Source organism: Rhodovulum steppense, assembly GCF_004339675.1.
In the GTDB taxonomy this organism is placed as follows: Bacteria; Pseudomonadota; Alphaproteobacteria; order Rhodobacterales; family Rhodobacteraceae; genus Rhodovulum; species Rhodovulum steppense.
The window spans coordinates 1-55315 of record NZ_SLVM01000019.1; the positions used below are offsets into that span (position 1 = coordinate 1).

Sequence of the window (55315 nt, forward strand, 5' to 3'; positions counted from 1 at the left end):
CAACAAGCTCGACGAACTGATGCCTTGGAACTGGGCGCCGATGGCTGCCCCGCAGGCAGAGGCCGCCTAAACCGCGGTATCAACCGGGCGGTTACCAAACATGTATTCAACAACGGTTCTCTTCGTCCCGTCCGTCTTCTCGTAGCGGGCCTGTTTGATCCCGAGGGACGCGCCCGTCTTGCCAAGCAACGGCTTCGTAAACTCCTTGAGGTCTGCTGCATCCTCTTTGCTCGGAGGTTCTATCTTGGTCTCGCTTCTCCCTCGCGCGAAGTATGTGATGCCTCGCCAGACTTTGTTAGCAAAGTCCGTGACGATGACGCCACTGTCCATGATCGCCAGGCCACCCATGATGACGCCATACGGGACGATCTCCGCGATTACGGAGCCGGTCTCCATCCGAGTCACGAACAGGCGCGGTGCGTCGTCGGACTTTGACCGATAGTGGCGCTCATACATCCGCGCCAGTGCCGCGAAACTCCCGGCGAGGTCCTCCAGTTCAATGGGTTGCCCAGGGTCAAGCGTGATGATCAGGCGGTCGCCGTCTCTCTCGACTTCAAGGTCCACCATCTCATAGCCTCAGATCTGAACAACCTATTGACTCCAAACATAGAATCAGAAAAGCAGCGGAAAATCCACCCCTACTGATCTTGTTGTTCAGATTTCTCTCGTTTTCCTGCACCCCGCGCCCGGAAAGCAACTCCGCAAGCTGCGCGTAGGTCACGCCCTTTCGCTTCAACTCAGCCTTCAGAAGGTTCTTCGCCTTGGCCTCGTATTCAACATTCACGGGATCAGTCTTGCGTGGTGCCATCTTGCCAACTCCAAACATCATCACTTTTGATGATATATACCCTTGCATAGGGCGACACAAGTCTCTACATACGATGTATAACATCATCGGATATAGTGACAATGGCCCAACACTTCCTTCTCTCCGCAGCATCTCGCACCCTCAGCCTTCGCAAGATTTACAAGGCCGGGGAAGATGCGGCTTACGAGACGTTCTGCCAGATGCGTTGGCCCGAGACGGACGGCGAAGCGGTTTGCCCGCGCTGCGGCTGCTGCGAGGCCTACAGCATCACCACCCGCCGCAAGTTCAAGTGCAAGGGTTGCCACCACCAGTTCTCAGTCACGTCCGGCACGATCTTCGCCTCGCGCAAGATGGCCTTCGTGGACCTGCTGGCCGCGATCTGCATCATCGTGAACGCCTCCAAGGGCGTTTCCATGATCCAACTGTCCCGCGACCTGGACTGCCAGTACAAGACCGCCTTCGTGCTGGCCCACAAACTGCGCGAGGCGATGGCGCAGGAAGTCCACACCGGAGAAGTTCTGGGCGGGCATGTCGAAATCGACGGCGCCTATTTCGGCGGTCACATTCGCCCCGAGAACCGCAAGGAGGACAGGAAGGACCGTCGCCTCAAGGAGAACCAGTCGCCGAACCGCCGGGTCGTCGTGGCCTTCCGCCAGCGCGGCGGGCGCACGTTGCCCTTCGTGACCAAGACCGAGGCCGAGGGCGCGGCGCTCGCCAAGGAGAACGTCTGCCGCATGGCAACCATATCTGCCGACGAGGCTTCGCACTGGGATGTTCTCCAAGCGGGTTGGACGACCGAACGCGTCAACCACTCGCTCGCCTACAGCGATGACGGCAAGCATACCAACTGGGTTGAGTCCTACTTCTCGCGCCTTCGTCGGATGGTCGCGGGGCAGCACCATCACGTTTCGCACCGCTACCTTTACCAGTACGCGAACCACGCCGCGTGGCTGGAAGACAATCGCCGCACGCCGAACGGCGGACTGGCCAAGGCGCTGGCGGCGAACGCGATGGGCGCGCCGGTCAGCCGCACATGGAAGGGCTACTGGCAGCGATCCGCTTGACTAATCGAAGCTAATGCCTATATCCACACTGCTGAGTCCACCTTGCCTCTTGACAAGTCAAAAGTCTAGAGGGGCTGGACAAAATGTTGCATCCGAATCGGCTTGTTATGATACTGTCAACGTGTGACAAGCGAACATCGGGAGACCAAAGGAAGCGATTCCTATGGAACAAAAACGCAACCAGTGAACGTCGATTGAGTGCCCCGCACGCCTACCCCCTTGTTGCCCAGGACTTGGCGACGGCCAGGAAAAGGAGCTATAATTATGAACGCGAAGACCGTGAATGTACTATACAAATACGCCGATGGAGCCCACTTTTTCGTCTCTGATGACGAGGAAACTTTGGGCCTGTGTGTTGCACACAAGCAGCCAGCGAAAGCCTTCGCTGCGGTAAGCATAACGCTCACCAAGCTCTTCAAAGAGAACTATGGGCAGGAAGTCACTTTCACGCCCTCGCTTTCCCTTCCGGCTTTTATGGAGTGGTTCATGGCTCAAACCGAAGCGGCGACATCAAAGCCGTCGCCGGGGGCCGCCGGTATACTGAAATGGAACCCCAGCCAAAACGGGATTGCCGCATAGCTATGGCCGTGTGTGCGTCTCTGGATTCAGTGGTTGCAAAGGTCGTTTCTCAAAGTTGCAGGCGCAGGGGGGACTTGGACGACGAGTCCTCCCTCTTCTTTGCGATTCAGCATCGCGGCCAAGAATGGACATTCTCTATTCCGCAACCTTTGGAGGATGGCGGATATACGCAGGCTCAGCTAGAGATTGTCGAGGTTCAACTGTCTCGGCTCGGACTCGACTTACTTCCATTGGATCAATATCTTAACTAGATAACGCTCTCAACCGCGCCAGCCGCCTCTCAAGCCTAGACCCTACTGGCCCTGACTTCCGCTTGAAGGAAGGCTTAACCCCGCGTGCCCGCATAAGGGCCAGGGCGTGCGCCTTCCCTTCATGGCGTCCGTTTATGCACTCCCGCTCGCGACCTATCGAATCGCACCGCGCTTATCTGATGATGATCGACTGCGCGCCAGAAGCGGTGCGCGAGCTGCTTGACAAAGTCAAGCGCCGCGTTGCCGAAGCGACAGCAGCATGACACTTTGGCTGGTCCTGCGGGGCCAGCCTCCAAGCGCACCCGTCTAGTACCACCAGCCCAGACGCCTTCACCTTCTGCAATGCTTGCGTAGTCCTGACGTAAGCCTGCCGCTCGGTCAGTTCAGGCCGCGCATTGGCAACCTCAGCCACGATGGCCCGCAACGGCTTTGGTCCGCCTTTTAGCGCGTCGATCACAAGCAGCCGCATAGCGCCTCGGTGAGCTGCGTCTGGCCTCTTTGCTGGCCCCACGCAGGGCATCGCAACCCCGCGCATTTGTAGCAGTGCCTCGACGTGATCCAGGCCGCCCAGGCCGCCACGCATGATCCGTTTTCGCAGCTCCAAGAGCGCGTTATTTATGGTCTTGTCCTGCATGGCGGAATTGTAGCCGATCTGGGCCGTGAGGGATTCCCTTATCTTGGTGCGCTTGATACATAAGGCCGGGTATTTCGGCCAAGAAGAAACACGGGGCGGGGGCCTAGGGGGCGGGGAAGCGGGCGCGGCAGTCTTCGAGCGCGCGGGCGGCGCTGCGGGCGGTGTCGGTCCGTTTCGCGCGCAGCTCGGCCAGTTTCGCGCGTTCGGCGCGCAGGTCGACCGCGACGGGGCGGTCGCGGAAGGCGATTTCGGGGCGGCTGCACCAGGCCATGCCGATCCGGTCGCGATCGCCGAAGCGGCTGCCATAGCAGAGCTGGAGGCTGGAGCTGCGATAGGGTTCGCGTTCCAGGGCATAGCCGCGCGCGATGGTCTGTTCGGTCTCGCGGATCAGCAGGTCGAGCATCCCGAGATCGTAGAGCGCGTTGCGCTCGCAGGCCTGGCGCGGGCTGGTGCAGGCGGTCAGTGCAACGAGGCAGATCAGGGCGAGCGCGCGCATCGGGCGATTCCTTTCGGCTGCGGCCATGATACGCCGTCCCCGGCGCGGCCCCAAGTCCGCCCGTCACGCGCCGTGGCATGGTGGCGCGGCGGGTGCAAAACTGCTAGGCAGGGCCGAACAGGGAGACGGGACGATGAGCGAACAATTCGACGAACACAAGATGCGGGCCGCGGCCTGGTTCCGGGCGCTGCGCGACGAGATCGTGGCCGCGTTCGAGGCGCTGGAAGACGCCCAGGCGACGGGGCCGTTGCGCGATGCGCCCGCGGGCCGGTTCGAGGTGAGCGAGACGCGGCGGCAATCCGAGGACGGATCGGATGCGGGCGGCGGGCTGATGAGCGTGATGCGCGGCGGGCGGGTGTTCGAGAAGGTGGGCGTTGCCGTCTCGACCGTGCATGGCCGGCTGAACAGGCGGGCGCAGGCGGCGATGATGGCGCGCAAGGACCTGCCGGGGATGGCGGAGGATCCGCGCTTCTGGGCCAGCGGCATCAGCCTTGTGGCGCATATGCAGAACCCGCATACGCCGGCGGTGCATCTGAACACCCGGATGTTCTGGACGCCGCATGGCTGGTGGTTCGGCGGCGGCACCGACCTGAACCCCTGCCTGCCCCGGGACGAGGACACGGCGGATTTCCATGCCGTGCTGCGGGCGGCCTGCGGGCGCCACGATCCGGCCTATTACCCGCGCTTCAAGGCCTGGGCGGACGAGTATTTCTTTGTCCCGCATCGGGGCCGGGCGCGCGGGGTGGGCGGTATCTTCTACGACGACCTGAACTCGGGCGACTGGGAGGCGGATTTCGCCTTTACCCGGGAGGTGGGCCGCGCCTTCCTGCCGGCCTTCCTGCCGCTGGTGGAACGGCGCCGCGACATGCCGTGGTCAGAGGCCGACCGGGCGGCGCAACTGGCCCATCGCGGGCTTTATGCCGAATACAACCTGCTTTACGACCGCGGCACGAAATTCGGGCTGGAGACCGGGCACGATCCCGAGGCCGTTCTGATGACCATGCCGCCGCTGGCGACCTGGCCCTGAGCTACGGGGCCCTGAGCTACGGGGCCCTGAGCGGCGCGGGCGCGGGCGGGATCAGCCGCGGAAGAGTCCCCCCGCGAACACGGCCTTCCAGCGATGGGGGGCGCTGGAATCCTGCATCCTGAGAAAGGTGTAGGGGGTCTGCGACCAGGGCAGCATCCGGTTGGTCAGGTTGTCGAGCACATAATCGCCGTCATCCTTGCGCAGGATCAGGACGGCATGGTTGTTGCGCTGGCGGTCCAGCACCTCGGCCAGCAGGAGCCGGTCGGGGGCGATGCCCATGCGGATCAGCTCGGCCTTTTTCAGCAGCGCGATATCCTCGCAATCGCCGCCGCGCGCGGTGGGCAGGGCCCAGTGTTCCTCGCGTCCGTATTGCGCCAGGTCCGTGACGGGCCGGACGGAGGCGTTGATCCGGCGGTTGAGCTTGTCCGCCATCCGGATCTGCTCGGCCGTGAGGCGGGCCGAACTGCCCCGGGCGCAGGCCCAGTCATAGCGTCGGCACAGCCCCTCGGCCCCCTTGGGCGGGTCGGCCTGGGCCTTGCTGCTGAGATGGGCGACCAGCCGCCCCTCTGCGGCGGCGGCGCCGGGCATCAGCAGCGCCATTGCAACCGCCATCGCCGCGCCGAGCGCCGCGAGCCATGCGGCCGGTCCGGCCGCCGGATGGTCCTGCTGCCCCACGGAAATCCCCTGGATCATGCGCCTGTCCCTTTTTCCCGTTCGTCACGGCGCGGGGCCGCGGATCCTGTCCGAAGATCGGCCGACCGCATCGGGCGGACGGAGGGCAGCGCGGGGCGTCTGCGGCACAGACCTGCCCCGCATCCGCATCATCGGGGCGGATGCCTGCTCACGGCGCTGACTGGGACGCCCACGGATTGACCGGCGACCGATCCTTTCAGAACCACCTACCGTTCAACCGTAAAACCAGGGTTTCTTTCGGGAGGAATCGTGACGAAATCCAGTCCGGATCGCGCGGGACGATCGGACGGGCAGGTTCCCGCCGATCCCGCGGGGGCGGTCGGCGGGAAAGGGAAAGGGCCGCCGAAGCGGCCCTTTCGGGGTCTTTCCGTCCTGGGACCGGGTTTGCGCCGGTGTCCCGGGATGCGTTGCGCGCTAGTTCGGGATGGGCCCGCCATAGCCCGGCCCGCCATAGCCCGGCCCGCCATAGCCCGGCCGGCCGCCACCCGGCCGACCGTCGCCGCGGCCCGGCCTGCCATAACCGCCCGGCTTGCCGTAATCGCCGCCCGGCTTGCCGTAACCACCCGGCTTGCCGTAACCGCCGCCCGGCTTGCCATGGCCGGGCTTGCCGCCGGGCCTGCCGTTGCAGCACCCGTTCTCGCCCTCGTCATCGTCGCCATTGTCGACTTCCTGCCGGGCGGGTCTGGGCCGGTCGCCGTCGCTGCCCATCCGCTGGGGCTCGACCGGCGCTGCGATGGTCGCCGTGGCGCCTTCGGTCAGCATCAGGGCGACCTGCGGGCAGGCCGCGCTGAGCGTGACCAGCATCTGGTCGAAATAGGTCGCGCCGCCCATCCGCTGGATCGCCGCCTGCGCGCCCGGACCGGACCAGTCGCTGTTGCACAGAACTTCGGGGCATTGGGCGGTTACATGGCGCATGTTGCGATTGAAATCGTTGCGCGCCGCCAGCGTGCCCAGCAACCCGTCCGTCGCCGGGCTTGCCCAGTTCCAGCCGCACAGCCCCGACGGCACCGTGACGCCCTGCTGCGCCCTGGCCGGAGCCGACGCCGCAATTGCGCCTGCCACAAGAACGACGGCCGCCGATGCCGTCACCGTGGTCGCCCGAAGAATCGCCTTGAGTTTCATGACCTTCCCTCCACCGTTCTCGAAATCGAAAACAGGCAGGATCATGGCAGAATTTGGGCAGGACGCATTGACCGGCGTCATAATTTTATTTCAACAATGCGGCTTTTTCCGGAAACAATTGTGTCGAAAGCTTGAAAGCAATGAAAGATCATTCCCCGGGTTGTGGAATGGGGGCCGAAAACACCGGGGATTGCGCCGCATGGCGGACATGAAAACGCCCCGGGCCGGAACCCGGGGCGCCTGGCTTCGCGGGGGGCGTGGCCTAGCCGCGCAGCGCCTCCAGCATGACATGCACGTTTTCGGGATCGGCCTCGGGCGTGATACCATGGCCGAGGTTGAAGATATGCGGCCCCTTCGCGAAGGCGGCCTTGATCCGCTTGGTCTCGTCGATCAGGGCCTGGCCGCCGGTCACCATCAGGTTGGGGGCCATGTTGCCCTGCACGCAGCCATCGACCTGCACATGCGCCGCGGCCCAGTCGGCATCCACCGAATTGTCCAGCGCCACGCAATCCGCGCCGGTCGCCCGGGCAAAGCCGATATAGTTCTCGCCCGCCTCGCGCGGGAAGGCGATGCAGGGCAGGCCGGGATGGCGCGACTTCAACTCGGCGATGATCCGCCTGGCGGGCTCCAGCGCGTAGCGGGTGAAATCCTCGCCCTTCAGCGAACCGGCCCAGCTGTCGAAGATCTTGACCACTTCGGCACCGGCCTCGACCTGCTGCGACAGGTATTCGATGGTCGACTCGGTCAGCAACTCGATCAGCGCCTCGAAGCTGGCGCGGTCCTCGGCCTTCAGCGCATGGGCCGGGGCCTGGTCGGGCGTGCCGCGGCCCGCGATCATGTAGGTCGCCACGGTCCAGGGCGCGCCCGCGAATCCGATCAGCGTGGTTTCGCCGGGCAGTTCGCGGGCCAGGATTCGCACCGTTTCATAGACCGGGGCCATGTGGTCGTGGATGTCGTCCTTGCCCTTGAGCGCGTTCAGCCCCTCGGCCCCGGTGATCGTGGACAGCCGCGGGCCCTCGCCGGTCTCGAACCACAGATCCGCCCCCAGCGCCTGGGGCAGCAGCAGGATGTCGGCGAACAGGATCGCGGCATCGAAGCCATAGCGGCGGATCGGTTGCAGCGTCACCTCGGCGGCGAGGTCGGAATTGTAGCACAGCGACAGGAAGTCGCCCGCCTCGGCCCGGGTGGCCCGGTATTCGGGCAGGTAGCGGCCCGCCTGGCGCATCAGCCAGACCGGCGGCACGTCCTGCGTTTCACCCGCAAGCGACCGAAGTAGTTTTTTGGTTTCCGCCATCGTCTTCCCCGTTTATTGGTGCGGCCTGTCGTCCCCTGCTTGCGTCAGCATGTCAAGTCGGGCCGAGTTGTCAGGACGACGTGACGCGAATAGAGGTTTGGCGCATGGCTATCACACTTCCCTCCCCCGCTTCACCCCTCAAGATCGGCACCCGCGGCTCTCCGCTGGCGCTGGCTCAGGCCCATGAAACCCGCGCCCTGCTGATGGCCGCCTTCGATCTGCCCGAGGAGGCGTTCGAGATCGTGGTGATCCAGACCATCGCCGACCGGGTGCTGGACCGCGCCCTCAAGGAGATCGGGGGCAAGGGGCTCTTCACCAAGGAGATCGAGGAGGCCATGATCGAGGGCCGCATCGACATCGCGGTGCATTCGACCAAGGACATGGCCGTGGAACAGCCCGAGGGGCTGGTGCTGGACTGCTTCCTGCCGCGCGAGGATTTCCGCGACGCCTTCATCTCGCATGCGGTCAAGGGGATCGCCGATCTGGACCAGGGCGCGGTGGTCGGCACCTCGTCGCTGAGGCGCAAGGCACAACTGCTGAACCGGCGGCCCGATCTTGAGGTGGTCGAGTTCCGCGGCAACGTCCAGACCCGGCTGAAGAAGCTGGAGGATGGCGTGGCGGTGGCGAGCTTTCTGGCCATGGCCGGTCTGAACCGGCTGGGCATGAGCCATGTGGCGCAATCGGCCATCGCGCCCGAGGACATGCTGCCCGCCGTCGCCCAGGGCGCCATCGGGATCGAGCGGCGCAAGGACGACGCGCTGGCCGCCCATCTGCTGGAGGCGCTGCATCACGGGCCGACGGGCGAGCAGATGGCGGCCGAACGCTTCTTCCTGGCTGCGCTGGACGGCTCCTGCGAGACGCCGATTGCCGGGCTGGCCCAGCATGAGGGCGGCACGATCTGGCTGCGCGGCGAGATCCTGCGCCCCGATGGCAGCGAAAGCATCAAGGGCGAGGCCCGCGCGCCGATCGAGGATGCGTCCGAAATGGGCTGGAAGCTGGGCAAGGACCTGCTGTCCCAGGCGGGCGAGGGCTTCTTCGACTGGAAGTGACCCGGCCCGCCCGGCCCGAAGCGTCGGCGTGATCCGGTTGCGCGCCTTCGGCGCAAGCCTTTCATCTCGGGACCGGCCTTGCGGCCGGTCCCTCGGGCTGTCCCCCGTCCTCTTCCGGCCCGAAATATCCCGGGGGGCCGCCCGGAACGGGCGGCGGGGGCAGCGCCCCCCCTACTCGCCCTGTGCCTGCGCCCGCGCGACCAGCTCCAGCACTGCGGGCCCCATCGCCTCGACAATGCGCGTCACGCCCGCGGCGGAGGGGTGGATGCCGTCGGGCTGCATGTAGTCGCGCATCGCGCCTTCGCGGTCGGGCAGGTCGGTCAGGCCCTTGAGGAAGCTTTCGACATGCAGCGCGCCGAATTCGGCGGCCAGTTCGGGATACATCGCGTCGAACGCCGCCTTGTAGTCGGGGCCGTAATTGCCCGGTGCGTTGAGACCGACCAGCAGAACCTCGACCCCTGCCGCCTGCGCGGCCTGAAGGATGGCGCGCAGATTCGCGCGGGACGCCGCCGGGTCGATGCCGCGCAGCAGATCGTTGCCGCCCAGCGCCACGATCATCGCATCGACCTCGGGCGTCAGCGTCCAGCCCACCCGCGACAGCCCGCCCGCCGTGGTATCGCCCGACACGCCCGCGTTCAGCACCCGCACCTCTTCGCCCTGCGCGCGCAGCCAGCCCTCCAGTTGCGGCACGAATCCCTCGCCCTGCGCCAGCCCGTAGCCCTGGGTCAGGCTGTCGCCCAGCGCGGCGATGGTCACCTCGGCCGCGGCCGCCGTTCCCAGCCCCAGCGCCAGCACCGCCGCCAGCGCCTGCTTGAGCGCAAGCGCCCGCGCCCCATATCCAAGGGCAACCAGTTTCATCCGAAGGCCCCCCATGACCGATTCGATCCTTTCGCTTGCCGATGTCACGCTGACCCTTGCCGGAAATGCCGGGCCGGTCGAGATCCTGCATGGCATCTCGCTCGATGTCGCGCGGGGCGAGACGCTGGGGCTGGTGGGGCCGTCGGGGTCGGGCAAGTCGTCGCTCCTCATGCTGATGGGCGGGCTGGAACGCGCCAGTTCGGGCCGGGTGATGGCGCTGGGCCATGACCTGACCGCGATGAACGAGGACGCGCTGGCCCGGTTCCGCCGTGAGCATATGGGCGTCGTGTTCCAGTCTTTCCACCTGATCCCGACCATGACGGCGCTTGAAAATGTCGCGACCCCGCTGGAACTTGCCGGGCATCGCGACGCCTTTGACCGGGCCGCCGAGGAATTGCGCAGTGTCGGGCTCGGCGCGCGGATCGACCATTATCCCAGCCAGATGTCGGGCGGCGAACAGCAGCGCGTGGCGCTGGCCCGCGCCGCCGCGCCGCGCCCGCATGTGCTGCTGGCCGACGAGCCCACGGGCAATCTGGACGGGGCGAATGGCGAGGCGATCATGGAGCTTCTGTTCGGCCTGCGCGACCGGCATGGCGCGACGCTGGTGCTGGTGACCCATGCGCCCGACCTGGCCGCGCGCTGCGACCGGGTGGTGCGGCTGGCCGATGGCCGGATCGCCGGGCAGGATGTGCGGAGGGCGGCGGAATGAGCCTTGTGGTCGCGGCCCGCATCGCCCGGCGCGAGCTGCGCGGCGGGCTGAGGGGATTCTATGTCCTGATCGCCTGTCTGGCGCTGGGGGTGGCGGCCATCGCCACGGTCGGCTCGATCCGCGAAAGCATCACCGCCGGGCTGAAGCGCGAGGGCGCGCTGCTGCTGGGCGGCGATGCCGAGATGTCGCTGACCTATCGCCATGCCGAACCGGCCGAACGCGCCTGGATGGAACTGATCGCTGCGCAGGTTTCCGTTGTGGTCGATTTCCGCTCGATGGTGGTGGTCGAGCGGAACGGCGAGACCGAGCGCGGCCTGACCCAGGTCAAGGGCGTCGATGCCGCCTATCCGCTTTACGGAGAGGTCGAGCTTGACCCGCCGATGCCGCTGGATCAGGCGCTGGCGGGCGATGGCGCGGTGATGGAACGGGTGCTGGCCGACCGGATGGGGCTTGTCCCCGGCGACCGGTTCCGGCTGGGCAGCGCGGACTACACCCTGCGCGCGATCCTGCTGCGCGAACCCGACGGGGCGGGGGACGGTTTCGGCCTTGGCCCGCGGCTGATCCTGCGCGAGGCGGCGCTGGAGGGCTCGGGCCTGCTCGCGCCCGGCACGCTTTACGAGACGAAATACCGCCTCGCCCTGCCGCCCGGGGCCGACATGGCCGCGCTGGAGGCGCGCGCGGTCGAACGTTTCGCGGGCAAGGGGATGCGCTGGCGCGACGCGCGCAACGGCGCGCCGGGGATGACCCGCTTCGTCGACCGGATGGCGTCCTTCCTGGTGCTGGTGGGGCTGGCGGGGCTGGCGGTGGGCGGGGTCGGCGTCTCGGCGGCGGTGCGGGCCTATCTCGACGGCAAGACCGAGGTGATCGCCACGCTCAAGACGCTGGGCGCCGAGGGGCGGACGATCCTGCTGGCCTATCTGATCCAGATCGGCGCGCTGGCGGGGCTGGGCATCGCCATCGGGCTGGCGCTGGGCGCCTTGCTGCCGCTGGCCGCGGCCCCGCTGATGCAGGCGCAACTGCCGGTGCCGGTGGCGGTCAATGTCCATCCCGCGCCGCTGGCCGAGGCCGCGCTTTACGGCGTGCTGACCGCGCTGCTGTTCACGCTCTGGCCGCTGGCCCGCACCGAGGAGGTGCGCGCCGCGGCGCTGTTCCGCGATGCCTCGGGCCGGGTCCGGGCCTGGCCGCGGCCGGTCTACATTGCCGCGACCGGCGCGCTGGCCGCCGCGCTGATCGGGGCGGCGGCGGCGTTCTCGGGCGTGCCGAAACTGGCGCTCTGGGCGGCCTTCGGCATCGTCGCGGCGCTGGGCCTGCTGGTGCTGGCAGCCTGGGGGCTGAGGCGGCTGGCGCGCAGGCTGGCGCGGGCGCGCCTTGTGCGCGGGCGCACCGCGCTGCGGCTGGCGCTGGGCGCGGTGGGCGGGCCGGGCAGCGAGACGGTGTCGGTCGTCCTCTCGCTGGGGCTGGGGCTGTCGATCCTGGCCGCCATCGGGCAGATCGACGCCAATCTGCGCGGCGCGATCCAGCAGGAACTGCCCGAACGCGCACCGGCCTATTTCGTGGTCGACATCCAGCCCGACCAGTTGTCGGGCTTTCTCGACCGGCTGAACCGCGATCCGGGCGTCAGCAAGGTCGAAACCGCGCCGATGCTGCGCGGGGTCATCACCGGGATCAATGGCCGCCCCGCGACCGAGGTGGCGGGCGATCACTGGGTGATCCGGGGCGATCGCGGCGTGACCTATGCCGACCGCCCGCCCGAGGGCACCGTGGTCACCGCCGGGGAATGGTGGCCCGAAGCCTATGACGGCCCCCCGGTGATGAGCTTCGCCCAGGAGGAGGCGGCCGAGATCGGCCTGAAACTCGGCGACTCGGTGACGGTGAATATCCTCGGGCGCGACATCACGGCGACGATCACCAGCTTTCGCGATGTCGATTTCTCGACCGCCGGGATCGGCTTCGTGGTCACGCTGAACGATGGCGCGCTCAGCGGCGCACCGCATACCCATATCGCCACGATCCATGCCGAGCCAGAGGCCGAGGCCGCGATCCTGCGCGACCTGGCCTCGGCCTATCCCAACATCACCGCGATCCGGGTGCGCGACGCGCTGGACCGGGTGGCCGAGGTGCTGTCCGCACTGGCCGCCGCGGTCGCCTATGGGGCGTCGGCGACGCTGGTGACGGGGGTGATCGTGCTGATCGGCGCGGCGGCGGCGGGCGAACGGGCGCGGATCTTCGAATCGGCCGTGCTCAAGACCGTGGGCGCGGTGCGCGGCCAGGTGCTGGCCTATTTCGCGCTGCGCTCGGCCATGCTGGGGGCGGCGGCGGGGGCGGTCGCGATCCTTGCCGGCGGGCTGGCGGGCTGGGCGGTGATGCGGTTCGTGATGGAGGGCAGCTATGCGTTCGAGCCGGTCTCGGCGCTGGCCATCGTCACGGGCGGGGCCATGGCGACGCTTCTGGCCGGGCTTGCCTTCGCCTGGCGCCCGCTGGCCGCCCGCCCCGCGCGCGTGCTGCGCGGGCGGGAATAGCCGCGGCAAGGGGGCACTCCCGCCCCCGGCCCGCGCAGGGCGCGCATGCGCCCTGCTTGTCCGGCGTTGGGCGTGGCCCGCGCCCGTTCCGGGCGCGGGCGGCACCGTTTCCGCGGGGCGCCAACCGCCCGCCCCACCGGGGGCGGGCTCAGGAGGGGTGCGCCGCAAGGCGCTCCTCCGGATCGGCGTCGGTCGGTGCGTCACGCCGCGCACGGGGCTGGATTCCGCGCCGCGGCATCGTATAAGAAGCGCCACCCGCGACGTCCCGAGGGAGGAGAGCATGAGCGCCAGCGCCCCGCAGCGCCGCATCACGCCCGGCGATATCCGCGCCCGCAAGGGCGGCACGCCGCTGGTCTGCCTGACCGCCTATACCACGCCCATCGCCCGGCTGGTCGATGCCGAATGCGATGTCGTGCTGGTGGGCGACAGCGTCGGCATGGTACTGCACGGGCTGCCCTCGACGCTGGGCGTGACGATGGAGATGATGATCCTGCACGGCCAGGCGGTGGCGCGCGGGCTGGAACGCGCGCTGATGGTGATCGACATGCCCTTCGGCAGCTACGAGGAAGGCCCCGACCAGGCCTTTCGCAACGCCGCCCGCCTGATGGCCGGGACCGGCGCGGGGGCGGTCAAGCTGGAGGGCGGCGAGAGCATGGCCGAAACCATCCGCTTCCTGACCGCGCGCTCGATCCCCGTGATGGCCCATGTCGGGCTGACGCCGCAGGCGATCAACGTCCTGGGCGGCTACAAGGTGCAGGGCCGCGGCGCCGATGCCGACCGGGTTCTGGCCGATGCCCGCGCCGTGGCCGCGGCGGGCGCGTTCTCGGTGGTGCTGGAAAAGGTGCCCGCGACGCTGGCCGACCGGATCACGGCCGATCTGGCGATCCCCACCATCGGGATCGGCGCGTCTTCGGGCTGCGACGGGCAGGTGCTGGTGGTGGACGACATGCTGGGGCTGTTCTCGGAGTTCCGCCCGAAATTCGTCCGCCGCTACGCCGCGCTTGGCGACGGCGCGGCCGCCGCGATTGCCGCCTATGCCGAAGACGTGCGCGCCCGCCGCTTTCCCGCCCCCGAACATGTCTTCGGAGACGGCGAATGACCGCCCCGATCCTGCGCCGCCTGTCCGAGTTGCACGCCCTGACCGGCCGCTGGCAGGCAGAGGGCGCGCGCATCGCCGTCGTGCCCACGATGGGGGCGCTGCATGCGGGCCATCTTGCCCTTGTTTCGGCGGCGAAGGCGGGGGCGGATCGGGTGATCGTGACGATCTTCGTCAACCCCCGGCAGTTCGACAACCCGGACGACCTGGCGAAATACCCCCGCACCGAGGGCAGCGATGCCGAAAAGCTGGCCCCGCTTGGCGTTGACGCGGTCTATGTCCCCGACCCCGACCAGATCTATCCCGAGGGTTTCGCCACCACCGTCTCGGTCGCGGGCGTCAGCGAGGGGCTGTGCGGCGCGCACCGGCCGGGCCATTTCGACGGGGTGGCCACCGTGGTCAGCAAGCTGCTGCTGCAAACCCGGGCCGGGTGCGCCTTTTTCGGCGAGAAGGATTACCAGCAACTGATGGTCGTCCGCCGCCTCGTGCGCGACCTCGACCTGCCGGTCGAGATCGTCGGCTGTCCCACGGTGCGCGAAGCCGACGGGCTGGCGCTGTCCTCGCGCAACCAGCGCCTGTCGCCCGCCGCGCGCGCCCGGGCGCCCGCGCTGTTCGCCGCGCTCGACGCGGCGGCAGGGGCGATCGGCGGGGGGGCGGCGGTCGCGGCGGCGCTGGAGGAGGCGCGCGGCGCGATCCTGGCGGGCGGCTTTGCCGCGGTCGAGTATCTGGAGCTGCGCTCGGCCGCCACGCTGGCGCCGCTGGCCGCGGCGGACGCGCCCGCACGCCTGCTGGCCGCGGCATATCTGGATGGCGTGCGGCTGATCGACAACGTGCCCGTCCCCCCGGCGGGCGGCTGAGGGCGGCGGCGCCCGGACGCGCCCGTCGATCGAGGGTCAGGAGGCGCGGCGGTGCGGCGCGTGATGGGTGGCGACGCCCGGACCATGGCCGAAATGCGCGCCGCTGTCGGACGGCGTGCGGAACAGGGCGACCTGCCGGGCGAGTTCGCCGGCGTCATTGGCAAGCACCTGGCTGGCCGCGGTCGACTGCTCCACCATCGCGGCGTTCTGCTGGGTCATCGAATCGAGATGGCTGACGCCGCTGTTGATCTCGTTCAGCGTGATGGCCTGTTCGGCGGCGCCGCGCGAGATCTCGGAAATATTGGCGTGGATGCCCGCCACCCCCTGGATGATCTTCTGCAACTCGTCCCCCGCAAGCCCGACCAGCCCGACGCCGGTCTTCACATGTTTCGAGCTTTCCTCGATCAGCGTGTTGATCTCGCGCGCGGCTTCCGCGGCCCGGCCGGCCAGCGCGCGCACCTCGGAGGCGACGACGGCGAAGCCGCGCCCGGCATCGCCCGCCCGCGCCGCCTCGACGCCCGCGTTCAGCGCCAGCAGGTTGGTCTGGAAGGCGATGTCGTCGATCACCGAAATGATCTGGGCGATCTGGCTTGAGGATTTCTCGATCCGCGACATGGCGTCGATGGCGTCGCCGACGACCTTGCCGCCGTTTTCCGCGGTGCTCTTGGCGTCATTGGCGGACACCTCGACCTCGCGCGCGCCATCGGCCGCGGCCCGGACGGTCGAGGTGAGTTCCTCGATCGCGGCGGCGGTCTGTTCGAGCGTGGCGGCCTGCGACTCGGTCCGGTGCGAGAGGTCCGCCGAGGATTGACCGACCTCGGTCGCCGTGCGTTCGACCGCGGAGGAGACCTCCTTGACCGCCGAGATCGACACGGAAAGCTGTTCGACGGCACCGTTGAACGCGTTGCCCAGGGCGTCGATATCGGGGGCGTTGCAGGACGGGACGCGGTGCATCAGGTTGCCGCTGCTGAGTTCGCGCAGCCCCTCGGCGATGCCCTCGATCCCTCTTTGGCGGTCGGTGATGTCCGAGGCGATCTTGATGACCTTGCGCACCTTGCCCTCGGCGTCGAGATAGGGCGCATAGGTGGCCTGGATCCAGATCACGCTGCCATCCTTGCGGACCCGCGGGAACTGGTCGGTGAACGATTTGCCGTTGGCCAGGTCCTGCCAGAAGCGACGATACTCGTCGCTCTGCACGAAGCCCCTGTCGACGAACATCGAATGATTTCTGCCCGCGATCTCGGACAGGGAATAGCCCACCGCCTTGAGGAAATTCTCGTTCGCGGTGAGGATCGTGCCGTCCGGTTCGAACTGGATCGTCGCCTGGGTCCGGTCGATGACCGACATGAAGGAGGCCGCGACATCCGCCTCATCCGTAACGGCGGTCGTCTTTTTCGACTTGAAGAACATTCCCGAAATCCCTGACCCTTGCGCGATTGCATTGAGGTGTCGTGGAATAATTCTAAGAAACGGTTAAACCGTGGAGGAATCGGGGCTCTTTCTGGCCGGTGTCGCGACCGGATTGCGGTGTGCGCCCCTTTCCGCGGCCGATGCCGCCGCGCGCGGGTTCAGGCGTTGAACAGGAAATGCAGCACGTCGCCGTCCTGCACGACATAGGCCTTGCCCTCGGCGCGCATCTTCCCGGCATCCTTGGCCGCCTGTTCGCCGCCCAGCGTGACGTAATCCGCATAGGCGATGGTCTCGGCCCGGATGAATCCGAGCTCGAAATCGCCATGGATCACCCCGGCGGCCCTGGGGGCGGATGTGCCCTGCGCGATGGTCCAGGCGCGGGCCTCCTTGGGGCCGACGGTGAAATAGGTCTGCAATCCCAGAAGCTTGTAGCCCGCCTTGATGAGCCGGTCGAGGCCGGCCTCGTCCAGCCCCAGCTCGGCCAGGAATTCGCGCGCCTCCTCGGCGTCGAGCTGGCTGATCTCTTCCTCGATGCGCGCCGAGATGACCACGGAGGCCGCGCCCTGCGCCTCGGCCATGCGGGCGACGGCGGCGGAATGGGCGTTGCCCTCCGCGGCCTCGGCCTCGGAGACGTTGCAGACATAAAGGACGGGTTTCGCGGTCAGAAGCTGGAGCATGTCCCAGAGGCGGGCATCCTCGTCGGCGACCTGGACGGTGCGGGCGGGCTGGCCCTGTTCCAGCGCGGCCAGCGCGGTTTTCAGCAGGCGTTCCTGCGCGATGGCCTCCTTGTCGCCGCCCTTGACCTTGCGCACGAGGTTCTGAAGCCGCCGCTCGATCGATTCCATGTCGGCGATCATCAGCTCGGTCTCGATCACCTCGGCGTCCGCCACCGGGTCCACCCGGCCCTCGACATGGGTGACGTCGTCATCCTCGAAGCAGCGCAGGACATGGGCGATGGCGTCGCATTCGCGGATATTGGCCAGGAACTGGTTGCCCAGGCCCTCGCCCCGGGACGCGCCCTTCACCAGCCCCGCGATATCGACGAAGGTCATGCGCGCGGGGATGATCTGTTTCGATCCGGCGATGGCGGCCAGCCTGTCGAGGCGGGCATCGGGCACCGCCACCTCGCCCACATTGGGCTCGATCGTGCAGAAGGGGAAATTCGCCGCCTGCGCCGCCGCGGTGCGGGTCAGCGCGTTGAACAGCGTCGACTTGCCCACATTGGGCAGCCCCACGATCCCGGTCTTGAAGCCCATCTGCCGTCTCTCCCGCCTGAGGTCCGCGCGCATGTAGGGGGCGGCGGCGGGTGGCGTCAAGCGACGCGGCGGCCAAAGCGCCCATTGATTTTCCCCGCCCGCTGCCGCAAACCGCATCCGACAGGACCGGGGGAGGACCGACATGACCCGCATCGACGCCAAGTTCGCCGCGCTGAAGGCCGAGAACCGCAAGGCCTTTGTCGCCTATGTGATGGCGGGCGATCCGGATTACGCGACCTCGCTGGAACTGGTGCAGGGGCTGCCGGGCGCGGGGGTGGACATCATCGAGCTGGGCATGCCCTTTACCGATCCGATGGCGGACGGGCCGACGATCCAGCTTGCCGGTCAGCGGGCGCTGGAGGGCGGGCAGACCCTGCAGAAGACGCTGGACATGGCGCGGGCGTTCCGCGCGGGCGACGACACCACGCCGATCGTGATGATGGGCTATTACAACCCGATCTATAACCGGGGCGTGGAGCGGTTCCTGGCCGATGCGCGCGAGGCCGGGATCGACGGGCTGATCGTGGTGGACCTGCCGCCCGAGGAGGATGAGGAACTGTGCATCCCCGCGCAGGCGGCGGGGCTGAACTTCATCCGGCTGGCCACGCCGACGACCGACGACAAGCGCCTGCCCAAGGTGCTGCAGAACACCAGCGGGTTCGTCTATTACGTCTCGATCACGGGGATCACCGGGGCGGCGGCGGCCGAGGCGGCGGATGTCGCCCCCGAGGTGGCCCGGATCAAGGCGCGGACCGATCTGCCGGTGATCGTGGGCTTCGGCATCCGCACGCCCGAGACGGCCGAGGCCATCGCCGCCGTGGCCGATGGGGCGGTGGTCGGCTCGGCCATCGTCAAGCTGGTCGAGGAGGGCCGCCCGGTGCCCGAGATCCTGTCCTATGTCGCGGGGCTGGCCGAAGGCGCGCACCGGGCCTGAGGGATTACGCCTTCATCCGGTAGCCGGTGCGGAACCAGTACCAGCACAGCGCCATCACCGCGGCGGTGACGGCGGAACAGACCGCCAGCCCCAGCCAGGGCGAGCTGTCGGATTGCCCGATGATGCCGTAGCGCACGCCGTCGATCAGGTAGAAGACCGGGTTGAAATGGGTCACGGTCTGCATCGTCTGCGGCAGCCGCTCGATGGAATAGAAGGTGCCCGACAGGAAACTGAGCGGCGTCACGATGAAATTGGTGATCGCCGCCATCTGGTCGAACTTGTTGGCGAAGATCGCCGCCACGATGCCGAGGCCCGACAGCAGCGCCGAGCCCAGCAGCACGAAGACCAGCGCCCAGAGCGGATGCGCCAGCCCGATACCCAGCACCAGCAGCATCGGCACCGCCACCAGCAGCGCCACCAGCAGGCCGCGCACCACGCCGCCCGCGGTATAGCCCAGCAGGAGTTCCAGCGGCGACAAGGGCGGCATCAGCGTGTCGACGATATTGCCCTGCACCTTGGAGATCAGGATCGAGGAGGAGGTGTTGGCAAAGGCGTTCTGGATCACCGTCATCATCAGGATGCCGGGGGCAAGGAAATGGATGAAGGGCACGCCCATCACCGTTTCGCGGTCGGGTCCGATGGCCAGCGCGAAGACGCCCAGAAACAGCGCCGCGGTGGCCAGCGGCGCGGCCAGTGTCTGGCTCCAGACCAGGACAAAGCGCATGATCTCGCGCTCGCTCAGGGTCCAGAGGCCCAGCCAGTTGACCCGGCCGAAGCGCCTGGTGCCCATCCCTGCCGCCGCGTTTGCCTTGTCCATGCCGGTCGCGTCCATTTCGTCCGTCTCCTGTCCCAGGCTTGCGCTTGTATCCCCGAAGCGCCCCGGATTAGAATAGGGCCTTGATCGAATTCTCCCATCCGGCGGGCAGCCGGGGCGCCTGCCGCCCCCCGTCCGGCACCGGAACTGCCCAAGGAAGTGCCATGTCCTGGACCGAAGACCGCGTCGAGACGCTGAAACGCATGTGGGGCGAGGGTCAGTCCGCCAGCCAGATCGCCAAGGAACTGGGCGGCGTGACCCGCAACGCGGTGATCGGCAAGGTGCACCGGCTGGGCCTGTCGAACCGGGCGGGCGGCAGCGCGCCCGCGGCGCCCGTGAAACCCGCCCCGGCCAAGGAGAAACCGGCCCGCGCCGAGGCACCCGAGGCCCGGGCCGACACGCCCGCGCCCGAACGCAAGCCCGCCGAGCCGCGCCCCGCGGCCGCCGCGCCGCAGCCGGTGGCGCCTGCCCCCGTGCCCGTCCCGCGCAAGCCCGTCCTGGTCACGGCCGGCCAGCCGCTGCCGCCGCAGCCCTCGGCCAACGAGATCAGCCCCGAGGCGCTGGCCTCGGTGCGCGAGGTCGAGAAGACGGCCATGAAGCTGACGCTGATGGAACTGACCGAGCGCACCTGCAAATGGCCGATCGGCGATCCGGCGACGCAGGATTTCTGGTTCTGCGGATTGCCGGTGCAGCAGGGCAAGCCCTATTGCGAGGCCCATGTCTCGGTCGCCTTTCAGCCGATGAGCACGCGGCGCGACCGCAAGCGGTGATCCTGTCGGCGTGGCGCCCTGACCGCGTGCGGTCGGGGCGCGGCTTCGGCCGCTAATCGCCGCCCAGAAGCTTTCTCAGCCCCTTCTTCGCCTCGTCCTCGAGCTTGCGCCTTGCGGCGTCTTCCAGACGCTCGCCCTCGTCGGTGCGCAGGCCCAGTTCCCGTGCGGCCCTTTCCTTGGCGTCGGCTTCGGCCTTTTTCGCCGCCGCGCGGGCCTTTTCCTCGGCGGCCTTCTTCTGCTCGTCAAGCTCCAGCCGCTCGCGCGCGATGGAGTCCAGGTCGAGTCGGTAGCGCGGATTGGCCCAGGTGCCGGTGATCAGCAGCGGCACGCGCAGGCCCTTGTCGCCCTCGCTGCCCGCGAGCGCCCGGGACAGCAGCCGATAATCGAGCGTGCGCGCCCCGATGCCGACCTTGCCCGCGCCGGTCGCGGTCACAAGCGGCGCGGCCAGCGCCAGATCGTCATTGCGCAACACGCCCTTGTCGATGGTGAAACTGGCGGTGATGCCGTCGAAGATGGTCCGGGCGCCCTCGCCGACATAGCCCAGGTCAAGCGTGCGGATCATCCCCGCGATATCGAGGCCGCGCAGCTCGCCCTTGCCCAGCCGCAGCGCGCCAGAGCCCGACAGGCCCTGCATGATCGCCGCCATCGACCCGCCGGAGCCGAGGAATTGCAGCCGCAGATCGCCCTGCCCGATCAGCCGGTCGTAATCGACCAGATCGCGCAGCAGGGGCTGCATCGCGATGCCCGCAACCGTCAGATCGCCGCCGACCGAATTGCCGCCGCGCCCGTTCAGCACGAGATTGCCGGTGATCCGCCCGCCATGGGCCTGCACCTCGCGCAGGTCGAGCACGAGGCGGCGGTCGGTCAGCGTGGCGGCGATGCGGGTGGGACCCAACCGGGTCGCGCCCAGGTTGACGGATTGCGCGGCCAGCGTCACCTCGGCATCGAGCGCGCCAAGGGCGGAGAGGTCGATCGGCGCGGTGGACCAGCCGTCGTCCCTGGCCTTGCCGCCCGTGCCCGACCCCGATCCGCCGCCCGATCCGCCGGTCAGCGCCGAGAGGTCCAGCGCCCCGGCGGTGAATTGCCCCGTCAGCCGCGGCTTGCCCGACAGCGCCAGATCGGCCGCGCCCGAGATCACGTTGCCATCCTGGCGCAGCACGCCCTCGCGCAGACGGATCGTGCCGTCGGGGGAGTAGGCAATCTGGCCCTTGAGGCCCAGTTGCCGCCCGATCCCGGCGGGTGCGGGCTGGCCCAGCGCGGCGAAGATCGCCCGCAGATCCGCCAGATCGGCATCGAGTGCGCCCTCGGCCGAGAGCGGCGCGAGCCCTGCCCGCCCGTCGAAACCGGCCCGGGCATTGCCCAGCGTCGCGTCGAGCACGAGGCCGGAGACCGCGCCACCGATGAAATCGTCGACGCGCGCGATCCGGGCGGTCGCGGCCAGTTTCTGGCCGTTCAGGACCGCCGCGAGGTCGATCCGGGCGGGGCCGTCCTGCTGCGGCAGGGCCAGCGTGGCATCGACCCCGGCCAGTTCCGTGCGGGTGCCCGCGGCGCGGTCGTGATAGATGAAACTGCCATCGGTGATCCGCCCGGCATCCAGCGTGAAGCCGCGGCCGGCCTTGCCCGCGCCGCCCGGCCCGGCGGTGGCAGGCGCCGCGGCGCGCGGCGGGAAGTCCCAGTTCGCGCGCCCGTCCGCGGCGCGTTCCAGCACGATCCTGGGCGATTGCGCCACGATCTCGCGGATCACGATCTCGCCCCCGATCAGTGCCTTGAGGTCCAGCCCGACCGACAGCCCCTCGGCCGCCAGCATCGGGCCTGCATCGGACCATTCGGCATTGGACAGCGTGACCGGCCCCGTCGCCACCCCGATCTCGGGCCAGAGCGACGGGGTCAGCCGCCCCGACATGGTCAGCTCGCGCCCGGTCGCGCCGCGGACCTGGTCCTGCACCAGCGCGGCGACCTTGTCGGCGGGCAGCAGGAACAGCCCGCCCACCATCAGCCCGGCCAGAACGACTAGGGCAAGAACCAGACGGATGATCCAGCGCATGGCGCACCTCCGGGTTGTGCTGCCCAAGACTAGGCGCAGGGCAGGCGCATCGGCAAGCGCGGGTTCTCCACTTTCCCGCGACCGCGCGCATCGCTATATGCGCCCCATGGTAACGAACCCGCCCGATCTGCGTCCCGACCGCGCGCCCCGCGCCCGGATCGAGGATGCCCCCCGCCCCGGCCAGCCGACCATCGGCATGGTCTCTCTCGGCTGTCCCAAGGCGCTGGTGGACAGTGAACGCATTCTCACGCGGCTGAGGGCCGAGGGCTATGCGATCAGCCCCGATTACGCGGGCGCCGATGCCGTGATCGTGAATACCTGCGGGTTCCTCGATTCCGCCAAGGCCGAAAGCCTGGAGGCGATCGGCGAGGCGCTGAAGGAAAACGGGCGGGTGATCGTCACGGGCTGCCTGGGCGCGGAGCCGGGCTACATCACCGGCGCGCATCCGACGGTTCTGGCGGTCACGGGGCCGCATCAATACGAACAGGTGCTGGATGCGGTGCATGCCGCGGTGCCGCCCGATCCCGATCCGTTCGTGGACCTGCTGCCCGCGTCGGGGGTCACGCTGACGCCGCGCCATTACAGCTATCTCAAGATTTCCGAGGGCTGCAATCACGCCTGCCGCTTCTGCATCATCCCCGACATGCGCGGGCGGCTGGTCTCGCGTCCCGCCCATGCCATCCTTCGCGAGGCGGAACGGCTGGTCGAGGCGGGCGTGCGGGAATTGCTGGTCATCAGCCAGGATACATCCGCCTATGGGCTGGACCTGAAACATGCCACCGAGAACGGCCACCGCGCGCATATCACCGATCTGGCGCGCGACCTGGGGGGTCTGGGGGCCTGGGTGCGGCTGCATTACGTCTATCCCTACCCGCATGTGCGCGAGCTGATCCCGCTGATGGCCGCCCATTCAGATTCCGGCGGGCTGGTGCTGCCCTATCTGGACATCCCGTTCCAGCATGCCCATCCCGACACGCTGAAACGCATGGCCCGCCCGGCGGCGGCGGCCAGGACGCTGGACGAGATCGCGGCCTGGCGGCGCGACTGTCCCGATCTGGCGCTGCGCTCCACCTTCATCGTGGGCTTTCCGGGCGAGACCGAGGCCGAGTTCCAGACGCTGCTGGACTGGCTGGACGAGGCGCAACTGGATCGCGTGGGCTGCTTTCGCTACGAGAATGTCGCGGGCGCCCGGTCGAACGCCCTGCCCGATCACGTCCCCGACGAGGTCAAGGACGACCGCTGGCACCGCTTCATGGAAAAGGCGCAGGCGATTTCCGAGGCAAAGCTGGCGGCGAAGGTCGGCCAGCGGCTGGAGGTGATCGTGGACGAGGTGGACGAGGACGGGGTTGCCACCTGCCGCACCATGGCCGACGCGCCCGAGATCGACGGCTGCCTGTTCATCGACGAGGACACCGGGGGGCTGGCGCCGGGGGATTTCGTCACCGTCGAGGTGGACGAGGCGGGGGAGTATGATCTGTGGGGCCGCCGTCTGCGCTGAACCGGCGAATTTCGAACCTTGCCCTTAACAGCGCCGCCCGAGGCTTTAGGATGACGCCTGCCTGTCTTTGCAGAGGTCCCCATGATCCACGTCACCACCACCTGCCCCGATCTCGACACCGCGCGGGCCATCGCGCGGGCGGCGCTGGCCGAGCGGCTGGCGGCCTGTGCGAATATCACGCCGGGGATCCTGAGCCTGTTTCACTGGCAGGACGCGATTTCCGAGGAGGAGGAGGTGCAGGTCACCTTCAAGACGACCGAGGCGGCGCGGGCCGATCTGGTGACGCTGATCGAGATCGAGCATCCCTATGAGCTGCCGGTCATCACCTGGGAGACGGTCGCGGGCACGCGGGAGGCCGAGGATTGGCTGGCCTGGGAGACGCGGCGGGGCTGACAGCTTGTCGCAGGCCGACGGAACCGGGCGTCGGGCGCGTATGACGCCTCGATGATAGCCACACGGATCGAGGTTTCCGCAATGTCCGCCCAGTCCACCCTTCGCAAATTCGCCACGCCGCTGACCATCGGGGCTTCGCTGCTCCTGGGGGTGACGGGCATCCTGTTGTTCTTTCACGCCAATACCGGGCTGAACAAGCTGGCCCATGAATGGGTGGGGCTGGCCTTCGTGGCCATTGTCGCGCTGCATGTGGCGGTGAACTGGCGCCCCTTCGTCGCGCATCTGAAGCGCCCGACGGGGCGGGCCGCGACGGCGCTGTTCGCCGTCCTTCTGGCCCTGACCTTCCTGCCGCTGGGCGGCGGTCAGGGCCAGGGCGGGCGGCCGGATTTCGCGCTGCTGGCCCGGGTCACGGCCGCGCCGCTCGACACGCTGGCGGTGGTGCTGGACGAAAGCCCCGAGGCGCTGGCCGAACGGCTGCGCGATGCGGGCCATGCGGGCGCCGATTACGACAGCACGATCGCGGCGCTGGCGGGCGATGACCGGCACGCGCAGATGGAGCTGATCCGGGTGATCCTGGGCACGCCGCGAGGCTGACGGCCGCCTGGGCAGAACGAGGCCCCCGCCCCTGGCGGGGCCTTTCGCGGTTGCCGGATCAGGCCGCCGGGAATTTCAGCGCCTCGAGCCGCGCCTTGAGCGGGCACCAGTCGGGCAAGGCCTGGGCGCCTGCGCCCTGGCGGGCGAGCCAGGGCATGCAGCGGTCGGTCCGGTCGCAATGGCAGCAGGTCGCGACCAGTTCGGCGAATTCGCCCCGGGCCAGCCGACCGGCCTGAAGCGCGCCGTTGACATTGACGCCGATGGTGCGCGCCATGCCCTGCGTCAGCCAGAAATGTTTTGACAGCCTGCCCCGGTCTTCCATCGCGCCTCACGCGGTCACAAGTCGTGCCCGCATCGCCTCCAGCAGATCCTTGTTGCGGCAATAGCCGGGCGTTTCCTCGGCGCCCACCTCGTGATCGTCCAGCCAGCCCTTGCAATGGGCCGGATCGGTGCAGCCGAGGCAGCGCGAGACGGTGGCGCGCATGTCCTCGGGTGTCCAGTTGCCGGCCATCATCTCCTCGGTGAGGTCGAGACCCAGCGTCTCGGCCATTTTCTCCACCAGTTCCGTATGTTCGTCATACTTTGCCTGGCCGGACATGGCAGTCTCCCGTTGGCTGTTTCGGGGGGCAGTAGACCGGAGAGTTGGGCCTGCTGCCTTGATGCGTGTCAAATTGGCGCGAACCTCTTGCAGAGCCGCGCCGCGCGCCTAGCTGGCCCGCGATGGACCAGACGGAAGTGATCTATAACGGTGCCTGTCCGATCTGCGCGCGCGAGATCGCGGGCTACCGGCGGTTGAGCGAGGCCGGTGGCCTGCCGATCCGGTATACCGACCTGAACGCGGCCGATCTTGCGCGGCTGAGCCTGAGCGCCGAAGACGCGGCGCGGCGGCTGCATGTGGTGCAGGAGGGCCGCCTGATTGCCGGGTTCCCGGCCTTCCTGGCGCTGTGGTCGAGCATGCCGCGGATGCGCTGGCTGGCGCGCCTCCTGGGCCTGCCCGGGCTGCGAACCGTCATCGGCGCCGCCTATGAGCGTATTGCCGCGCCGCTGCTGTATGCCCTGCATCGGCGCCGCCGGAACCGGGCGCTTCACAAGGCGCGTCCGGGCGGCTAGCCTGAGCGCATGTTCAGCATCGAGCACGATTTCGACGCCACGGTGATTACCCTTGTCGACGAGGGCCGCGCGCCCTTGCAGGAGGATGTGACGATCACCGCCTTCGAGGATTGCGTGACCATCGAGCAGCTGGATGCGCGCACGGGCGAGGTGCAGAAGATCACGCTGTCGCTGGGCCAGGTGCATGAGTTGGGGGCGGCGCTGGACCTGCCCGAAGGGATCTACCGGATCGGACCCGAGCGGGACTGACGCGGCCTGCCTCAGTCCAGCACCCGGATCAGCTTGTCCCGGGCGGTCTGGCCGCGGATGATGGCGAGGCGGGATTTCGGCACGCCCAGCGCCCTGGCCAGCAATTTCAGGACCGCCGCATTGGCCTTGCCGTCCTCGGGCACGCAGGTGACGTAGATGCGCAGGAGCCCGTCCTCGGGAACGATCCGGTCGCGCGAGGACTTTGGCGTCACGCGCAGGGCGATCTCGGTGCCGGGGGCGGAGAGGTGGGAGAGATCCATGCCGCTTGCTGGCCAATGCGCGGGCCTGCGTCAAGCCGGGCTTGCGCGCTGCGCGGGGATGGCCGACATCAAGGGCAACAAGATGGAGATGCCGATGCCCGCCCCCCGCCCCGAGGTGATGGAGTTCCTGCTGACCCGCCGGTCGCGCCCCGCCAAGACCCTGCGCGCGCCCGCGCCGGACCGGGCGGCGCTGCGGCCGATCCTGACCGCGGCGCTGCGCAGTCCCGATCACGGCAAGCTGGAGCCCTGGCGGCTGATCGTGCTGGAGGAACCCGCGCTGCGGCGGCTGGCCGGGCTGGTGCGGGCGCGGGGCGCGGTGCTGGGCCATGGCAGCGAGGCGATCGACAAGGCGGCATCGGCCTATGAGACCAGCCCGCTGGCGGTCGTGGTGGTGGCCGCGCCGAAAGCCTCGGACAGGATCCCCGAGATCGAACAGGTCTATTCGGCGGGCGCGGTCTGCCTTGCGCTGCTGAATGCCGCGCTGGCCTCGGGCTGGGGGGCGAACTGGCTGTCGGGCTGGCCCGCCCATGACCGGGGATTCGTCGAGACGGGGCTGGGGCTGAGCGCGCAGGAACGGGTGGTGGGCGTGGTCCATATCGGCACCGAGACCGCCGCGCCGCCCGAGCGTCCGCGCCCGGATGTGGACGCGCTGACCGAATGGATGGCGCAATGATCTTTGCCGCCTTTCTCAAGGCGCTGGGCCAGCTTGGCGATCGTGCCTTTCGCAAGGTGCTGCTGCTGGGGATCGGGTTGTCGGTGGGGTTGCTGGCGGCGCTGTATGGCGCGATCTTCCTGCTGATCGGCTGGCTGGTGCCGGACAGCGTCACCCTGCCCTGGATCGGCGAATTGCGCTGGGTGGACGAGTTCCTGTCGGGCGCCTCGCTGGTGCTGATGCTGGTGCTGTCGGTGTTTCTGATGGTCCCCGTGGCCTCGGCCTTTACCGGGCTGTTCCTGGACGATGTGGCCGAGGCGGTCGAGGCGCGGCATTATCCCCATCTGCCGAAGGTGCCGCCGGTGCCGGTGCTGGACCAGATCCGGGACGGGCTGGGCTTCTTCGCGGTGGTGGTCGGGGTGAACCTCGTCGCGCTGGTGCTGTATTTCATGGTGGGGCCCTTCGCGCCGCTGCTGTTCTGGGCGGTGAACGGCTTCCTGCTGGGGCGGGAATATTTCCAGATGGCGGCGATGCGGCGGCTGGGGCGCAAGGGCGCCGTGGCGCTGCGCAAGCGTCACGGCCTGACGGTCTTTGCCGCGGGCCTGCTGATGGCGGTGCCGCTGTCGCTGCCGCTGGTGAACCTGGTGATCCCGATCCTGGGCGCGGCGGTGTTCACGCATCTGGTGCAGCGGCTGGCCCCGCAAGGGGCCGCCTGAGCGCGCGGGTCAGACCTGTTCCAGCTCGACCAGACAGCCGTTGAAATCCTTGGGATGCAGGAACAGCACCGGCTTGCCATGGGCGCCGATCTTGGGCTCGCCGGTGCCCAGCACCCGCGCGCCCTGCGCCTTGAGTCGGTCGCGGGCGGCCAGGATATCCTCGACCTCGTAGCAGAGGTGATGGATGCCGCCCGAGGGGTTCTTTTCGAGAAAGCCCCTGATCGGGCTGTCCTCGCCCAGCGGATGGAGCAGTTCGATCTTGGTGTTCGGCAATTCGATGAAGATCACCGTGACGCCGTGATCGGGTTCGTCCTGGGGGGCGCCGACGCGGGCGCCCAGCGTGTCGGCATATTGGGCGGCGGCGGCGTCCAGATCCGGGACGGCGATGGCGACATGGTTCAGACGGCCGATCATGGGCGGGTTCCTCGCTGCGAAGTCCTGCGCCGGTTTATCGGGCTTCGGCGGGGCGGCGCAACCCCCGGCCTGTGATCGCCTTGGCGATCGCATCCGAAGGGCGCGCGCGGCGGCCCCGCCTGGGCGGGGCGCTGCCGGGCAGCGTCTGGCCGGTCCGACATCCCCTGCGCGCGCAGGGGCCTTGCCCTTCGGTCCTTGCCCCGTGCTTGGCCCCGTGCTTGCGCCCGACCTGCCGAAGCCGAACCGCGCCGGGAAAATCCGGGCAGGGTCCCGTGCCCGTGCCCGGGCAAGGCAACCGGGCGGCCGGGGCAGGACCGGGATGCAGGCCGCGGCGGGCGGGAGGATCAGAACCTGTAGCCCATGCGGAAGCCGCCCCAGTGGCGTCCGCCCACATGGATCGGGGCCGAGAGATCCTTCATCAGCACGAACTGGCCGCCGCCCATGTCACGGCGATAGACCTGGATCAGGAAGGGCGCGGTGGACCGCCCCGCTGTCAGGCCCACGCGGTCGTCGAAGACCCGCCGGTTCCGGCAATTGGCCGCGTTCCAGACCGGATCCTTGCCCTGCGGCTGGGAGTATTTCCGGTTATGGGTCGGAAGGTATCCGTTGCGGTCGACCGCGGCGCAGAAGACGATGCGGGGATCGAGATCGAGCGCGGGCTCCTGCACGGGGGGCAGGATGGCATCGGTCAGCCGGGTGAAGGGGGCCATCGCCTGAACCGGATCGGTGCCGGGGATCGGGGCATAGCGCTGGTCGAACAGATCGCCCTGCGAGATCCGCCCGGTGGCGACGGCCTGTTCGAACATCCCGCCGATCCGCGACGCGGTCTCGCGCACGAAGTCGATCAGGGGGCCGTCGGCATGGGCACCGCCTGCAAGCACCGAGTTCTGCACCACCGATTCGCCAAGCGAGACCAGCCGGTCCACCCGTTCGCGTGCCTCGTGGACGCCGGCGGCGGTCTGGCCGGTGGACTCGACAAGCGCGGCGAAGGCGGGGGTGAAGCGGGCATTCGCGGCGCCGACCTCTGCGGCGCGGTCGGTGATCTCGGCCGCGGCGCTTCGCGTGGCCTCGACCGAGGTGGTCATCCGGGTAAGGACCAGGTCGGTTTCCTGCGCCGCCTTCAGCACCTCTGCGGCATCGCCCGAGGCCGTGCCCGCCTCGGCGCGCAATTCGTCGATGCGCTTGCGCAGCCCGGTGATGGCCTGGGTGATCGTCGCCGTGGCACCTGCGGTCTGGCGCGACAGGTCGTTGATCGCCTCGGCGACGACGGCAAAGCCGCGCCCCGCCGTGCCCGCGCGCACCGCCTCGATCTTGGCATTGATGGCAAGGATGTTGACCTGTGCGGCGATGCTGGCGATCTCGGCCGTCGAGCCATCGACCATCTTGAGCGTGCCCGAGACATCGGCCATGCGGGCATCGACCGATTGCACCCAGGCGGCGACGTTCCGGCTGTGATGACCGCTGTCGCGCAGGAGCCGGGCAGAGCCCGTCACCGCCGCCATCGTGTCCTCGGCCGTCTGCGCCACCTGATCGGCGGCCCCCTGCACCGCCTCGTTCGCCGCGGAGACAGAGATCGCGGCATCGCGCGCGACGCTGATCTGCGCCATCTGGGCATGGGCGGCCGCGTCGAGGGCATCGAGGAAGGCGGCGACCTCGACGATGTCGCGGCCAAGCGTCTCGCCGCCGCGAACGATCGCGTCGAGATGGCTTTCTGACGATGCGTAGGCCGGTCCGGGATCGAGGGGCATGGGACGGTCCGTGTTGTGAGCGTGCCCCACCATCGCGGCCGCGCCTTTCGTCGAGGTTAACGACAGCGCTGTGTGCGTCGGAAAAACGACCGGGCGGGCGGGGAACGACGCGCCTTCGGTCGGCGGCCCGGCAAGCCGCACCCGGTCGCCGACCGCGTTTCGCCCATGTCCCGTGCGTTTTCCCGTCGCATGCCTGCCAAACGAGCGATCTTCCCTTCCACCCGCGGGCATGCCACTCTCGCCGCGTTCCAAATGACCGCCGAATGGCCCTCTATCGGGGGCGAATGACCACGGAAAGACAGGGGGAATCCGACATGGCTGCCAGCAAGACCCACGGAATCGACATCGCGCGGCGCAGGTTGCTGCTGGGCGCGGGGGGGGCTGCCGCCGCCGCGGGGCTGGGGCTGGCGCCGGGGCGGCTGTTCGCGCAGGAGCCGATCAGCGTCGCGGGCATCTACACGGTGCCGGTGGAGCAGCAATGGGTCAGCCGCATCCATGTCGCGGCCGAGGCGGCGAAGGCGGCGGGCCAGGTCAGCTATGTCTTCAGCGAGAACACCTCGAACACCGATTACCCGCGCGTGATGCGCGAATATGCCGAGCGCGGCGTCAAGCTCATCATCGGCGAGATCTTCGGCGTCGAACAGGAAGCGCGCGAGGTGGTGCTGGACTATCCCGAGACCGCGTTCCTGCTGGGCTCGTCCTTCCTGGACGATCCGGCCTATCCGAATCTCGCGGTTTTCGACAACTACATCCAGGATGCGTCCTACCTGTCGGGCATCATCGCGGGGGCGATGACGCAGACCGGCAATATCGGCATGGTCGGCGGCTTTCCGATCCCCGAGGTCAACCGGCTGATGCATGCCTTCATGGCGGGCGTGCGCGAGACGCGGGCGGATGCGCGGTTCCAGGTCAGCTTCATCGGGTCGTGGTTCGATCCGCCCAAGGCCAAGGAGACGGCCTTTGCGATGATCGAGGCGGGGGCGGATCTTCTGTATGCCGAACGCTTCGGCGTGTCGGATGCCGCGAAGGAACGCGGCGTGCTGGCCATCGGCAACGTGATCGACACGCAGGCCGATTATCCCGAGACGGTCGTCGCCTCGGCGCTGTGGCATTTCGAGCCGACCTTGCAGGCCGCACTCGCCCGGGTGGCCGAAGGGACATTCGAGGCGGCGAATTACGGGCTCTATTCCTTCATGAAGGAAGGCGGCTGTTCGCTGGCGCCGCTTGGCAGCTTCGAGGGCAAGGTGCCGCAAGCCGCACTCGATCTGGTGGCCGAGCGCGAGGCCGCGATCCGGGCGGGCAGCTTCGAGGTCGCGATCGACGACAGCGAGCCCAGATCCGCCTGATGGGGGCGCGCGAGGTCGTCCTGCGCCTTGAGGGGATCACCAAGAGGTTCGGGAAGCTTGCCGCGAACGACGATGTCGGCTTCGCCCTGCATCGGGGCGAAGTCCTTGCGTTGCTAGGGGAAAACGGCGCGGGCAAGACCACGCTGATGAACATCCTGTTCGGCCATTACACGGCCGATGCGGGCACGGTCGAGGTGTTCGGCAAGGCGCTGCCCCCCGGTGCGCCCGGCGCGGCGCTGGCGGCGGGCGTGGGCATGGTGCATCAGCATTTCACGCTGGCGGGCAACCTGACGGTGCTGGAGAATATCCTGCTGGGCACGCGGCCGCTGTTCGGGCTGGGCCTCGGGCGGGCGGCGGCGCGGGCGCGGGTCGAGCGATTGTCCCGCGATTTCGGGCTGGCGGTGCACCCGGATGCCAAGGTGCGCAGCCTGTCGGTGGGCGAACGCCAGCGGGTCGAGATCCTGAAGGCGCTGTATCGCGAGGCGCGCATCCTGATCCTGGACGAACCCACCGCCGTCCTGACGCCGCAGGAAAGCGACGCGCTGTTCGCGACGCTGAAAAAGGCGGTGGCGCTGGGGCTGTCGATCATCTTCATCTCGCACAAGCTGCATGAGGTGATGGCGGTGTCGGACCGGGTGGTGGTGCTGCGCCATGGCAAGGTGGCGGGCGAGGTGGCGACGGCGGAGACCGACCGCCACCGGCTGGCCGAGCTGATGGTGGGCGCCGAGGTCGCCCTGCCCCACCCCGCGCCGGGCCGGGCGGGCGAAATGCTGATGGAACTGCGCGATGTCTCGACCCCGTCCGAGGGCAACCGCACGGGGCTGAGGCGGGTTTCGCTTGCGCTGCGGGCCGGGCAGATCACCGGGCTGGCGGGGGTGGCGGGCAATGGGCAGGGGGCGCTGGCCGATCTGGTCTCGGGGCTGATCGCGCCGGCAAGCGGGGCGCTGCGGGTCGGCGGGACGGAGGTCAGCGGCTGGAGCCCGCGCGCGGCGCTGGATGCTGGCGTGGGCCGCATCCCCGAGGATCGCCATGCCACCGGGTCCATCGCCGATTTCACGCTGACCGAGAACGCGGTGCTGGAGGGCTATGCGCGGCAACCCTTCGCCCGGGCAGGCTGGATGGACTGGGGCCGCGCGCGCGCCCATGCCGAGGCGATCATCGCGAAATACGATATCCGCTGCCCCGGCCCCGAGGCGCGCATCCGGCTGCTGTCGGGGGGGAACATGCAGAAGCTGATCCTGGGCCGCGCGCTGGAGGCCGGGCCGAAGATCATCCTGGCGAACCAGCCGGTGCGGGGCCTCGATATCGGGGCGCTGACCTATGTGCAGGAATGCCTGATCGCGGCGCGGGATGCGGGCGCGGCCGTGCTGCTGATTTCCGAGGATCTGGACGAGATCCGGGTCCTGTCGGACGTGATCCATGTGATTTCTGCGGGCCGTCTGTCGCCGCCCTTTGCACGGGGGTCGAAGACGGTTGCGGAACTGGGCGTCTGGATGGCCGGACAGGGGTTTGCCGATGCGGCTTGAACCTGTGGCCGATCCGGGCCTTGTGCGGCTGATCGGCCTGCCTGCGCTGGCGCTGGCGGGCATGGTCGGTGTCGCCTCGGTGCTGGCGATGCTGGCCGGCGCGAACCCCTTTGCGGTGCTGGGGCTGATCGTGCAGGGCGCGGCGGGGTCGAAATTCGCAGCCCTCGAAACGCTGAACCGGGCGACGCCGCTGATCTTTACCGGGCTGGCCGTGGCCGTCGCGTTCCGGGCGAAGCTGTGGAATATCGGCGCCGAGGCGCAGCTATATGCGGGCGCGCTGATGACGGTGCTGATCGGCACGCAGCTGGGCCTGCCGGGCACGCTGGCCCTGCCGCTGATGGCGGGGGCGGCGATCCTGACCGGCGGGCTGGTGCTGCTGGGGCCGGTGCTGCTGAAGGTGCGGCTGGGGGTGGACGAGGTGGTGACCACGCTTCTGTTCAACTTCATCATGCTTCTGTTCGTCTCGATGCTGCTGGAAGGGCCGTTGAAGGACCCGATGGGGATGGGCTGGCCGAAATCCGAGGCCCTGCCCCGCGATGCCCGCCTGCCCCGGATCGTGGACGGGCTGCGGCTGCATTGGGGGTTCGGGCTGGCGCTGATCTCGGCGGTGCTGGTCTGGGTGATCCAGGTCAGGACGACGCTGGGCTATGAAATCCGCGCGGTCGGCCAGAACCCGCAGGCGGCGCGCTTCGCAGGGATCCCGGTGGGCCGGGTGATGGTCAAGACGGCGCTGTTGTCGGGCGGGCTGGCGGCGATGGCCGGGTTTTCCGAGGTGGCGGGGCTGAAGGGCAGCCTGACGCTCGATCTGTCGCCGGGCTTTGGCTATACGGGCATCGTGGTGGCCATGCTGGCGCTGCTGCACCCGCTGGGGGTCGTGGTCTCGGCGATCTTCGTGGCGGGGGTTTTCGTCGGGGCGAACTCGATGAGCCGGGCGGCCGAGGTGCCCACCTATATCGCCGATATCTCGGTCGCCACGGCGCTGTTGTTCATGGTGCTGGCGATCCTGCTGACGCGGTTCCGCGTGGTGAGGGGCTGATGGAGATTTTCGAGATCCTTCTGTCCGCCAGCTTCTGGGCCGCGGTGCTGCGCATCGCCTCGCCGCTGATCCTTGCCACGATGGGGGAGCTGATCTGCGAACGGGCGGGCGTGCTGAACCTCGGGATCGAGGGGATCATGGTCTTCGGCGCGTTTGCGGGCTGGATGGCGGTCTATGCGGGGCTGGGGCTGTGGCCCGGGGTGCTGGTGGCCTTTGCCGCGGGGGCGATGTTCGGGCTGGTCCATGCCACGCTGACGGTGCCCTTCGGGTTGTCGCAGCATGTGGTGGGGCTGGGGATCACGCTGCTGGCGACATCCTCGGCCTATTACGCCTATCGCCTCGCGCTGCCGCAGGTGACCAGCCCGCCGCGGATCACGCCGTTCCAGCCGCTGAACATCCCGGTGCTGTCGGATATCCCGTTTCTGGGCCCGGCGCTGTTTTCGCAGACGGCGCTGACCTATCTGGCCTTTGCCAGTGTCGCGGTCGTGGCGCTGGTGCTTTTCCGCACGCCGCTGGGCCTTGCGCTGCGCGCGGCGGGCGAGAACCCTTCGGCGGTCGAGGCGCAGGGGCTGTCGGTGACGGCGCTGCGGATGGGGGCGGTGATGGTCGGCTCGGGGCTGATGGCGGTGGGGGGCGCGTTCCTGACCATGTCGGCCTTCGATTCCTTCTTTTTCGAGATGGTGAACGGGCGGGGCTGGATCTGCATCGCGCTGGTGGTGTTCGGGGCCTGGATGCCGGGCAAGGCGCTGCTGGGCGCGCTGCTGTTCGCGGCCTTCGACGCGTTGCAGATACGGATGCAGCAGACGCCGATGGGCGCGCATGTGCCCTATCAGGTGTTCCTGATGGTGCCCTATGTGCTGTCGATCCTGGCGCTGGTGCTGATGTCGCGCCGGGCCGAGGTGCCCGCCGCGCTGATGGTGCCCTATAATCGCGGAGAGCGCTGAATGGCCGAGTTCGATATCCTTGTGCGGGGGGGCACCCTGCCCGACGGGCGCGTGGCCGATATCGGCACGCGGGGGGCGCGCATCGCAGCGGTGGGCGATCTGGCGGGGTCCACGGCGGGCCGCGTGATCGAGGCCGCGGGCGATCTGGTCAGCCCGCCCTTCGTGGACCCGCATTTCCATCTGGACGCGACGCTGAGCTATGGCACGCCGCGGATCAACGCCTCGGGCACGCTGCTGGAGGGGATCGCGCTGTGGGGGGAGTTGAAACGGCTGACGACTGTCGAGGAGATGGTGGACCGGGCGCTGGCCTATTGCGACTGGGCGGCAAGCATGGGGCTGCTGGCGATCCGCAGCCATGTGGACACCTGCGATGACGACCTGAAGGGCGTGCAGGCGCTGCTGCATGTGCGGGACGTGGTGAAGCCTTGGCTCGACCTGCAACTGGTGGCCTTTCCCCAGGACGGGTTCTTTCGCGACCCGAATGCGCAGGCGAACACGCTGCGCGCGCTGGACATGGGCGTGGATGTGGTGGGCGGCATTCCGCATTTCGAGCGCACGATGGAGGCCGGGCGCGAATCCGTGCGGGTGCTGTGCGAGATCGCGGCGGAACGGGGGCTGATGGTCGACATGCATTGCGACGAGACCGACGACCCGCTGTCGCGCCATGTCGAGACGCTGGCCCACGAGGCGCAGCGGCTGGGGCTACAGGGGCGGGTTGCGGGCAGTCACCTGACCTCGATGCATTCGATGGACACTTACTATGTCTCCAAGCTGTTGCCGCTGATGGCCGAGGCGGGGCTTGCCGCGATCCCGAACCCGCTGATCAACATCGTGTTGCAGGGACGGCATGACACCTACCCCAAGCGGCGCGGGCTGACCCGGGTCAAGGAAATGCAGGCGCATGGCATCACGGTCGGCTGGGGGCAGGATTGCGTGCGCGATCCGTGGTATTCGCTGGGCACGGCGGACATGCTGGACGTGGCCTTCATGGGGCTGCATGTGGCGCAGATGACCGCGCCCGAGGAAATGCGGCGCTGTTTCGACATGGTGACGGTCGAGAACGCGCGGATCCTGGGACTGGAGGGCTATGGGCTGCACGAGGGCGCGGTTGCCTCGCTGGTGGTGCTGGATGCGGGCGATCCGGTGGAGGCGATCCGGCTGCGCCCCGACCGGCTGGCGGTGATCGCCAAGGGCCGGGTGGTGGCCGAAAAGGCGCGCAACGACACGCTTCTGGCGCTGGAGGGGCGGCCTGACCGCGTGCGGCGGCGGCATCGGCCCGGGGCGGCGGGCTGAGAGACCACGGAAACGGAAAAGGCCCCGCCGGGGCGGGGCCTTGTCGGATGGGCGGGCTGCGCCCTGTCAGTTCTTCGGCTCGAAGCCCATGCGCGAGCCCATCGCCACCATGTCGGCCAGCATCTTGGCCGAGGCGTCGACGAGTTCCGCCTTGGCCTCAAGATGCGCGGCGCGGGCGGCGGCGATCATCTCCTCGATCATCTCCTTCGTCACTTCCTCGACGGCATGCGAGCGTTCGGCCAGCACGGTGGCGCTGTCGGACGTGATCTCGGCGAAGCCGCCGGTGACGATGTATTTCTGGCTGCCCTTCTCGGTGAAGACCTCGAGCACGCCGGGGCGCAGCGTGGTGATCATCGGGGCGTGCTTGGGCATCGCGGTCAGGTCGCCCTCGAAGCCCGGAATGACGACCTGAAGGGCGCGTTCCGAGGCGACGCGGCGCTCGGGCGCGACGAGGTCGAATTGCAGCGTGTCGGCCATGATGCCTCCTTGGAAAACGCGCGCCGGGCGGGTTCACCCGGCGCCTTGTGCCCGATCAGGCGGCTTCGGCCGCCATCTTCTCGGCCTTGGCGATCACCTCTTCGATATCGCCGACCATGTAGAAGGCGGCTTCGGGAAGGTGGTCGAACTCGCCCGCCACGACGCGCTTGAAGCTGTCGATGGTCTTTTCCAGCGGCACCTGCACCCCGTCCGAGCCGGTGAACACCTTGGCCACGTCGAAGGGCTGCGACAGGAAGCGCTGGATCTTGCGGGCGCGGGACACGGTCAGCTTGTCCTCTTCGCTAAGCTCGTCCATGCCGAGGATCGCGATGATGTCCTGCAGCGACTTGTAGCGTTGCAGGATGCCCTGAACTTCGCGGGCGACGTTGTAATGCTCTTCGCCGACGATCGCCGGATCGAGGATTCGCGACGAGGAATCGAGCGGGTCCACCGCCGGGTAGATGCCAAGCTCGGAGATCGCGCGCGACAGAACGGTCGTGGCGTCGAGGTGGGCAAAGGTGGTGGCGGGCGCGGGGTCGGTCAGGTCGTCCGCGGGAACGTAGACGGCCTGGATCGAGGTGATCGAACCCGCCTTGGTCGAGGTGATGCGTTCCTGCATCGCGCCCATGTCGGTCGCCAGCGTCGGCTGGTAGCCCACCGCGGACGGGATGCGGCCCAGCAGCGCCGACACCTCGGAACCCGCCTGGGTGAAGCGGAAGATGTTGTCGACGAAGAACAGGACGTCGGTGCCGGACTGGTCGCGGAACTGCTCGGCCAGCGTCAGACCGGTCAGCGCGACGCGGGCGCGCGCCCCCGGGGGCTCGTTCATCTGGCCATAGACCAGCGCCACCTTGGATTCCGCCAGATCGTCGATCTTGATGACGCCGGAATCCATCATCTCGTGATAGAGGTCGTTGCCCTCGCGCGTCCGCTCGCCGACACCGGCGAACACGGAATAGCCCGAGTGCACCTTGGCGATGTTGTTGATCAGTTCCATGATGAGCACGGTCTTGCCCACCCCGGCGCCGCCGAACAGGCCCACCTTGCCGCCCTTGGAATAGGGCGCAAGAAGGTCGATGACCTTGATCCCGGTCACCAGGATGTCGGACGAGGTCGCCTGATCGGCGAATTCGGGCGCGGGCTGGTGGATCGAGCGTTTCTCGCTTGCGGCCACGGGACCCTTTTCGTCGATCGGTTCGCCGATCACGTTCAGGATGCGGCCGAGCGTGGCATCGCCCACCGGCACCGAGATCGGGCCGCCGGTATCGGTGACGCGGGCGCCGCGGACCAGACCTTCGGTCGCGTCCATGGCGATGGCGCGCACGGTGTTCTCGCCCAGGTGCTGGGCCACTTCCAGCACCAGCCGCTTGCCGTTGTTCTCGGTTTCCAGCGCGTTCAGAATCTCGGGCAGGTGGGCCTCGAACTGCACGTCGACGACGGCGCCAATCACCTGTGTGATCTTGCCTACAGCGTTTGCCATTGCGTTTCTCCGGTTCCGCTAGAGCGCCTCGGCGCCCGAAATGATTTCGATGAGTTCCTTGGTGATCGCGGCCTGACGCGAGCGGTTGTACTCGATGGTCAGCCGGTCGATCATGTCGCCCGCGTTGCGCGTGGCGCTGTCCATGGCCGACATCCGCGCGCCCTGTTCGGAGGCGCCGTTCTCGAGCAGCGCCGCAAAGATCTGGGTGGCGACGCCATGGGGCAGCAGTTCCGCCATGATCTCGCCCTCGGTCGGCTCGAAGCTGTAGATGGTCGAGAACGCCTCGGGCGCGTCGAACACCGCCGGGATGATCTGCTGGGCCGTCGGCTCCTGGCTGATGACCGAGCGGAAGCGGCTGAAGAAGATCGTGGCGACGTCGAATTCGCCGACCTTGAAGCGTTCCATCACGTCATCGGCGATCCCGCGGGCGTCGTCATAGCCCACGCGCTTGACCTCGGACAGGTCGATATGGCCGACCATCAGCTCGTTGAAGTCGCGTTTCAGCTGTTCGCGGCCCTTGCGGCCCACGGTGAGGATCTTGACCGTCTTGCCCTGGCGGATCAGGTCGTTGATCCGGACCCTGGCCATCCGCACGATGGACGAGTTGAACGCCCCGCACAGGCCACGCTCGGCGGTCATCACCACCAGCAGGTGGACCTTGTCCGACCCGGTGCCGACCAGCAGCCGGGGCGCGTTGGCGGCCCCGGTGGACGACGCGGCAAGGCCGGACATCACCTTCTGCATCTGCTCGGCATAGGGGCGCGCGCTTTCGGCGGCCTCCTGGGCGCGGCGGAGCTTGGCCGCCGCGACCATCTGCATGGCCTTGGTGATCTTCCGCGTGTTCTTGACGCTTCCGATCCGGTTCTTCAGATCCTTGAGGCTGGGCATCTATCCGATCCTGACCCGCGGCTTAGGCGAACGTCTTGGCGAATTCGTCGAGCGCGGCCTTGATCTTGTCTTCCAGCTCGCCCTTCACCTTGCGGTCGTTGTTGGTGATGTCGTCCAGCAGCGCCTGGTGCTTGGAGCGCAGGAAGGTCAGCAGCGCCGTTTCGTACCGGCCGACATCCTTGACCGCGACCTTGTCGAGATAGCCATTGGTGCCTGCATAGATCACGCAGACGATCTCGGCGTTCGAAAGCGGGGAGTATTGCGGCTGCTTCATCAGTTCGGTCAGACGCGCGCCGCGGTTCAGCAGGCGCTGGGTCGCGGCGTCGAGATCGGAACCGAACTGCGCGAAGGCCGCCATCTCGCGATACTGCGCCAGCGACAGTTTCACCGGACCGGCGACCGAGGACATCGCCTTGGTCTGGGCCGATGAGCCCACGCGGCTGACCGACAGGCCGGTGTTCACGGCCGGGCGGACGCCCTGGTAGAACAGGTCGGTTTCGAGGAAGATCTGGCCATCCGTGATCGAGATCACGTTGGTCGGGATATAGGCCGAGACGTCGCCCGCCTGGGTCTCGATGATCGGCAGCGCCGTCAGCGAGCCCGCGCCGTGATCCTCGTTCAGCTTGGCGGAGCGTTCCAGCAGGCGGGAATGCAGGTAGAACACGTCGCCCGGATAGGCTTCGCGCCCCGGCGGACGGCGCAGCAGCAGCGACATCTGGCGATAGGCGACGGCCTGTTTCGACAGGTCGTCATAGATCATCAGCGCGTGGCGGCCGTTGTCGCGGAAATACTCGCCCATCGCGGTCGCCGAATAGGGCGCGAGGAACTGCATCGGCGCGGGGTCGGAGGCGGTCGCGGCCACGACGATCGAATAGGCCATGGCGCCGGTCTCTTCCAGCTTCTTCACCAGCTGGGCGACGGTCGAGCGCTTCTGGCCCACGGCGACATAGACGCAGTAGAGCTTCTTGCTCTCGTCGTCGCCGGCCGCGTCGTTGTAGGATTTCTGGTTGAGGATCGCGTCGAGCGCCACGGCGGTCTTGCCGGTCTGGCGGTCGCCGATGATGAGTTCGCGCTGGCCGCGGCCGATCGGGATCATCGCGTCGACCGATTTCAGGCCGGTGGCCATGGGTTCATGCACCGACTTGCGCGGAATGATGCCGGGCGCCTTGACGTCGGCGACGCGGCGTTCGGTCGTCACGATCGGCCCCTTGTTGTCGATCGGGTTGCCGAGACCGTCGACCACCCGGCCGAGCAGGCCGTCGCCCACCGGCACGTCCACGATCGAGTTGGTGCGCTTGACGGTGTCGCCTTCCTTGATGTCGCGGTCCGAGCCGAAGATCACGATACCGACATTGTCGGTCTCGAGGTTCAGCGCCATGCCGCGGATGCCGCCGGGGAATTCCACCATCTCGCCGGCCTGGACGTTGTCGAGGCCGTGGACCCGGGCAATACCGTCGCCGACCGACAGCACGCGGCCCACCTCTGCGACCTCGGCCTGCTGACCGAAGTTCTTGATCTGCTCCTTGAGGATCGCAGAGATCTCAGCTGCTTGGATACCCATTTATCCGACCTCTTTCATGGTGTTCTGGAATGCACTGAGCCGCGCGCGGATCGAGGTGTCGATCATCTTCGAGCCCAGCTTGACGACGAGGCCGCCGATGAGACGCTCATCGACGGTGGCGTTGATCTTGACGTCCTTGCCGACATTGGCCTTGAGCGCGGCGGCCAGGCTGGCCTTCTGCGCATCCGAGAGCGGCCGGGCGGACACGACATCGGCGCTGATCTCGCCCTTGTGCTCGGCGATCTGCGCGCGCAGTTGCGCGATCAGTTGCGGCAAGGCGAAGAGGCGGCGGTTGGTCGCCATAAGGCGCATGGTGTTCGAGGTCATCAGCCCGATGCCGATGCGCGGCGCGATCGCGGCGATGGCATAGGATTGCTCGTCGCGCGAATAGATCGGCGAGGCGATCAGGTCGCGGAAATCGGCGCTGTCCTTCAGCACGGCGTCGATCTTGTCGACATCGCCCTCAAGCGCGGCGACGGCATTGGCATCCTTCGCGATCTCGAACAGAGCGGTGGCGTATCGCGCGGCAATGCCGGACGAAATCGAGGCTGGTTCGGACACGTCAACCCTTCCGATATCTGTGGCCCCTGTGAATGCCGCCTGGGACGGGTGAGGGGCAGATCAAGCGGCGCACCCGGGCGGGCACGCTCCGAAATCGGCGTGGGTGTAGCAGAGGCCGGGGAACCTCGCAACCGCCTATAGGGCCTTATTCGCGCGCATGTCACGGTCGCGCCGCGCCGCCCCGCTGGCAAGCGGAATCCACCGCGCCGGACGCGGCTATCGCGCGCAGTCGGCGGGGCGGCGAAACCCGTTGATTGGCTGTGTTCAGGCGGGCTCCGGGCCGCGGGCGGGCAGGCCCTCTAGGATGCGCAGCGGACGGGCCAGGCCGTCCTTCACGGTCAACCCGGTCGGGCGGTAGACACGCTTGGTCGCCTCGACGATCAGCACGCCGCCCGCGTAATAGGCAGAGATGCGACGCCCGGCGTTCTCCCACATGCCCGCGGTCCGGAGCCAGAATCGACGTGCGGTCGGCGGCGCGAACAGGGCGGCGCGATGCGTTTCGGGCTCGAACCCGTGATGGCGCAGTTGCGATTCGAGCTGGCCGTTGGAATAGGGCCGCCCGAACCCGAAAGGCGTGCCGTCGCGCCGCGCCCAGAGCCCCGAGCGGTTCGGCACGATGAACAGCGCCCGCCCCCCGGGGCCGAGCACGCGCGACGCCTCGTCCAGCACGGCGGCCGGGTTTTCCGAGGTTTCCAGACCGTGCAACAGGATCAGCTTGTCCACGAAGCCGTCGGGCAAGGGCCAGGCGGTTTCCTCGCACAGCACCGAGACATTGTCCTGCCCCCCGGGCCAGGGCATCACCCCCTGCTGGCCGGGCATCAGCGCGATCACCCGGCGCGCGTCCTGGGTGAAGGGCCGCATCAGCGGCACGGCGAAGCCGAAACCCGCAACCGTCTGGCCCTTGGCCTCGGGCCAGATGTCCACGACCTGGGCGCGGATTGCAGATTGCGCCACGCGCCCCAGATTGGTGCGGTAGTAGAAGTTCCTCAGGTCCAGAACGTCGAGGTGCATTGCGGCGCGTGCTGCCTTCGGGCCAGGGTTACGGGGACCAAGATAGCCATGCGGAGAAAGAATGCCATGCCCCTGGAGATCGTGACCGTTCCCTGCCTGAGCGACAATTACGCCTATCTGGCGCATGATCCGGCGACCGGCGCGACGGCGGTGATCGACGCGCCCGAGGCCGCGCCCATCGAGGCGGCGCTGGCCGAACGCGGCTGGCGGCTGAGCGACATCCTGATCACGCATCACCATCACGACCATGTGGGCGGCGTCGAGGCGCTGCGCGCGGCCCATGGCGCGCGGGTCACCGGCGCGGCGGCCGATGCGCACCGCCTGCCGCCGCTGGATACCGCCGTGGCGGAGGGCGACCGGGTCGCAATCGGCGGCGAGACGGGCGAGGTGCTGGAGGTTCCGGGGCACACGGTCGGGCATATCGCCTTTTACTTCGCCGGGTCGGGCGCGGTCTTCACCGCCGACAGCCTGATGGCGCTGGGTTGCGGGCGGCTGTTCGAGGGCACGCCCGCGATGATGTGGGCGAGCCTGTGCAGGCTGGCCGCGCTGCCGCCCGGGACGGAGGTGTTTTCGGGCCATGAATACACCGCCGCGAACGGGCGTTTCGCGCAGACCATCGAGCCGGAGAATGCCGCGCTGAAGGCGAGGATGGACGAGATCGCCGCCTTGCGCGCGGCGGGTCGGCCCACCGTGCCCTCGCGGCTGGCCGAAGAACGGGCCACAAATCCGTTCCTGCGCGCAGGACTTGCCGAGGTAAAGCGCGCCCTGGGGATGGAGAACGCCCCCGACGTGGCGGTCTTTGCCGAGATCCGCGGACGGAAGGATCGGTTCTGAACCCGCGAAGAGTGCCGAAAAACATGGCGTTTCCGGGACGGCGGCCAAGATTTGAACAGAAAAAACTTGAAGCCTGCCCGCAAACACCAAAACTTAAGCTTGAGAGGCCAAGGTCGAGACAGGGTGATGCCCCCCTGTCGGCCACAGGAATAAAGGAGCGCGTCTCGTGCCTTCGTTTTCGAACACACTCGAGCAAGCCATCCATGCCGCGCTCGCCCTGGCCAATGCCCGACGGCATGAACTGGCCACGCTGGAACATCTTCTTCTGGCCCTGATCGACGAACCGGACGCCGCCAAGGTGATGCGGGCCTGTTCGGTCGATCTGGACGAACTGCGCAAGACACTGACCGATTTCATCGAGGACGAGTTGTCCACGCTGGTCACCGATATCGACGGATCCGAGGCGGTGCCCACCGCGGCGTTCCAGCGCGTGATCCAGCGCGCCGCGATCCATGTCCAGAGCTCGGGCCGGACCGAGGTCACCGGGGCCAATGTGCTGGTCGCGATCTTTGCCGAACGGGAATCGAACGCGGCCTATTTCCTGCAAGAACAGGACATGACGCGCTATGACGCGGTGAATTTCATCGCCCATGGCGTCGCCAAGGACCCGTCCTTCGGCGAGCATCGCCCGGTCACCGGAGCCAGCGATTTCGAGGAAGAGGCGCAATCCACGGGCCAGTCGGAAGGCACGGATTCGCGCGAATCCGCCCTTGCGAAATATTGCGTCGACCTGAACGCCAAGGCCCGCAAGGGCGATGTCGACCCGCTGATCGGACGCGATCACGAGGTGGAACGCTGCATCCAGGTGCTGTGCCGCCGGCGCAAGAACAACCCGCTGCTGGTGGGCGATCCGGGGGTGGGCAAGACCGCCATCGCCGAAGGTCTGGCGCGCAAGATCGTCACCGGCGAAACGCCCGAGGTGCTGTCGAAATCGACGATCTATTCGCTGGACATGGGGGCGCTGCTGGCCGGAACCCGCTATCGCGGCGATTTCGAGGAACGGCTGAAGGCCGTCGTGAACGAGCTTGAGGACCATCCCGACGCGGTTCTCTTCATCGACGAGATCCACACGGTGATCGGCGCGGGCGCCACCAGCGGGGGGGCGATGGACGCCTCGAACCTGCTGAAACCGGCGCTTCAGGGCGGCAAGCTGCGCTGCATGGGGAGCACGACCTACAAGGAGTTCCGCCAGCATTTCGAGAAGGACCGCGCGCTGTCGCGCCGGTTCCAGAAGATCGACGTGAACGAGCCCTCGGTCGAGGACGCGGTGAAGATCCTCAAGGGCATCAAGCCCTATTTCGAGGATCATCACGACGTCAAATACACCTCGGACGCGATCCGCAGCGCGGTCGAGTTGTCGGCGCGCTACATCCATGACCGCAAGCTGCCCGACAAGGCGATCGACGTGATCGACGAGGCGGGCGCGGCCCAGCATCTGCTGGCCGAGAGCAAGCGGCGCAAGACCATCGGCACCAAGGAGATCGAGGCCGTGGTGGCCAAGATCGCCCGCATCCCGCCGAAGAATGTCAGCAAGGACGACGCCAAGGTGCTGAAGGATCTGGAGACCACGCTCAAGCGGGTGGTCTTTGGCCAGGACAAGGCGATCGAGGCGCTGGCCTCGGCGATCAAGCTGGCCCGCGCGGGCTTGCGCGAACCCGAGAAACCCATCGGCAACTACCTGTTCGCCGGGCCAACGGGCGTCGGCAAGACCGAGGTGGCCAAGCAGCTGGCCTCGACGCTGGGCGTGGAACTGCTGCGCTTCGACATGTCGGAATACATGGAGAAGCACGCGGTCAGCCGCCTGATCGGCGCACCGCCCGGCTATGTCGGTTTCGACCAGGGTGGGCTGCTGACCGACGGGGTCGACCAGAACCCGCATTGCGTGCTGCTGCTCGACGAGATCGAGAAGGCGCATCCGGACGTGTTCAACATCCTGTTGCAGGTGATGGACCACGGCAAGCTGACCGACCACAATGGCCGTCAGGTGGATTTCCGCAACGTGGTCCTGATCATGACCTCGAATGCGGGCGCGGCGGAACAGGCCAAGGCCGCCATCGGCTTCGGCCGCGAGCGGCGCGAGGGCGAGGATACGGCCGCCATCGAGCGCACCTTCACGCCGGAGTTCCGCAACCGTCTGGACGCGGTCATCAGCTTCCAGCCGCTGCCGAGGGGAACCATCATCCAGGTGGTCGAGAAGTTCGTCCTTCAGCTTGAAGCGCAGCTCATGGATCGCAACGTGACCATCGAACTGACACAGCCCGCGGCCGAATGGCTGGCCGAGAAGGGCTATGACGACAAGATGGGCGCGCGGCCGCTGGCGCGGGTGATCCAGGAGACGATCAAGAAACCGCTGGCCGAGGAATTGCTGTTCGGCAAACTGGCCAAGGGCGGCGTCGTCAAGGTCGGCGTGAAGGATGGCGAGATCGACCTGAAGATCGAGGAGCCGGAAAAACGCCGGATCGACTCGAAGAAGCCGCCTTTGCTGACGGCGGAGTGATCCCGCGGCGCTTGTGGCGCTGATCCTGTCCCCCGTGGCCTGACCGGCGGCGGGGGATTTTCCTTGCGGACAGCCCTGCCCTAGCGCTCGGTCAGTTTCAGTTCGATCCGCCGGTTCTGGGCGCGCGCCTCGTCGGAGGCGCCTTCGGCCACGGGATGAAACTCGCCGAAGCCGGTCGCGGCCAGACGGTCGGGGGCAAAGCCCAGATCGTCGATCATGTAGCGCACGACCGAGAGCGCGCGCGCCTGGCTGAGCGCCCAGTTGTCGGCGAACTCGGCCCCCGGGGCCAGCGGCACGTCGTCGGTATGCCCGTCGACGCGAAGGATCCAGTCGATTTCGGCGGGGATGTCGTCGGCGACGTCGCGCAGGATCGTCACGACATTGGCGATCTGCGCCGCGCCATCGGGCGAGAGCTGCGCGCGGGCGGTCTGGAACAGCACCTCCGACGAGAAGACGAAGCGGTCGCCGACGATCCGCACGCCTTCGCGCCCGGCCAGAAGGCGGCGCAGCTCGCCGAAGAATTCCGAGCGGTAACTCTCCAGATTCCGCTTTTCCTCGGCCAGTCGTCGGGCTTCCTCTTGCAGCCGGATGCGCTCGGCCTCTTCGAGTTCGGCCCGCGCGCGCTGTTCGGCGGCGGCGCGGGCAAGGGCGGCGTTCAACCGGTTGCCAAGCGTTTCGATCTGCACCTGTGCGGCGGCGTCGCGCTCGTCGGATGCTTCGAGCAGCGCCTGCAAATCCCCCAGTTCGGCCCGGAGCGCGGCCAGTTGCCGGTTCAGCAGGGTCACGCGGCGCTGGCTTTCGGCCGAGGCCGCCTCCTGCTCGGCCAGCGTGCGGTCGGCCTGCGCCAGAAGGGCGGCGCGCCGTTCGGCTTCGTCCAGCGTCTCGGCGGCCTGTGCCTCGGCCGCGGCGCGGGCGGCATCGGCGGCGGCCAGCAGCGTCAGGGTGTCTTCGGCCCGCGCGCGTTCGGCCTCGAGCGCAAGGCTCATCGCGGTCAACTCGTCCTCGGCGCCCGCAAGCCGGTCGCGCAGCGCCTGCGCGGCGGCGGCCTCGGCCAGACGGGCGGCCTCTTCCTCTGACAGCTCGGCCTGCAAGGCCGCGACCTCGCCCGCCAGGGCGGCCCGCGCGGCCTCGGTTCCGGCCTGTTCGCTGCGCAGATCGGCGATCAGGGCTTCGAGCGCCTCGCGCCGGGCGGCGGCCAGTCGGGCGGCCTCGGCCTGGGCATCGACCTCGGCGCGGGTCGCGGCGAGGGTCCGGGCGAGCCGTTCCTGCTCGGACAGCAATTCCATGCGTTCCCCTTCGAGCGCCGCCACCCGGGCGGCACGGGCCTCGGCCTCGGCCCGCGCCGCGCCCAGCGCGCCGGTCAGGCTGCCGATCTGCTGTTCCAGTTCGGCCCCGCGACGGCGTTCCATCCCCAGCGCATCGGACAGGGCGGCGATCTCGCTGCCAAGCTGGGACAGTTCGGTTTCCTGGCCCGAAATCGTATCGCGCAAGACCTCCTGCACGATCATGAAGATCGACAGCACGAACATCAGCACCAGCAGGAGCGCGGTCATCGCATCGACGAAACCGGGCCAGATCGAGGCCTGGAACCGGTTGCTGCGCCGCATCAGCGCCATGGGATCAGTTCCACCGCTCGTCCCCCGGGGCGAGCCGCGACAGCACCCGGCCCAGCGCCGCCAGATCGCCGCGCAGGTCGGTCACGGTTTCCTGGCGTCCCGAGGACATTTCTTCGAGAATGCGCAGAAGCTGCATGTCGATCGAGCGCAGGCGCATCCGCGCCTCGGCATCGGCCATCGCGCCCTCCTCGCCCATCCGCGCCTCGATCGCCGCGGCGGCGCGTTCCTGGCCCTGGGCCACGCGGGCCAGCGCGGCGGTCACGTCCTGGCTGTAGCCGAGTTGGGCCTCGATCGCGACGCCCAGGGTTTCAACGGCATCGGCCAGCGCCGCAACGCGGGTTTCCAGCGACTGGCGGGCCTCGTCGGCGCGGGAGAACAGCGCGTGCATGCCCTCCATCTGCTCGGCCAACTGGTCGAGCGTGGCGGCGAGGATCCCGGTCTCGGAGCCGGTTTCGCCCTCGCCCTCGCCCGCCGACAGGCCAAGCCGGGTGATCGTCGACAGCCATTCCTCAAGCTCGCGATAGAAGCGGTTCTGGCCATGGCCCGCGAACAGTTCCAGCAGCCCCACCACCAGCGAGCCCGCCAGCCCCAGAAGCGAGGAGGAAAAGGCCACGCCCATGCCGCCAAGCTGCGCTTCGAGCCCGGTCATCAGCCGACCGAAGACCGCGACCCCGGCTTCGCCATCTTGCGGGGCAAGCGAGCGGATCGTTTCGACCACCGCGGGCACGACCGTCGCAAGCCCGTAGAAGGTACCCAGAAGACCGAGGAAGATCAGGAGGTTGACGATATAGCGCGTGATGTCGCGCGCTTCCTCGATGCGGGTGGCGACGGAGTCGAGGATCGAGCGCGCCGAGGCCGTCCCGATCTGCATCCGCCTGCCCCGCCGCTTGCGCAACAGGGCCGCCAGCGGGGCCAGAAGGCGCGGGGCGCGGGTCAGTTCGTGACCGGGGCGGCCTGCGGCGAAATCCTCGATCCAGCGCACCGAGGCGATCAGTTGCACCACCTGGAGGAAACAGGCCACGACGCCCACGAGGAACACCAGAAAGATCGCGCCGTTCAGATAGAGATTGGCCAGGAAGACCGGCGCGACCTGCGGATAGGCCAGATAGGCGCCCGCCGCGAACAGCCAGACCGAGACCAGCATCAGCACGATCTGGCGCCGCGGCCGGGAGAATTGCGGATCGGCCTCGCGCTCGGTCATGGCCATGGGGGCGCCCCGTCCCGATTGATGTCGGCCCTAATTCTAGGGTATCGGCCCCGGCCGAACAACAATCATTAGGTCTTGAGTGCCCGAACCCGTTGTGCCAGCCAGGTCAGGTCGGCATCCTCGATGCCCAGTTCGGTCAGGTGATCGACGGTGTTGAACAGGTATTCGTCATTCGGCCCCATCCCGCCGCGGGCGCGCGCGATGATCTGCGCCTGATCTTCCAGCGGCAGGCCGCCGCAATATTGCACATGGTCGGGGTCGATCACATAGGCGGTGCTGGTCAGCCCGTCGGCGCCGTCCTGGAACACCACGTCAAGCTCGGTCTCGAAATAGGCCGAGGAAATCAGTTCGCGCTCGCGCAGATAGGCCAGCGTCGCGGTCTCGGTGCCGGGTTCGGCGCGCAGAACGACGCCGTGGCAACTGGCGCCGGGGGCGGCGTCCAGCGCCAGCACCAGCCCCGGATCGGTCTCGGTGCCGCGATGGTGGATCGAGCGCATGCAGAAGCTGCGATGCCAGCCGTCCAGCCGCGCCAGCCGCCGTTCGGCCACCGGAAAGCCCGGCTTCCACAGGAGCGAGCCGTAGCCGAACACCCATAGCCCATCGCGCATCGTTCTGGTCCTTGCTGCCCGGCCCCTGTAAACCGCAAAGCGGGGACGGGCGAAAGGGGGCTGCGGATGCGTCTGATCCTGACAGTGGCGATTCTGGCCGCGGCGCTCTGGTCGGGCTACTGGGCGCTTGCAGCGCGCGGGCTGGAAACCGGCATCGCGGCCTGGGTCGAGACGCGCCGGGCCGAGGGCTGGGCGGCGGATTACGCCGACTTGCAGGTGGCGGGGTTCCCGCTGCGCTTCGAGACCACGTTGAGCGATCTGGCGCTGGCCGATCCCGGGACCGGCCTGGCCTGGACCGCGCCCGCCTTCCGGATCGAGGCCGAGGCGCACCGGCCGAACCGGGTCCTGGCGATCTGGCCCGAGGTGCAGCAGATCGCGACGCCTGACGAAACCATCGCCATCGGCGCCCTTCGGATGGAGGGGCGGCTGGGCTTCCGGCCCGGCCCGGCGCTGGAGGTGATGCAGGCGGCCTATGCGCTGGAGGAGGTCTCGCTCGCCTCGTCCCTGGGTTGGGAGGCCTCGCTGGCGCGGGGCGAGATGACCGCCGCGCTGGTCGAGGGGCGCGAGGACACGCACCGGATCGGATTTGCGGCCGAACAGGTGCGGCTGCCCGCGCGGCTGGTGGCGCTGGTCGACCGGGCGGGTATCCTGCCGGGGCTGTTCGAGCATCTGCGCATCGACGCGGTGCTGGGCTTCGACGCACCCTGGGACCGCCGCGCGATAGAGGAACGGCGGCCGCAGATCACCCGGATCGAACTGACGCGGCTGGACGCGAAATGGGGCGATCTGGAGCTGAGCGCGGCGGGGGTGCTGGATGTCGATGCGGCGGGCCTGCCCACGGGCATGCTGACGGTGCGGGCGACGAACTGGCGCGACATGGTGGCGATTGCGCGCGCATCTGGCCGGTTGCCGGGCGGGCTGGCCGATCGGCTGGAAGAGGCGCTGGGCCTGATCGCCGGGCTGTCGGGGCGGCCCGAAACGCTGGACGTGCCGCTGCGCCTTGCCGCCGGTCAGACCTGGCTGGGTCCGGTGCCGCTGGGCCCGGTTCCGGATTTCACGATCCGCTAGCGGCAATAGGCGCCGTTGCGGTGGCGCGCGGTATCGAAGTGGAAATGATCCTGGTGGAACCGGTCGGATTCGGGGCCGAGGACGGTGCCGAAGGGGCCGCAGGCGGCCTTGTGGACCTGGCGCAGGATCTTGCCCTGTGCGGGGTCGCGCCAGCCGCCCTGCACGGTGATCCGGCTGCCATTGGCCAGCGTCAGCGCCGAGATGTCCACCGCGCGCCCGCGGCCATGCTCGGATATCTTTGCCCCGGCCTGCCGGTTGCGCGGTCGGCAGATGTAATGCGCGGCAACCTCGAGCTGGGCCAACCCTCCGCCCTTCTTGCCGACAGCGGGCTTCGCGCCTTCGGTGACCCAGCGGCGCAAGGCGCGCGCGGTGTCGCAATCCATCGTCGCGGTCTGGCTGAGCCGCACGCCGTCCACCGAGGTCACGCGCACCGGGCGATCGACGCCGCAGCCCTGCACCTGGCTGAGGATCGGCGCGATTTCCTCGCCCCTTATCCGGTCGTCGCCGCAGATCGCGCCGCGTTTGGCCGTCAGCACGTTCGCAGGCTGGCTGCGGATGGCGGCGGCCGACAGGGCCGCCGTCTGGAAGCTGCGTTCGGGCCGCGGCTGCGGTCGCAGCGAGCGGGCCAGCGCGGCGGCGGGCAGGCGTTCGGGTTCGGCCGCGCGTGGCGGCGCGGGGCGCAGGGCGGCGGGAAGCTCGGCCGGTCGGCTGGCGGGCTCGGCGCGAGCGACCTGAAATGGCTCGGAGGCCGGACGCGGTTCGGGACGCGGCGAGGTGTCGAGCCCGGCCAGCGCGGGTGTCGCGGCCAGAACCAGAACCAGCGCGCCGCCCCACAGCCGCCTCATTGCAGCTTCCTCGCGCGGCCGAAATCGGGTGCGTCGGTGTCCTGCCCGGCCTCGATGATGCCGCGGCGGATGGCGCGGGTATGGGTGAAATAGTCGAACAGCATGTCGCCCTGCCCTGTCCGGATCGCCCGTTGCAGGGCGAAAAGCTCCTCGGTGAAGCGGCCGAGGATGTCCAGCGTCGCGTCCTTGTTGGTCAGGAACACGTCGCGCCACATGGTCGGGTCCGAGGCCGCGATCCGGGTGAAATCGCGAAAGCCCGCGGCGGAATACTTGATCACCTCGCTGTCGGTGACGCGGCGCAGGTCGTCGGCCACACCGACCATCGTGTAGGCGATCAGGTGCGGGACATGGCTTGTCACCGCCAGCACCAGGTCGTGGTGATCGGCATCCATCTGCTCCACATTGGCGCCCATCTTTTGCCACAATTCGCGCAGCCGGTCTACTGCCACGCGATCTGTTGCGTCCACGGGCACCAGAAGACACCATCGGTTGTCGAACAATTCGGCAAATCCCGACCGGGGGCCGGAATGTTCGGTGCCCGCCAGCGGGTGGGCCGGAATGAAATGGACGCCCTGGGGGATATGGGGGCCGACCGCGTCGATCACGGCGCGTTTCACCGAGCCCACATCGGTCACGGTGGCGCCGGGCGCGAGATGCGGCGCGATTTCCTCGGCCAGCGCGCCCATCGCGCCCACCGGCACGGCCAGCACCACCAGATCGGCCCCGGCGACCGCCTGCGCCGCGGTTTCGGTCACCCGGTCGACCAGCCCGATCTCGGCCGCGATGGCGCGGGTTTCGGCGGAGCGCGCGGTTCCCACGATCTCTCCGGCAAGCCCCGCGCGGCGCATCGCCAGCGCCATCGAGCCCGCGATCAGCCCCAGCCCGATCAGCGCCACGCGGTCGTAGATCACGCTCATCGCGCGCCCTCGCGGAAGCGGCCGATGGCATGGGCGACGCGGCGGCAGGCCGGTTCGTCGCCCACGGTGATGCGCAGCGCCTCGGGCAGCTTGTAGCCCGCGACCTGGCGCACGATCAGGCCCTGGGTCTTGAGGAAGGCATCGCAGGCCAGCGCCTCGGCCGGGTCGGCGAAACGGGCGAGAACGAAATTGGCAAAGCTCCGGTCGGTCGGCACGCCGATGCCGTTCAGCGCCTCGGTCAGCCAGGCGCGCATGCGGGCGTTCTCGGCCTGGCAATGGCGCGTGTAGTCGATGTCGCGCAGCGCGGCCTCGGCGGTGTCAAGCTGGGTCGTGGACAGGTTGAACGGCCCACGGATGCGGTCGAGCACGCCGATCAGGTCGGCCGGGCCATAGCCCCAGCCGATGCGCAAGCCCCCCAGCCCGTAAATCTTTGAAAACGTGCGCGTCATCACCACGTTCTGCCGCGCCTCGACCAGCGCCGCGCCGCCGTCGAAGCCGTCGACGAACTCGGCATAGGCGCCGTCGAGCACGAGGATCGCCTGCGGCGGCAGACCGTCGGCCAGCCGCGCGGCATCCTCGGCCGGGATCATCGTGCCGGTGGGGTTCGCGGGGTTGGCGATGAAGACCAGCCGCGTGCGGTCGGTGCAGGCGGCAAGGATCGCGTCGACATCGACCACGCGCGCACGCTCGGGCACCTCGACCGGCGTGGCCCCGGCGGCAAGCGCGGATATGCGATACATGGCAAAGCCGTGCTGGGTATGGATCACCTCATTCCCCGGCCCGGCATAGGCCTGGCACAGGAAGGTGATGATCTCGTCCGAGCCGACGCCGCAGATCACGCGGGCGGGATCGACCCCGTGGATCTCGCCGATGGCGGCGCGCAGCTCGGCATGGTCGGTCGAGGGGTAGCGATGCAGGCTGTGGACGGTCCGCGCGAAGGCGGCACGCGCCTTTTCCGAGGGGCCAAAGGGATTCTCGTTCGACGAAAGCTTGATCACGTCGGACAGCCCCGCGATCTTGGACTGCCCGCCCACATAGGGGGCAATATCGAGGATCCCGGGCTGGGGCATGATGAGGGTCATCGGCATCTCTCCTTGCCCGGCATCCCTAGCCGAGCGGCCGGGACGAGGCCAGCGGGAAAAACGGGTGGCGCGGCTAGCCTTTTTTGGCCCGCGCCGACAGCCAGTCCATCGCCGCCATCAGCACGCCCGACAGCACGAAGACCATGTGGATCACCACCAGCCAGAACAGTTCCTCGCTGCCGAAGACCGCATCGGCGGCCTGCTGGCCGATCTCCATGAAGCGTTTGAGCAGGTGGATCGCCGAGATGGCCACGATCGAGGCGATGAGCTTCATCTTGAGGCCCGAGAAGTCAACCGCGCCCATCCAGTCGGGACGGTCGACATGCTCGCCGATATCGAGTTTAGAGACGAAATTCTCGTAGCCCGAGAACAGCACGATCAGCAGAAGGTTCGCCGCCAGCGTCAGGTCGATCAGCGTCAGGATCGCCAGGATCGCCTTGTCGCTGGACATGGTCAGAACCTGCGGCGCGTAATAGGCCAGTTCGCGCAGGAAGACGATCGTCAGCAGGCCCAGCGACACGACAAGCCCCAGATACATCGGCGCCATCAGCCAGCGCGAGGCGAACAGGCTGCGTTCGAAATTGCGTTCCAGCGGCAGCTTTTCGGCCATTCCCCGAGTCCCTTCTGTCGGCGCGCCCGGCCCGAGCGTTACTGCCCGCAAGGCGGGCTGGCAAGCGGCACGCAACGCAGACGGCCCGCCCCTGTCCGGGGCGGGCCGTTCGGGCCGTTTCGCTGCGCGGAAGGATCAGTTCTGCGCGTAGAATTCGATGACGAGGTTCGGTTCCATCATGACCGGATAGGGCACATCCGACAGGCCGGGCGTGCGCACGAATTTCGCGGTCATCTTGGAATGGTCCACCTCGATGTAATCGGGCACGTCACGCTCGGCCAGCTGCACGGCTTCGAGCAGGGCGGCCATCTGCTTGGAGCGGTCGCGCACCTCGATCACGTCGCCTTCCTTGACGCGGTAGGACGGGATGTTGACCCGTTGCCCGTTCACAAGGACATGGCCGTGGTTCACGAATTGCCGGGCGGCAAAGATCGTGGGCACGAACTTGGCGCGGTAGACGACCGCATCAAGACGGCGCTCGAGCAGGCCGATCAGCAGCTCGCCGGTATCGCCGCGCTGACGCTCGGCCTCGGCATAGATGCGGCGGAACTGCTTTTCGGTCAGGTCGCCGTAATAGCCCTTGAGCTTCTGCTTGGCGCGCAGCTGCATGCCGAAATCGGACAGCTTGCCCTTGCGGCGCTGGCCGTGCTGGCCGGGGCCGTATTCGCGGCGGTTGACGGGCGATTTCGGGCGGCCCCAGATGTTTTCGCCCATCCGGCGGTCGATCTTGTACTTGGCAGACGTGCGTTTGGTCACGGCTGATCTCCTTCAATCGGGCGCCGCCCGCGGGCGGCAATGAAGGGCGTTGTCCTTTGCCCCGGGTCTGGTCCGGGGCCGACAGGCATCCCCTTGCGGGGGCCACCAACACCAATGAAAGACCCGGCCACGGGGGCCGGGATGGCGCGCTTATACAGATGCGGCCCGCGCTGTCAATGGCCTGACGGACGGCGGCGCCCGGGCAGGGCCAGCGCCACGCCGCCCGCGGCCGCAAGGTGAAAGGCGGCCCCGTTCCGGCTTGCACGCGGGGTCTTGCGCCCCTGCGAGGCCACACCTTGCCCGGCGATTCCGCAGCCGGATTCTGGATGTGTGGATGGGGGCCGGGAATGCACGAAAAGTCTGAGTCCCGATTATTCAGAGAACTGAAATCACGTCATCATATCGGACGCATGTCCTGATTAATGTTTGAATCATGATATTCGTGTCATCCGGATCAAGGCCAGGATTCACGCGCAGATGGGGCGCAATCGACCCCCCCGCCGGACCTCCGGGCCGGGTTCGCACGGGGCGCCCGAGGCGTCCGGGGTCGGTGGACGCCCGACCCCGGCAGGGCGCGCGGCGGCCGTTGAACGGATGCCTCAAATCCCGGCATTGTCCGGCACGACCGGCCCCGAGGCCGCGCCAAGTGCCTCGAAGCGGTTTACAAGCCCTTCGAAAACCGTCTTTGCTGCGGGACAACACTGGCCACGCGAGATCCCCATGGCGATCACCGCTTCCATCCGGCACCTGACCCATTACCGCTATGATCGTCCGGTCAGCCTGGGCCCGCAGGTGATCCGCCTGCGCCCGGCGCCGCACAGCCGGACGCGGGTGATCTCGCATTCGCTGAAGGTGAGCCCGGCGGGCCATTTCGTGAACCACCAGCAGGACCCCTACGGCAACTGGCTGGCGCGCTTCGTCTTTCCCGAGCCGGTGCGCGAGTTCCGGATCGAGGTGGACCTTGTGGCCGACATGACGGTCTACAACCCCTTCGACTTCTTCGTGGACGAAACGGCCGAGGAATGGCCCTTCGACTATCCCGCAGATCTGACGGACGATCTGTCGATCTATCGGACGCCCGAACCGGCGGGGCCGCTGCTGGCCGCCTTCCTCGCCACGATCCCGCGCGGGGCGCTGCGCACGGTGGATTTCGTGGTCGACCTGAACGCCCGGCTGCAACGCGAGATCGCCTATGTGATCCGGATGGAGCCCGGCGTGCAGGCGCCCGAGGACA

56 protein-coding genes (1 of these 56 cut by a window edge) are annotated in these 55315 nt (G+C 68.2%); 26 read left to right on the forward strand and 30 right to left on the reverse strand.

Annotated features, from left to right (window positions below; genetic code table 11):
- Positions 1 to 66: 66 nt before the first annotated feature.
- Positions 67 to 567 carry a hypothetical protein gene (locus tag EV216_RS12665; RefSeq protein ID WP_132695901.1) on the reverse strand — a complete coding sequence of 167 codons (501 nt, stop codon included), beginning with the start codon at positions 565 to 567 and terminating at the stop codon, positions 67 to 69.
- Between the two features lies 1 nt (position 568).
- Positions 569 to 808: a DUF6471 domain-containing protein gene (locus tag EV216_RS12670; protein WP_132695902.1), complete on the reverse strand. Its 240-nt coding sequence runs from the start codon at positions 806 to 808 to the stop codon at positions 569 to 571.
- Between the two features lie 101 nt (positions 809 to 909).
- On the opposite strand from EV216_RS12670, the gene EV216_RS12675 reads away from it, so the two are divergent.
- Positions 910 to 1872 carry an IS1595 family transposase gene (locus EV216_RS12675; protein ID WP_132695903.1) on the forward strand — a complete coding sequence of 321 codons (963 nt, stop codon included), beginning with the start codon at positions 910 to 912 and terminating at the stop codon, positions 1870 to 1872.
- Between the two features lie 264 nt (positions 1873 to 2136).
- Positions 2137 to 2451 (forward strand): hypothetical protein, encoded by a 315-nt coding sequence (locus EV216_RS12680; protein WP_132695904.1) that lies wholly within the window; start codon positions 2137 to 2139, stop codon positions 2449 to 2451.
- Positions 2452 to 3439: 988 nt separating this feature from the next.
- Here the strand turns inward: EV216_RS12680 and EV216_RS12685 are convergent.
- The gene (locus EV216_RS12685; RefSeq protein WP_132695905.1) at positions 3440 to 3832 is read right to left on the reverse strand and encodes a hypothetical protein; all 393 of its coding nucleotides are present in this window, start codon (positions 3830 to 3832) and stop codon (positions 3440 to 3442) included.
- Positions 3833 to 3965: 133 nt separating this feature from the next.
- On the opposite strand from EV216_RS12685, the gene hemF reads away from it, so the two are divergent.
- Positions 3966 to 4859 carry an oxygen-dependent coproporphyrinogen oxidase gene (gene hemF / locus EV216_RS12690; protein WP_132695906.1) on the forward strand — a complete coding sequence of 298 codons (894 nt, stop codon included), beginning with the start codon at positions 3966 to 3968 and terminating at the stop codon, positions 4857 to 4859.
- 51 nt (positions 4860 to 4910) lie between these two features.
- Here the strand turns inward: hemF and EV216_RS12695 are convergent, their stop codons facing one another.
- From EV216_RS12695 to hemE, 3 genes are all read right to left on the reverse strand, one after another.
- The gene (locus EV216_RS12695) at positions 4911 to 5552 is read right to left on the reverse strand and encodes a transglutaminase-like cysteine peptidase (protein WP_132695907.1); all 642 of its coding nucleotides are present in this window, start codon (positions 5550 to 5552) and stop codon (positions 4911 to 4913) included.
- A 414-nt stretch (positions 5553 to 5966) separates the two neighbouring features.
- Complete coding sequence (locus EV216_RS18305; RefSeq protein WP_165899239.1) at positions 5967 to 6719, reverse strand: hypothetical protein; 753 nt, start codon at positions 6717 to 6719, stop codon at positions 5967 to 5969.
- Between the two features lie 217 nt (positions 6720 to 6936).
- Positions 6937 to 7968, reverse strand: a complete 1032-nt coding sequence (hemE, locus tag EV216_RS12705; RefSeq protein ID WP_132695908.1) for a uroporphyrinogen decarboxylase — start codon at positions 7966 to 7968, stop codon at positions 6937 to 6939.
- A gap of 104 nt (positions 7969 to 8072) precedes the next feature.
- On the opposite strand from hemE, the gene hemC reads away from it, so the two are divergent.
- A complete protein-coding gene (hemC, locus tag EV216_RS12710) occupies positions 8073 to 9017 on the forward strand; it encodes a hydroxymethylbilane synthase (protein WP_132695909.1) in 945 nt (314 codons plus the stop codon).
- A gap of 171 nt (positions 9018 to 9188) precedes the next feature.
- Here the strand turns inward: hemC and EV216_RS12715 are convergent, their stop codons facing one another.
- On the reverse strand, positions 9189 to 9875 hold the full coding sequence (locus EV216_RS12715) for an arylesterase (RefSeq protein WP_243642074.1): 687 nt from the start codon (positions 9873 to 9875) through the stop codon (positions 9189 to 9191).
- A 13-nt stretch (positions 9876 to 9888) separates the two neighbouring features.
- Between EV216_RS12715 and EV216_RS12720 the strand changes: the two genes are divergently transcribed.
- The 4 genes from EV216_RS12720 (at position 9889) to panC (ending at position 15056) form a co-directional block, all read left to right on the forward strand.
- Entirely contained in the window at positions 9889 to 10584 is a 696-nt protein-coding gene (locus EV216_RS12720) for an ABC transporter ATP-binding protein (protein ID WP_132695911.1), read from the forward strand.
- A complete protein-coding gene (locus EV216_RS12725) occupies positions 10581 to 13103 on the forward strand; it encodes an ABC transporter permease (protein WP_132695912.1) in 2523 nt (840 codons plus the stop codon). The genes EV216_RS12720 and EV216_RS12725 overlap by 4 nt, the downstream gene beginning before the upstream one ends.
- A gap of 280 nt (positions 13104 to 13383) precedes the next feature.
- The gene (gene panB / locus EV216_RS12730; RefSeq protein ID WP_132695913.1) at positions 13384 to 14202 is read left to right on the forward strand and encodes a 3-methyl-2-oxobutanoate hydroxymethyltransferase; all 819 of its coding nucleotides are present in this window, start codon (positions 13384 to 13386) and stop codon (positions 14200 to 14202) included.
- Positions 14199 to 15056 (forward strand): pantoate--beta-alanine ligase, encoded by an 858-nt coding sequence (panC, locus tag EV216_RS12735; RefSeq protein ID WP_132695914.1) that lies wholly within the window; start codon positions 14199 to 14201, stop codon positions 15054 to 15056. The genes panB and panC overlap by 4 nt, the downstream gene beginning before the upstream one ends.
- Positions 15057 to 15092: 36 nt before the next feature.
- Here the strand turns inward: panC and EV216_RS12740 are convergent, their stop codons facing one another.
- Positions 15093 to 16466: a methyl-accepting chemotaxis protein gene (locus EV216_RS12740; protein WP_132695915.1), complete on the reverse strand. Its 1374-nt coding sequence runs from the start codon at positions 16464 to 16466 to the stop codon at positions 15093 to 15095.
- Between the two features lie 158 nt (positions 16467 to 16624).
- Positions 16625 to 17722, reverse strand: a complete 1098-nt coding sequence (gene ychF, locus EV216_RS12745) for a redox-regulated ATPase YchF (protein WP_132695916.1) — start codon at positions 17720 to 17722, stop codon at positions 16625 to 16627.
- A gap of 142 nt (positions 17723 to 17864) precedes the next feature.
- Here ychF and trpA point away from each other — a divergent pair, with 142 nt between their 5' ends.
- On the forward strand, positions 17865 to 18656 hold the full coding sequence (gene trpA, locus EV216_RS12750; protein WP_132695917.1) for a tryptophan synthase subunit alpha: 792 nt from the start codon (positions 17865 to 17867) through the stop codon (positions 18654 to 18656).
- Positions 18657 to 18660: 4 nt separating this feature from the next.
- Here the strand turns inward: trpA and EV216_RS12755 are convergent, their stop codons facing one another.
- Positions 18661 to 19473: an ABC transporter permease gene (locus tag EV216_RS12755; protein ID WP_243642075.1), complete on the reverse strand. Its 813-nt coding sequence runs from the start codon at positions 19471 to 19473 to the stop codon at positions 18661 to 18663.
- Positions 19474 to 19634: 161 nt separating this feature from the next.
- On the opposite strand from EV216_RS12755, the gene EV216_RS12760 reads away from it, so the two are divergent.
- Positions 19635 to 20240: a GcrA family cell cycle regulator gene (locus EV216_RS12760; protein WP_132695918.1), complete on the forward strand. Its 606-nt coding sequence runs from the start codon at positions 19635 to 19637 to the stop codon at positions 20238 to 20240.
- Positions 20241 to 20292: 52 nt separating this feature from the next.
- On the opposite strand, the gene EV216_RS12765 is transcribed toward EV216_RS12760, so the two are convergent.
- Positions 20293 to 22284 (reverse strand): AsmA family protein, encoded by a 1992-nt coding sequence (locus EV216_RS12765; protein WP_132695919.1) that lies wholly within the window; start codon positions 22282 to 22284, stop codon positions 20293 to 20295.
- 106 nt (positions 22285 to 22390) lie between these two features.
- Here EV216_RS12765 and rimO point away from each other — a divergent pair, with 106 nt between their 5' ends.
- The 3 genes from rimO to EV216_RS12780 all read left to right on the forward strand — a co-directional run bounded on the left by rimO (position 22391) and on the right by EV216_RS12780 (position 24769).
- Positions 22391 to 23782: a 30S ribosomal protein S12 methylthiotransferase RimO gene (rimO, locus tag EV216_RS12770; RefSeq protein WP_165899240.1), complete on the forward strand. Its 1392-nt coding sequence runs from the start codon at positions 22391 to 22393 to the stop codon at positions 23780 to 23782.
- A gap of 81 nt (positions 23783 to 23863) precedes the next feature.
- Complete coding sequence (cutA, locus tag EV216_RS12775; RefSeq protein WP_132695921.1) at positions 23864 to 24175, forward strand: divalent cation tolerance protein CutA; 312 nt, start codon at positions 23864 to 23866, stop codon at positions 24173 to 24175.
- A 51-nt stretch (positions 24176 to 24226) separates the two neighbouring features.
- Positions 24227 to 24769 carry a DUF4405 domain-containing protein gene (locus EV216_RS12780; RefSeq protein WP_132695922.1) on the forward strand — a complete coding sequence of 181 codons (543 nt, stop codon included), beginning with the start codon at positions 24227 to 24229 and terminating at the stop codon, positions 24767 to 24769.
- A gap of 58 nt (positions 24770 to 24827) precedes the next feature.
- Here EV216_RS12780 and EV216_RS12785 read toward each other — a convergent pair whose 3' ends face one another.
- Positions 24828 to 25091: a DUF6455 family protein gene (locus EV216_RS12785; protein ID WP_132695923.1), complete on the reverse strand. Its 264-nt coding sequence runs from the start codon at positions 25089 to 25091 to the stop codon at positions 24828 to 24830.
- A gap of 6 nt (positions 25092 to 25097) precedes the next feature.
- Positions 25098 to 25367, reverse strand: a complete 270-nt coding sequence (locus EV216_RS12790) for a DUF6455 family protein (protein WP_132695924.1) — start codon at positions 25365 to 25367, stop codon at positions 25098 to 25100.
- A gap of 122 nt (positions 25368 to 25489) precedes the next feature.
- Between EV216_RS12790 and EV216_RS12795 the strand changes: the two genes are divergently transcribed.
- The gene (locus tag EV216_RS12795; protein WP_132695925.1) at positions 25490 to 25879 is read left to right on the forward strand and encodes a thiol-disulfide oxidoreductase DCC family protein; all 390 of its coding nucleotides are present in this window, start codon (positions 25490 to 25492) and stop codon (positions 25877 to 25879) included.
- A gap of 9 nt (positions 25880 to 25888) precedes the next feature.
- Complete coding sequence (locus EV216_RS12800; protein ID WP_132695926.1) at positions 25889 to 26128, forward strand: hypothetical protein; 240 nt, start codon at positions 25889 to 25891, stop codon at positions 26126 to 26128.
- A gap of 11 nt (positions 26129 to 26139) precedes the next feature.
- Here the strand turns inward: EV216_RS12800 and EV216_RS12805 are convergent, their stop codons facing one another.
- Positions 26140 to 26388 carry a DUF167 domain-containing protein gene (locus tag EV216_RS12805; protein ID WP_132695927.1) on the reverse strand — a complete coding sequence of 83 codons (249 nt, stop codon included), beginning with the start codon at positions 26386 to 26388 and terminating at the stop codon, positions 26140 to 26142.
- 94 nt (positions 26389 to 26482) lie between these two features.
- On the opposite strand from EV216_RS12805, the gene EV216_RS12810 reads away from it, so the two are divergent.
- Positions 26483 to 27061, forward strand: a complete 579-nt coding sequence (locus EV216_RS12810) for a nitroreductase family protein (RefSeq protein ID WP_132695957.1) — start codon at positions 26483 to 26485, stop codon at positions 27059 to 27061.
- Entirely contained in the window at positions 27058 to 27756 is a 699-nt protein-coding gene (locus EV216_RS12815; protein WP_132695928.1) for an EI24 domain-containing protein, read from the forward strand. Before EV216_RS12810 ends, EV216_RS12815 begins: the two co-directional genes overlap by 4 nt.
- A gap of 9 nt (positions 27757 to 27765) precedes the next feature.
- Here the strand turns inward: EV216_RS12815 and mce are convergent, their stop codons facing one another.
- Both mce and EV216_RS12825 read right to left on the reverse strand, forming a co-directional pair.
- Complete coding sequence (mce, locus tag EV216_RS12820) at positions 27766 to 28170, reverse strand: methylmalonyl-CoA epimerase (RefSeq protein WP_132695929.1); 405 nt, start codon at positions 28168 to 28170, stop codon at positions 27766 to 27768.
- 344 nt (positions 28171 to 28514) lie between these two features.
- The gene (locus EV216_RS12825; RefSeq protein WP_132695930.1) at positions 28515 to 29918 is read right to left on the reverse strand and encodes a methyl-accepting chemotaxis protein; all 1404 of its coding nucleotides are present in this window, start codon (positions 29916 to 29918) and stop codon (positions 28515 to 28517) included.
- A gap of 314 nt (positions 29919 to 30232) precedes the next feature.
- Here EV216_RS12825 and EV216_RS12830 point away from each other — a divergent pair, with 314 nt between their 5' ends.
- Genes EV216_RS12830 through EV216_RS12850 form a run of 5 tightly spaced genes read left to right on the forward strand, consistent with a single transcriptional unit; the run spans position 30233 to position 36063 of the window.
- Positions 30233 to 31264: a BMP family protein gene (locus EV216_RS12830; protein WP_132695931.1), complete on the forward strand. Its 1032-nt coding sequence runs from the start codon at positions 30233 to 30235 to the stop codon at positions 31262 to 31264.
- Positions 31264 to 32790 carry an ABC transporter ATP-binding protein gene (locus EV216_RS12835; protein ID WP_132695932.1) on the forward strand — a complete coding sequence of 509 codons (1527 nt, stop codon included), beginning with the start codon at positions 31264 to 31266 and terminating at the stop codon, positions 32788 to 32790. The genes EV216_RS12830 and EV216_RS12835 overlap by 1 nt, the downstream gene beginning before the upstream one ends.
- Positions 32780 to 33826, forward strand: a complete 1047-nt coding sequence (locus EV216_RS12840; protein ID WP_132695933.1) for an ABC transporter permease — start codon at positions 32780 to 32782, stop codon at positions 33824 to 33826. Before EV216_RS12835 ends, EV216_RS12840 begins: the two co-directional genes overlap by 11 nt.
- Entirely contained in the window at positions 33826 to 34770 is a 945-nt protein-coding gene (locus EV216_RS12845) for an ABC transporter permease (protein WP_132695934.1), read from the forward strand. Before EV216_RS12840 ends, EV216_RS12845 begins: the two co-directional genes overlap by 1 nt.
- Positions 34771 to 36063 carry an amidohydrolase family protein gene (locus tag EV216_RS12850; protein WP_132695935.1) on the forward strand — a complete coding sequence of 431 codons (1293 nt, stop codon included), beginning with the start codon at positions 34771 to 34773 and terminating at the stop codon, positions 36061 to 36063.
- A 66-nt stretch (positions 36064 to 36129) separates the two neighbouring features.
- Here EV216_RS12850 and EV216_RS12855 read toward each other — a convergent pair whose 3' ends face one another.
- From EV216_RS12855 to EV216_RS12880, 6 genes are all read right to left on the reverse strand, one after another.
- Positions 36130 to 36540, reverse strand: coding sequence for a F0F1 ATP synthase subunit epsilon (locus EV216_RS12855; protein WP_132695936.1), 411 nt, complete (start codon positions 36538 to 36540; stop codon positions 36130 to 36132).
- Positions 36541 to 36595: 55 nt separating this feature from the next.
- On the reverse strand, positions 36596 to 38020 hold the full coding sequence (gene atpD / locus EV216_RS12860; RefSeq protein WP_132695937.1) for a F0F1 ATP synthase subunit beta: 1425 nt from the start codon (positions 38018 to 38020) through the stop codon (positions 36596 to 36598).
- Positions 38021 to 38038: 18 nt separating this feature from the next.
- Complete coding sequence (locus EV216_RS12865) at positions 38039 to 38908, reverse strand: F0F1 ATP synthase subunit gamma (protein WP_132695938.1); 870 nt, start codon at positions 38906 to 38908, stop codon at positions 38039 to 38041.
- A gap of 22 nt (positions 38909 to 38930) precedes the next feature.
- Positions 38931 to 40469 (reverse strand): F0F1 ATP synthase subunit alpha, encoded by a 1539-nt coding sequence (atpA, locus tag EV216_RS12870; protein ID WP_132695939.1) that lies wholly within the window; start codon positions 40467 to 40469, stop codon positions 38931 to 38933.
- Positions 40470 to 41030, reverse strand: a complete 561-nt coding sequence (locus tag EV216_RS12875; protein WP_132695940.1) for a F0F1 ATP synthase subunit delta — start codon at positions 41028 to 41030, stop codon at positions 40470 to 40472.
- Positions 41031 to 41294: 264 nt separating this feature from the next.
- Entirely contained in the window at positions 41295 to 42041 is a 747-nt protein-coding gene (locus tag EV216_RS12880) for a class I SAM-dependent methyltransferase (protein WP_132695941.1), read from the reverse strand.
- Between the two features lie 66 nt (positions 42042 to 42107).
- Here EV216_RS12880 and gloB point away from each other — a divergent pair, with 66 nt between their 5' ends.
- Positions 42108 to 42875: a hydroxyacylglutathione hydrolase gene (gene gloB / locus EV216_RS12885; RefSeq protein ID WP_132695942.1), complete on the forward strand. Its 768-nt coding sequence runs from the start codon at positions 42108 to 42110 to the stop codon at positions 42873 to 42875.
- A 166-nt stretch (positions 42876 to 43041) separates the two neighbouring features.
- Positions 43042 to 45372: an ATP-dependent Clp protease ATP-binding subunit ClpA gene (gene clpA, locus EV216_RS12890; RefSeq protein ID WP_132695943.1), complete on the forward strand. Its 2331-nt coding sequence runs from the start codon at positions 43042 to 43044 to the stop codon at positions 45370 to 45372.
- Between the two features lie 80 nt (positions 45373 to 45452).
- Here clpA and EV216_RS12895 read toward each other — a convergent pair whose 3' ends face one another.
- From EV216_RS12895 to EV216_RS12905, 3 genes are all read right to left on the reverse strand, one after another.
- Positions 45453 to 46988, reverse strand: coding sequence for a peptidoglycan -binding protein (locus tag EV216_RS12895; RefSeq protein ID WP_132695944.1), 1536 nt, complete (start codon positions 46986 to 46988; stop codon positions 45453 to 45455).
- 4 nt (positions 46989 to 46992) lie between these two features.
- Positions 46993 to 48195: a biopolymer transporter ExbB gene (locus tag EV216_RS12900; protein WP_132695945.1), complete on the reverse strand. Its 1203-nt coding sequence runs from the start codon at positions 48193 to 48195 to the stop codon at positions 46993 to 46995.
- A 68-nt stretch (positions 48196 to 48263) separates the two neighbouring features.
- A complete protein-coding gene (locus EV216_RS12905; protein ID WP_132695946.1) occupies positions 48264 to 48803 on the reverse strand; it encodes a gamma-glutamylcyclotransferase in 540 nt (179 codons plus the stop codon).
- A gap of 66 nt (positions 48804 to 48869) precedes the next feature.
- On the opposite strand from EV216_RS12905, the gene EV216_RS12910 reads away from it, so the two are divergent.
- Positions 48870 to 49871 carry a DUF2125 domain-containing protein gene (locus tag EV216_RS12910; RefSeq protein WP_132695947.1) on the forward strand — a complete coding sequence of 334 codons (1002 nt, stop codon included), beginning with the start codon at positions 48870 to 48872 and terminating at the stop codon, positions 49869 to 49871.
- Here EV216_RS12910 and EV216_RS12915 read toward each other — a convergent pair.
- The 5 genes from EV216_RS12915 to rpsD form a co-directional block, all read right to left on the reverse strand.
- Complete coding sequence (locus EV216_RS12915; protein WP_243642076.1) at positions 49868 to 50716, reverse strand: extensin family protein; 849 nt, start codon at positions 50714 to 50716, stop codon at positions 49868 to 49870. The genes EV216_RS12910 and EV216_RS12915 overlap by 4 nt on opposite strands.
- Complete coding sequence (locus EV216_RS12920) at positions 50713 to 51633, reverse strand: prephenate/arogenate dehydrogenase family protein (RefSeq protein ID WP_132695948.1); 921 nt, start codon at positions 51631 to 51633, stop codon at positions 50713 to 50715. Before EV216_RS12920 ends, EV216_RS12915 begins: the two co-directional genes overlap by 4 nt.
- On the reverse strand, positions 51630 to 52715 hold the full coding sequence (gene hisC / locus EV216_RS12925; protein ID WP_132695949.1) for a histidinol-phosphate transaminase: 1086 nt from the start codon (positions 52713 to 52715) through the stop codon (positions 51630 to 51632). The genes EV216_RS12920 and hisC overlap by 4 nt, the downstream gene beginning before the upstream one ends.
- 73 nt (positions 52716 to 52788) lie before the next feature.
- On the reverse strand, positions 52789 to 53325 hold the full coding sequence (locus EV216_RS12930) for a TIGR00645 family protein (protein ID WP_132695950.1): 537 nt from the start codon (positions 53323 to 53325) through the stop codon (positions 52789 to 52791).
- Positions 53326 to 53460: 135 nt separating this feature from the next.
- The gene (gene rpsD / locus EV216_RS12935; protein WP_132695951.1) at positions 53461 to 54081 is read right to left on the reverse strand and encodes a 30S ribosomal protein S4; all 621 of its coding nucleotides are present in this window, start codon (positions 54079 to 54081) and stop codon (positions 53461 to 53463) included.
- A 720-nt stretch (positions 54082 to 54801) separates the two neighbouring features.
- On the opposite strand from rpsD, the gene EV216_RS12940 reads away from it, so the two are divergent.
- Positions 54802 to 55315, forward strand: the 5' end (the start) of a protein-coding gene (locus tag EV216_RS12940; protein WP_132695952.1) for a transglutaminase family protein. The gene runs 2834 nt beyond the window's last position; 514 of the gene's 3348 nt are visible here — the first part of the coding sequence; its start codon is at positions 54802 to 54804; the stop codon falls past the right edge of the window.

Coding starts and splice junctions, on each gene's coding strand:
- EV216_RS12665 (WP_132695901.1), bottom strand. CDS start 567: ATGGTGGACCTTGAAGTCGAGAGAGACGGCGACCGCCTGATCATCACG.
- EV216_RS12670 (WP_132695902.1), bottom strand. CDS start 808: ATGGCACCACGCAAGACTGATCCCGTGAATGTTGAATACGAGGCCAAG.
- EV216_RS12675 (WP_132695903.1), top strand. CDS start 910: ATGGCCCAACACTTCCTTCTCTCCGCAGCATCTCGCACCCTCAGCCTT.
- EV216_RS12680 (WP_132695904.1), top strand. CDS start 2,137: ATGAACGCGAAGACCGTGAATGTACTATACAAATACGCCGATGGAGCC.
- EV216_RS12685 (WP_132695905.1), bottom strand. CDS start 3,832: ATGCGCGCGCTCGCCCTGATCTGCCTCGTTGCACTGACCGCCTGCACC.
- hemF (WP_132695906.1), top strand. CDS start 3,966: ATGAGCGAACAATTCGACGAACACAAGATGCGGGCCGCGGCCTGGTTC.
- EV216_RS12695 (WP_132695907.1), bottom strand. CDS start 5,552: ATGATCCAGGGGATTTCCGTGGGGCAGCAGGACCATCCGGCGGCCGGA.
- EV216_RS18305 (WP_165899239.1), bottom strand. CDS start 6,719: ATGATCCTGCCTGTTTTCGATTTCGAGAACGGTGGAGGGAAGGTCATG.
- hemE (WP_132695908.1), bottom strand. CDS start 7,968: ATGGCGGAAACCAAAAAACTACTTCGGTCGCTTGCGGGTGAAACGCAG.
- hemC (WP_132695909.1), top strand. CDS start 8,073: ATGGCTATCACACTTCCCTCCCCCGCTTCACCCCTCAAGATCGGCACC.
- EV216_RS12715 (WP_243642074.1), bottom strand. CDS start 9,875: ATGAAACTGGTTGCCCTTGGATATGGGGCGCGGGCGCTTGCGCTCAAG.
- EV216_RS12720 (WP_132695911.1), top strand. CDS start 9,889: ATGACCGATTCGATCCTTTCGCTTGCCGATGTCACGCTGACCCTTGCC.
- EV216_RS12725 (WP_132695912.1), top strand. CDS start 10,581: ATGAGCCTTGTGGTCGCGGCCCGCATCGCCCGGCGCGAGCTGCGCGGC.
- panB (WP_132695913.1), top strand. CDS start 13,384: ATGAGCGCCAGCGCCCCGCAGCGCCGCATCACGCCCGGCGATATCCGC.
- panC (WP_132695914.1), top strand. CDS start 14,199: ATGACCGCCCCGATCCTGCGCCGCCTGTCCGAGTTGCACGCCCTGACC.
- EV216_RS12740 (WP_132695915.1), bottom strand. CDS start 16,466: ATGTTCTTCAAGTCGAAAAAGACGACCGCCGTTACGGATGAGGCGGAT.
- ychF (WP_132695916.1), bottom strand. CDS start 17,722: ATGGGCTTCAAGACCGGGATCGTGGGGCTGCCCAATGTGGGCAAGTCG.
- trpA (WP_132695917.1), top strand. CDS start 17,865: ATGACCCGCATCGACGCCAAGTTCGCCGCGCTGAAGGCCGAGAACCGC.
- EV216_RS12755 (WP_243642075.1), bottom strand. CDS start 19,473: ATGGACAAGGCAAACGCGGCGGCAGGGATGGGCACCAGGCGCTTCGGC.
- EV216_RS12760 (WP_132695918.1), top strand. CDS start 19,635: ATGTCCTGGACCGAAGACCGCGTCGAGACGCTGAAACGCATGTGGGGC.
- EV216_RS12765 (WP_132695919.1), bottom strand. CDS start 22,284: ATGCGCTGGATCATCCGTCTGGTTCTTGCCCTAGTCGTTCTGGCCGGG.
- rimO (WP_165899240.1), top strand. CDS start 22,391: ATGGTAACGAACCCGCCCGATCTGCGTCCCGACCGCGCGCCCCGCGCC.
- cutA (WP_132695921.1), top strand. CDS start 23,864: ATGATCCACGTCACCACCACCTGCCCCGATCTCGACACCGCGCGGGCC.
- EV216_RS12780 (WP_132695922.1), top strand. CDS start 24,227: ATGATAGCCACACGGATCGAGGTTTCCGCAATGTCCGCCCAGTCCACC.
- EV216_RS12785 (WP_132695923.1), bottom strand. CDS start 25,091: ATGGAAGACCGGGGCAGGCTGTCAAAACATTTCTGGCTGACGCAGGGC.
- EV216_RS12790 (WP_132695924.1), bottom strand. CDS start 25,367: ATGTCCGGCCAGGCAAAGTATGACGAACATACGGAACTGGTGGAGAAA.
- EV216_RS12795 (WP_132695925.1), top strand. CDS start 25,490: ATGGACCAGACGGAAGTGATCTATAACGGTGCCTGTCCGATCTGCGCG.
- EV216_RS12800 (WP_132695926.1), top strand. CDS start 25,889: ATGTTCAGCATCGAGCACGATTTCGACGCCACGGTGATTACCCTTGTC.
- EV216_RS12805 (WP_132695927.1), bottom strand. CDS start 26,388: ATGGATCTCTCCCACCTCTCCGCCCCCGGCACCGAGATCGCCCTGCGC.
- EV216_RS12810 (WP_132695957.1), top strand. CDS start 26,483: ATGCCCGCCCCCCGCCCCGAGGTGATGGAGTTCCTGCTGACCCGCCGG.
- EV216_RS12815 (WP_132695928.1), top strand. CDS start 27,058: ATGATCTTTGCCGCCTTTCTCAAGGCGCTGGGCCAGCTTGGCGATCGT.
- mce (WP_132695929.1), bottom strand. CDS start 28,170: ATGATCGGCCGTCTGAACCATGTCGCCATCGCCGTCCCGGATCTGGAC.
- EV216_RS12825 (WP_132695930.1), bottom strand. CDS start 29,918: ATGCCCCTCGATCCCGGACCGGCCTACGCATCGTCAGAAAGCCATCTC.
- EV216_RS12830 (WP_132695931.1), top strand. CDS start 30,233: ATGGCTGCCAGCAAGACCCACGGAATCGACATCGCGCGGCGCAGGTTG.
- EV216_RS12835 (WP_132695932.1), top strand. CDS start 31,264: ATGGGGGCGCGCGAGGTCGTCCTGCGCCTTGAGGGGATCACCAAGAGG.
- EV216_RS12840 (WP_132695933.1), top strand. CDS start 32,780: ATGCGGCTTGAACCTGTGGCCGATCCGGGCCTTGTGCGGCTGATCGGC.
- EV216_RS12845 (WP_132695934.1), top strand. CDS start 33,826: ATGGAGATTTTCGAGATCCTTCTGTCCGCCAGCTTCTGGGCCGCGGTG.
- EV216_RS12850 (WP_132695935.1), top strand. CDS start 34,771: ATGGCCGAGTTCGATATCCTTGTGCGGGGGGGCACCCTGCCCGACGGG.
- EV216_RS12855 (WP_132695936.1), bottom strand. CDS start 36,540: ATGGCCGACACGCTGCAATTCGACCTCGTCGCGCCCGAGCGCCGCGTC.
- atpD (WP_132695937.1), bottom strand. CDS start 38,020: ATGGCAAACGCTGTAGGCAAGATCACACAGGTGATTGGCGCCGTCGTC.
- EV216_RS12865 (WP_132695938.1), bottom strand. CDS start 38,908: ATGCCCAGCCTCAAGGATCTGAAGAACCGGATCGGAAGCGTCAAGAAC.
- atpA (WP_132695939.1), bottom strand. CDS start 40,469: ATGGGTATCCAAGCAGCTGAGATCTCTGCGATCCTCAAGGAGCAGATC.
- EV216_RS12880 (WP_132695941.1), bottom strand. CDS start 42,041: ATGCACCTCGACGTTCTGGACCTGAGGAACTTCTACTACCGCACCAAT.
- gloB (WP_132695942.1), top strand. CDS start 42,108: ATGCCCCTGGAGATCGTGACCGTTCCCTGCCTGAGCGACAATTACGCC.
- EV216_RS12895 (WP_132695944.1), bottom strand. CDS start 46,988: ATGGCGCTGATGCGGCGCAGCAACCGGTTCCAGGCCTCGATCTGGCCC.
- EV216_RS12900 (WP_132695945.1), bottom strand. CDS start 48,195: ATGGCCATGACCGAGCGCGAGGCCGATCCGCAATTCTCCCGGCCGCGG.
- EV216_RS12905 (WP_132695946.1), bottom strand. CDS start 48,803: ATGCGCGATGGGCTATGGGTGTTCGGCTACGGCTCGCTCCTGTGGAAG.
- EV216_RS12910 (WP_132695947.1), top strand. CDS start 48,870: ATGCGTCTGATCCTGACAGTGGCGATTCTGGCCGCGGCGCTCTGGTCG.
- EV216_RS12915 (WP_243642076.1), bottom strand. CDS start 50,716: ATGAGGCGGCTGTGGGGCGGCGCGCTGGTTCTGGTTCTGGCCGCGACA.
- EV216_RS12920 (WP_132695948.1), bottom strand. CDS start 51,633: ATGAGCGTGATCTACGACCGCGTGGCGCTGATCGGGCTGGGGCTGATC.
- hisC (WP_132695949.1), bottom strand. CDS start 52,715: ATGACCCTCATCATGCCCCAGCCCGGGATCCTCGATATTGCCCCCTAT.
- EV216_RS12930 (WP_132695950.1), bottom strand. CDS start 53,325: ATGGCCGAAAAGCTGCCGCTGGAACGCAATTTCGAACGCAGCCTGTTC.